This is a genomic window from Pseudomonas sp. Leaf434 (genome assembly GCF_001425545.1).
Lineage (GTDB): Bacteria > Pseudomonadota > Gammaproteobacteria > Pseudomonadales > Pseudomonadaceae > Aquipseudomonas > Aquipseudomonas siliginis.
The window spans coordinates 403701-461371 of sequence record NZ_LMQZ01000001.1 but is presented as its reverse complement, the minus strand read 5'-3'; the positions used below and the strand labels follow the sequence as shown (position 1 = coordinate 461371).

Below are 57671 nucleotides of genomic sequence, written 5' to 3'. Positions count from 1 at the left end.
TCGCACCGGCCTTCTGCATGAAGTTCTCATCGGTGCAGGTCAGGCCTGACAACCAGTACAACACCGGCAGCTTGCCGCCCTGCTCCGCTTGTGGCGGCAGGTACACGGCAAAGACCATGTCGCAATCAAGCACTTCGGAGCGATGGCGATAACGCTTGTGCCAGCCACCAAAACTCTTCTGACAGGAAATGTTTTCCAGATTCATAGCACTTCAGCCGCAAGATGCGAGCTTCAAGCTGCAAGAGGGAATTGCGCCTGCTTGCAGCTTGTGGCTTGTAGCTTGCCGCTGCTCCTTAGAAATGAATGACTGTGCGGATGCTCTTGCCTTCGTGCATCAGGTCGAACGCCTTGTTGATATCTTCCAGGCCCATGGTGTGGGTGATGAAGGTATCCAGCGGGATTTCGCCGCTCTGGGCCATGTCGACGTAGCTTGGCAATTCAGTACGGCCACGCACGCCGCCGAACGCCGAACCGCGCCAGACGCGACCGGTGACCAACTGGAACGGACGGGTAGCGATTTCCTGGCCGGCACCGGCGACACCGATGATGACCGACTCGCCCCAGCCTTTGTGGCAGCACTCAAGCGCGGCGCGCATCAGTTGCACATTGCCGATGCACTCGAAGGAGAAGTCGACGCCGCCATCAGTCATGTCGACGATTACTTCCTGGATCGGACGATCAAAGTCTTTCGGATTCACGCAATCGGTGGCACCGAGTTGTTTGGCGATTTCGAACTTGGCTGGATTGATGTCGATGGCGATGATCCGCGCAGCCTTGGCTTTCACCGCGCCGATCACGGCCGACAAGCCGATACCGCCGAGACCGAAGATGGCCACGGTGTCACCCGGCTTGACCTTGGCGGTGTTGAGCACGGCGCCGATACCGGTGGTGACGCCGCAACCGAGCAGGCAGACCTTTTCCAGCGGCGCGTCTTTGGAGATCTTCGCTACGGAAATTTCCGGCAGTACGGTGTACTCCGAAAACGTCGAAGTGCCCATGTAGTGGAAAATCGTTTCGCCCTTGTAGGAAAAGCGCGAAGTGCCATCCGGCATCAGGCCCTTGCCTTGGGTGGCGCGAATCGCCTGGCAGAGGTTGGTCTTGCCCGACTTGCAGAATTTGCACTGGCCGCATTCCGGGGTGTACAGCGGAATGACGTGATCGCCGACGGCGACCGAAGTCACGCCTTCGCCGATCGCTTCAACGATGGCGCCACCTTCATGGCCGAGGATCGACGGGAAGATGCCTTCCGGGTCTGCGCCGGACAAGGTGTAGGCATCGGTGTGGCAAACCCCGGAAGCGACGACGCGCAGCAATACTTCACCGGCCTTGGGCATGGCGACATCGACTTCTACGATTTCCAGCGGCTTCTTGGCCTCGAAGGCAACGGCGGCGCGCGACTTGATCATGCTGACTCTCCAATGAATCCAGTAAATAAAAAAGCAGACAGACAGTGTAGTTCAGCGCGTCCTGAGGAATAATCCGGACCAAAGCAAAACATTATTGCCATACAGGGATAATCCAAGTGTCGGAAAACCGCTGGGAAGGCATCGATGAGTTCGTTGCCGTCGCCGAATGCAATCAATTCACCGCCGCTGCCGAGCGTCTTGGGGTTTCTTCCTCACACATCAGTCGACAAATCGTACGGCTCGAAGAGCGTTTGCAGACGCGGCTGCTCTACCGCAGCACCCGGCGGGTGACGCTGACAGAGGCCGGGCAGACTTTCCTGCAACATTGCCAGCGCCTGCAGGACGGCCGCGAAGAAGCGTTGCGCGCGGTGGGCGATCTGACCAGTGAACCGAAAGGCATGCTGCGCATGACCTGCGCGGTGGCCTATGGCGAACGCTTTATCGTGCCGCTGGTGACTCGTTTCATGGGGCTTTACCCGCAGCTGCGTATCGATATCGAGCTGAGCAATCGCCAACTGGATCTGGTGCATGAAGGGCTGGATCTGGCGATCCGTCTGGGTCGGTTACAGGATTCGCGCTTGGTCGCGACACGTCTGGCACCACGGAGAATGTACCTGTGCGCGTCGCCTTCCTACCTGGAACGGTATGGGCGCCCACACAGCTTGTCGGAATTGAGTCGGCACAATTGCCTGATTGGCAGTTCGGATATCTGGCAACTGGAACAGAACGGGCGGGAATTTTCCCAACGGGTGCAGGGCAACTGGCGTTGCAACAGTGGGCAGGCGGTGCTGGATGCGGCGCTTCAGGGCGTCGGGTTGTGTCAGTTGCCGGACTATTACGTGCTCGAGCATCTGCACAGTGGCGCGCTGATTTCCTTGCTGGAGGCGCATCAGCCGCCGAATACGGCGGTGTGGGCGTTGTATCCGCAGCAGCGGCATCTGTCGCCGAAGGTGCGCAAGTTGGTGGATTATTTGAAGGTGGGACTGGCTGAAAGGCCGGAGTACAAACTTTGAGTTATTGGTTGCCTGTGCGACCGTTTTCGCGAGCAGGCTCGCTCCCACAATTGACCGAGTTCGACAGCTGAATGCATTCCCTCTGTGGGAGCGAGCCTGCTCGCGAAGGCAATGCCACAGCGACCCCAAATCTCAGCGGCGATTCGCCCAACGCTGGCGCAACCACTCCAGATCTTCCGGCCGGGTCACCTTGAGGTTATCCGCCCGCCCTTCGATCAGACGCGGTGCCAGACCGGCCCATTCCATCGCAGAAGCTTCATCGGTAATCACGGCATCCGCAACCAGGCTGTCGGCCAACGCCCGATGCAACGCGCCGAGGCGAAACATCTGCGGCGTATACGCCTGCCAGATCACGCTGCGGTCCACCGTTTCAACCACACGACCGTTTTTATCAATGCGTTTGAGCGTGTCGCGAGCGGGCACCGCCAACAGACCACCGACCGGGTCATCCGCCAGTTCGGCAAGCAACTTGTCGAGATCATCGCGACTCAGATTCGGCCGGGCCGCATCGTGCACCAGCACCCAATCGTCATCGTCGGCACCTTGCGCATGCAGATGCAGCAAGGCGTTTAGCACCGAAGCAGAACGCTCCGCCCCGCCGTCGACCCGCTGAATGCGTGGATCGTTGACGCATGCCAGATTCGGCCAATAGGGATCGTCAACAGCAAGACTGACCACAAGGCCCTTGAGGCTCGGGTGATCGAGGAAACAGCCGAGGCTGTGTTCGAGAATTGTGCGCCCGCCCAGTTGCAGATATTGCTTGGGACGGTCCGCGGCCATTCGGGCACCGACGCCCGCGGCAGGAATCACGGCCCAGAAGGCCGGCAGGGAATCGATCATTGGGCCAACTGGTAAAGGGTTTCGCCGTCCTTGACCATGCCCAGTTCGTGACGAGCCCGCTCTTCAACGGTCTCCATTCCTTTCTTCAGCTCGCTGACTTCAGCGTCCATCACCCGGTTGCGCTCCAGCAGGCCTTCGTTCTCGGCATGTTGCTCGGCGATCTGCTGTTTCAGTTCGGCGACCTGCGCCAGACTGCCATTGCCCACCCACAGGCGGTACTGCAGACCGGCCAGCAGCAAGAGCAAAACAAGAAACAACCAGTAAGGACTGCGCATCGAATATCAGGTATCCAGTGAAAAAAGACAGCCACGCATAATGTTGCAGCATCTGATAGCACGAAGCCTGGAAAGATCCAGGCTTGTGCTTAAGGCATCAGATTAGTGGCAAATCCATCGCTGTCACGACTTTTCCGACACAATCCGGTGTCCTTTGATCAGGTTGCGCTTAACCGCGGAACTCGGCACGGCCGTTGTACTGGGCCTTGCCGTTCAACTGCTCTTCGATACGCAGCAGTTGGTTGTACTTGGAAACGCGGTCGGAGCGGCACAGCGAACCGGTCTTGATCTGGCCAGCCGAGGTGCCCACAGCCAGGTCGGCAATGGTCGAATCTTCGGTTTCGCCGGAGCGGTGCGAGATCACTGCGGTGTAGCCGGCAGCCTTGGCCATCTGGATGGCTTCCAGGGTTTCGGTCAGGGTGCCGATCTGGTTGAACTTGATCAGGATCGAGTTGGCGATCTTTTTATCGATGCCTTCTTTCAGGATCTTGGTGTTGGTCACGAACAGGTCGTCGCCTACCAGTTGGGTCTTCTCGCCGATCTTGTCGGTGAGGATTTTCCAGCCGGCCCAGTCGGACTCGTCCAGACCGTCTTCGATGGAGATGATCGGGTAACGCTCGGTCAGACCTTTGAGGTAGTCGGCGAAACCTTCAGCAGTGAACACCTGGCCTTCGCCGGACAGGTTGTACTTGCCGTCTTCGTAGAACTCGCTCGCGGCGCAGTCCAGCGCCAGGGTCACGTCGGTGCCCAGCTTGTAACCGGCGTTGGCCACGGCTTCGGAGATCACTTTCAGCGCGTCTTCGTTGGAAGCCAGGTTCGGTGCGAAACCGCCTTCGTCACCAACGGCGGTGCTCAGGCCACGGGCCTTCAGCACAGCTTTCAAGTGATGGAAAATCTCGGTGCCCATGCGCAGACCTTCCGAGAACGACTTGGCGCCGACCGGCTGCACCATGAATTCCTGGATGTCGACGTTGTTATCGGCGTGCTCGCCACCGTTGATGATGTTCATCATCGGGACCGGCATCGAGTACACACCCGGGGTGCCGTTGAGGTTGGCGATGTGTGCGTACAGCGGCAGATCCTGATCCTGCGCAGCCGCCTTGGCCGCAGCCAGGGACACGGCGAGGATGGCGTTGGCGCCCAGGGTCGCCTTGTTTTCGGTACCGTCGAGCTTGATCATCGCTTGGTCGAGGGCTTTCTGGTCGCTCGGGTCGGTGCCCAGCAGCAGATCGCGGATCGGACCGTTGATGTTGGCTACCGCCTTGAGCACGCCCTTGCCCAGGTAACGGCTCTTGTCGCCATCACGCAGCTCGAGCGCTTCACGCGAGCCAGTGGATGCACCGGACGGCGCGCAGGCGCTGCCGATGATGCCGTTGTCGAGAAGCACGTCCGCTTCCACGGTGGGATTGCCACGGGAGTCGAGAACTTCACGACCTTTGATGTCGACGATTTTTGCCATTGTTGTAAACACTCCAAAGTTGACGAAAACGACGCAGCTAGAGGAAATCTTTATCGTCGGCAAGCGAAGTACAGCGGGCAGACTTGCAGACGACAACGCTCACGCCCGAGGGCATGAGCGACAAATCGTGCGGTACTTTACCGGAGAATCGAGCGTTACGCGGTTTCTACCGTCGGAAAACTCTTCACCAGTTCGTCCAGAGCCTTGAGCTGGGCCAGGAATGGCTCCAGTTTGTCCAGACGCAAGGCGCAAGGGCCGTCGCATTTGGCGTTGTCCGGATCCGGATGCGCTTCGAGGAACAGACCCGCCAGCGACTGGCTCATGCCGGCCTTGGCCAGATCGGTGACCTGCGCACGGCGACCGCCGGCGGAGTCGGAACGACCGCCAGGCATTTGCAGCGAGTGGGTCACGTCGAAGAACACCGGGTATTCGAACTGCTTCATGATGCCGAAGCCGAGCATGTCGACCACGAGGTTGTTGTAGCCGAAGCTCGAACCACGCTCGCAGAGGATCAACTGATCGTTACCGGCTTCCACGCACTTGTTCAGGATGTGTTTCATTTCCTGAGGCGCGAGGAACTGGGCTTTCTTGATGTTGATCACGGCATTGGTCTTGGCCATCGCGACAACCAGATCGGTCTGGCGCGACAGGAAGGCCGGCAGCTGAATGATGTCGCAGACTTCAGCGACGACCGCGGCCTGATGCGGCTCGTGGACATCGGTGATGATCGGCACGCCGAAGGCTTGCTTGATGTCCTGGAAGATGCGCATGCCCTCTTCCAGGCCAGGACCGCGATACGAGGTCACAGAAGAACGGTTGGCCTTGTCGAAGCTGGCCTTGAACACGTAAGGGATACCGAGTTTTTCGGTGACCTTCACGTACTCTTCGCAAACCTGCATGGCCATGTCACGGCTTTCCAGCACGTTCATGCCGCCGAACAGCACCATGGGTTTGTCGTTGGCAATCTCGATGTCGCCGACGCGGATGATCTTCTGTGCCATCGGGTTACGCCTTCTTCTGGTGTTGAGCCAACGCGGCTTTGACAAAACCGCTGAACAGCGGATGGCCGTCGCGTGGGGTCGAGGTGAACTCAGGATGGAACTGGCAGGCGACGAACCATGGATGATCCGGCGCTTCAACCACTTCGACCAGCGCAGCATCGGCGGAGCGACCGGAAATCTTCAGGCCGGCTTCGATGATCTGCGGCAGCAGGTTGTTGTTCACTTCGTAACGGTGACGATGACGCTCGACAATCACGTCCTTGCCGTAGCAATCATGGACTTTGGAGCCCGGCTCAAGCAGGCAATCCTGCGCGCCGAGGCGCATGGTGCCGCCCAGATCGGACGCTTCGGTACGCACTTCGACAGCACCGGTGGCGTCTTCCCACTCGGTGATCAGACCGACAACCGGATGGCCGCTGGCACGATCGAACTCGGTGGAGTTGGCGTCTTTCCAGCCCAGTACGTTACGGGCGAATTCGATGACCGCCACTTGCATGCCCAGGCAGATGCCGAGGTACGGAACCTTGTTTTCGCGAGCGTACTGAACAGCGGTGATCTTGCCTTCAACGCCACGCAGACCGAAGCCGCCTGGCACCAGAATCGCATCAACACCTTCGAGCAGCGCAGTGCCCTGGTTCTCGATGTCTTCGGAATCGATGTAGCGCAGGTTGACCTTGGTGCGGTTGCTGATGCCGGCATGGCTCATGGCTTCGATCAGCGACTTGTACGCGTCGAGCAGCTCCATGTACTTGCCGACCATGGCGATGGTCACTTCGTGTTCCGGGTTCAGCTTGGCATCGACCACTGCGTCCCACTCGGACAGATCGGCGCTGCCGCATTGCAGACCGAAACGCTCGACGACGAAATCGTCCAGGCCCTGCGAGTGCAGGATGCCCGGGATCTTGTAGATGGTATCGGCGTCTTCCAGCGCGATTACCGCACGCTCTTCAACGTTGGTGAATTGCGCGATCTTGCGACGCGAGGACACATCGATCGGGTGATCGGAGCGGCACACCAGCACGTCTGGCTGCAGACCGATCGAGCGCAGTTCCTTGACGGAGTGCTGGGTCGGTTTGGTCTTGGTTTCGCCAGCGGTGGCGATGTACGGCACCAGCGTCAGGTGCATCAGCATCGCGCGCTTGGCGCCGACTTCAAAACGCAACTGGCGGATGGCTTCGAGGAATGGTTGCGACTCGATGTCACCGACGGTGCCACCGATTTCGACCATCGCGACGTCAGCGTCACCGGCACCTTTGATGATGCGACGCTTGATTTCGTCGGTGATGTGCGGGATCACCTGGATGGTTGCACCCAGGTAGTCGCCACGGCGCTCTTTGCGCAGCACGTGCTCGTAGACACGGCCGGTGGTGAAGTTGTTGTTCTGGGTCATGGTCGTGCGGATGAACCGCTCGTAGTGCCCCAGATCCAGGTCGGTCTCGGCGCCGTCGTGGGTGACGAATACTTCACCGTGCTGGAACGGACTCATGGTGCCTGGATCGACGTTGATGTACGGATCCAGCTTCAGCATGGTGACCTTAAGCCCCCGCGCCTCCAGGATAGCCGCCAATGAAGCCGAGGCAATGCCTTTCCCCAATGAAGAAACAACACCGCCCGTGACGAATATGTAGCGCGTCATGAAAAACCCTAGAAGTCTGCGTTAAAGCGGAACGAGCCGCCGGGGAAAGCGAAGGAAGGCCGAAGCCCCCGATCACCTGCATTAATCACAGTGCACCTTTCGAAAAAACCGCCGCGTTGTGACAGACCGGCAGATGAAACACCGGTACGTTGCTCGCTACACATTTTTTGGAATCGCCCAGCAAAGACTGCTTGGTAATCGGCAACTCCTGCAATTCAGGCGAATCCACAGAAGTTGTATCAAGAAGGGAGCGTAGTCTACCGGAATGCTCCTTTCAGCTCAAACCTTGATCTTCGTCTGTTGGCTGCCAGTGCAATGTCCAGCCTTCGTCCATCTGACCAGCAAGACCCGGCAGGTTCGCCACGGCGAGCAATTCTTCGCCACGAAACAGCAGCGGCAATCTGCCACGCACGAAGGCCGGGACCGCGCGCTCGTTGAGCAGACGCTTGAGATCACGACTGCCGCGCTCGGCCAGTTGCATGACCTCACCGCCCTGCCGATAGGCAATACGCAAAGGCCCGGATGGAGCTTGCCCGTGGAGCATGACGCGTCCGTTATCCGGCAAGCGTAGCGCTGAAGTCGGGGTCTGCCAGTCGGCGCCGATCACTGGCGTGCGCAACCAACTGTCGCTCAGCCACCAGACGCGACCGCCGCTGCGGTGCAGCTCTCCGTCGGCCAAACGCCAGATCGGTGAAGCGTCGGCGCCGGCATTACACAGCGTTGTCCAACCCGACCAATGGTCAGCATCCGGCAGCCGGGTCAACGGTTCGAGCCAGTGGCTGAGGGCATTTCGCTGGCGCGCGTCAGACAACGCCGTCAATGGTGTCAGCTCCAGCGATGGCACACCCAGCCAAGCGAATTCATTGGGCGTTTCGGCTTGTGCGAGATCAATCTGCGCCAGCTCATCGAGCAAGCCCTGCGCCTCACGCAGATTCGCAGCGGTGCGCGCCATGCTGGCCTGCGCTTGCGGCCAGCGTTCGGTGAGGACCGGCATGACTTGATGGCGCAAATAGTTGCGCGAAAACTGCCGGTCCTGGTTCGACGGGTCTTCGATCCAGCGCAACTGATGCGCCTGTGCATAACCTTCCAGCTCAGCACGGCTGACATCCAGCAACGGTCGAACCAGCATGCCCTGCCCCACTGGGCGCTGCTGCGGCATCGCCCCGAGCCCGCGTACACCGGCACCGCGCAACAGCCGAAACAGCAGCGTTTCCGCTTGGTCATCGCGGTGCTGGCCAGTCAGCAACACGTCATTGGTCTGCGTCAGCGAACTGAACGCGGCATAACGCGCATCCCGCGCCGCCCGCTCCAGGCTCGCCCCGCCCTTTACGGTCACCTGCTCCACTTGCAAAGGAATGTCCAGCGCATCGCAAACGTCTTGGCAATGTTGCGGCCACGCATCGGCCGCAGCCTGAAGGCCGTGGTGGATATGAATGGCGCTGAGCGCAGGGAGGGATTCGGTGTTCGCCAGAGTGGCGAGCAGATGCAGGAGGACGGTGGAATCGAGGCCACCGGAGAAGGCGATGCGCCAGTGAGCGGCGTGGCGCCAGGGCTCAAGGTTCAGCAATAGCCGGGATGGCAAATCAGTTGGGGACTGGCCCATTTCTGCACCTTTGCCTAAAAACCCCTGTGGGAGCGAGCCTGCTCGCGAATGCGGCTTAACATTCAACAGATCCGTCGACTGTCATACCGCTTTCGCGAGCAGGCTCGCTCCCACAGGGATAGTACGCGTCTGATTAGAGACCGTAGCTCATCAGGCGATCGTAACGGCGCTTGAGCAGCGCTTCGTTATCGAACTGCTTGAGCATCGCCAGTTGCGAGCTCAGCTCGGCGCGGATCGAAGCGGCGGCAGCAGCCGGGTCACGATGGGCGCCGCCCAGTGGCTCGCTGATCACTTTGTCGACGATACCCAGGCCTTTCAAACGCTCAGCGGTGATGCCCATTGCCTCAGCGGCATCCGGTGCTTTCTCGGCGGTCTTCCACAGGATCGATGCGCAACCTTCCGGCGAGATCACCGCGTAAGTCGAATATTGCAGCATGTTCAATTGATCGCAGACGCCGATGGCCAGTGCGCCGCCGGAACCACCTTCACCAATTACAGTGGCGATGATCGGAGTCTTCAGACGCGCCATCACACGCAGGTTCCAGGCAATCGCTTCGCTCTGGTTGCGCTCTTCAGCGTCGATGCCAGGATAAGCACCCGGGGTATCGATGAAGGTCAGGATAGGCATCTTGAAGCGCTCGGCCATCTCCATCAGACGGCAGGCCTTGCGATAGCCTTCCGGACGCGGCATACCGAAGTTGCGGCGAACTTTCTCACGCACTTCACGGCCCTTCTGGTGGCCGATGATCATCACTGGCTGGTCTTCCAGACGGGCGATACCGCCAACGATGGCGGCGTCGTCGGAGAAGTGACGGTCGCCGTGCAGTTCGTCGAACTCGGTGAAGATGTGCTCGATGTAATCGAGGGTGTAAGGGCGTTTCGGGTGACGCGCCAGGCGTGCGATCTGCCAGCTGGTCAGCTTGCCGAAGATGTCTTCGGTCAGCGTCTTGCTCTTGTCCTGCAGGCGGGAGATCTCATCGCCGATATTCAGCGAATTGTCATTACCGACCAAGCGCAACTCTTCGATCTTGGCTTGCAGGTCGGCGATCGGCTGTTCGAAATCTAGAAAATTCGGGTTCATAGGCGTCCGTCTTGGGTCGTGTCCCAAGTGAGCTTGGGCCGGCCGGTTGTCTATTCGCGCCCTACCTTAAGGGAGAGGCGCGCTGAGGTCGAGATTAAAAATTCAGGTTGCGGGCAAGCGCCATGATGGCACTTGCCGGTCAACGGTATTGGAGGAAGACGTTGTCTCGCCCGAACTGGTCACGCAGGGCTTGAATCAAGGCATCCGCCGGGTCGATCCGCCAGGTCTCGCCGAACTGCAGCAAGGTCTTCGCATCCGGGCTGGTGTACTCCATGGTCACCGGGCACGCGCCGCGATGACGCTTGAGCAGTTCGCCCAACCAGCGTAGCTGATCGCCTTTGAGATCCTGGGTGTGCAGCTTCAGGCGCAGGCTCTCGGCCAAATTGGTCCGCGCATCTTCCATGCTCATCACGCGCTTGACCCGCAGGCGCAGGCCGCCGGAGAAGTCGTCATTGCTGACTTCGCCTTCGACCACCACCATCGCGTCGGTCTGCAGCAGCGACTGCGCCGAATGGAACGCATCGGCAAACAGCGACGCTTCGATCCGTCCGGAGCGGTCGTCAAGGGTGATGAAGCCCATCTTGTCGCCCTTCTTGTTCTTCATCACCCGCAGGGCAATGATCATCCCCGCCACCGTCTGCGTGTCGCGCGCCGGTTTCAGGTCGATGATGCGCTGACGGGCGAAGCGGCGGATTTCGCCTTCGTATTCGTCGATCGGGTGACCGGTCAGGTACAGGCCCAGGGTGTCTTTTTCACCCTTGAGGCGTTCCTTGAGGGTCAGTTCCTTGGCCTTGCGATGGGACGCGTAGACGTCGGCATCTTCTTCGACGAACAGGCCGCCAAACAGGTCGGCGTGGCCAGAGTCGTGAGTCCGCGCAGTCTGCTCGGCAGCCTTGATCGCTTCTTCCATCGCCGCCAGCAGTACCGCGCGGTTACGGTCGATGTTGGCTTGATAGGCCTTTTGTTCGTCGTGGAAATACGGGCCGAGGCGATCCAGCGCGCCGCTGCGAATCAAGCCATCGAGAGTTCGTTTGTTGATGCGCTTGAGGTCGACCCGCGCGCAGAAATCGAACAGATCCTTGAACGGACCGGCCTGACGCGCTTCGGTGATCGCTTCCACCGGACCTTCACCGACGCCTTTGATCGCGCCGAGGCCGTAAACGATGCGGCCGTCGTCGTTCACCGTGAACTTGAACTCCGAAGTGTTCACGTCCGGCGCGTCGAGGCGCAGCTTCATCGTCCGCACTTCCTCGATCAAGGTCACGACCTTGTCGGTGTTGTGCATATCCGCCGAAAGTACCGCGGCCATGAACGGCGCCGGGTAGTGAGCTTTCAGCCAAGCGGTCTGGTACGACACCAGGCCGTAAGCGGCGGAGTGGGACTTGTTGAAGCCGTAACCGGCGAATTTCTCCACCAGGTCGAAAATGTTACCGGCAAGATCCGCGTCGATGCCGTTGGTCGCGCAACCCTCGATGAAGCCGCCGCGCTGCTTGGCCATTTCTTCGGGCTTTTTCTTACCCATCGCCCGACGCAGCATGTCCGCACCGCCGAGGGTGTAACCGGCCATGACCTGGGCAATCTGCATCACCTGTTCCTGATACAGGATGATGCCGTAAGTCGGCGCCAGTACCGGCTTGAGACCGTCGTACTGGTAGTCCGAGTGCGGATAGGCCAGTTCGGCGCGACCGTGCTTACGGTTGATGAAGTCGTCCACCATGCCCGATTGCAGCGGACCGGGACGGAACAGTGCAACGAGTGCGATCAAGTCTTCCAGGCAGTCGGGCTTGAGCTTTTTGATCAGCTCTTTCATGCCCCGGGATTCAAGCTGGAACACCGCCGTGGTTTCGGCTTTTTGCAGCAACTGATAGGTCGGCTTGTCGTCGAGCGGGATAAAGGCGATATCCAGCGGCGGCTCGTTGACCTTGGCGCGGTCGCGGTTGATGGTTTTCAGCGCCCAGTCGATGATCGTCAGGGTACGCAGGCCGAGGAAGTCGAACTTCACCAGACCGGCGGCCTCAACGTCGTCCTTGTCGAACTGGGTCACCAGACCGTCACCGGCCTCGTCGCAATAGATTGGCGAGAAGTCGGTGAGTTTGGTCGGCGCGATCACCACACCACCGGCGTGCTTGCCGACGTTACGCACCACGCCCTCAAGCTTGCGCGCCATCTCCCAGATTTCCGCTGCTTCTTCATCGACCTTGATGAAGTCGCGCAGGATTTCTTCCTGTTCGTAGGCTTTTTCCAGGGTCATGCCGACTTCGAACGGAATCATCTTCGACAGACGATCCGCCAGGCCATAGGACTTGCCCTGCACCCGCGCCACGTCACGGACCACAGCCTTGGCGGCCATGGAACCGAAGGTGATGATCTGGCTCACCGCGTTGCGGCCGTACTTTTCGGCCACGTAATCGATCACCCGGTCACGACCGTCCATGCAGAAGTCGACGTCGAAGTCGGGCATGGAAACCCGTTCCGGGTTGAGGAAACGTTCGAACAGCAGGTCATATTCCAGCGGGTCGAGGTCGGTGATCTTCTGTACGTAAGCCACCAGCGAACCGGCACCCGACCCACGGCCCGGACCTACCGGCACGCCGTTGTTCTTGGCCCACTGGATAAAGTCCATCACGATCAGGAAGTAACCGGGGAAGCCCATCTGGATGATGATATCCAGCTCGAAATTCAAGCGGTCGACGTAGACTTGACGCTTGGCTTCGTAGTCTTCGGTAGTGTCTTTGGGCAGCAGCACAGCCAAGCGTTCTTCGAGACCTTCGAAGGAGACCTTGCGGAAATATTCGTCGATGGTCATGCCATCGGGGATCGGGAAGTTGGGCAGGAAGTGTGTGCCCAGCTTCACTTCGATGTTGCAGCGCTTGGCGATCTCGACGGTGTTTTCGATGGCGTCGGGAATATCGCTGAACAGCTCGAGCATTTCCTCGGCGCTTTTCAAGTATTGCTGATCGCTGTAATTCTTCGAACGACGCGGGTCATCGAGGGCGCGGCCCTCACCGATGCACACGCGGGTTTCGTGGGCGGCAAAGTCTTCCTGCTTGATGAAACGCACATCGTTGGTCGCCACCAGCGGCGCACCGAGCTTGTCGGCCAGGGCCACGGCGCCATGCAGCTGTTCTTCATCGTTGGGGCGGTTGGTGCGCTGGATTTCCAGATAGAAGCGATCCGGGAACACCGCCATCCACTCGCGCGCCAGCGCTTCGGCTTCCGCCGGATTGCCGCCGATCATGGCCATGCCGATCTCGCCTTCTTTGGCGGCGGACAGCATGATCAAACCTTCGTTGGCCTCGGCCACCCACTCGCGCTCGACGATGACCATGCCGTTGCGCTGGCCTTCGATGAAGCCACGCGAGATCAGTTCGGTGAGATTGCGATAACCCTGAGCGTTCATCACCAGCAGGCTGAGGCGGCTCAGCGGTGCATCCGGGTCCTTGTTCGCCAGCCACAGGTCGGCGCCGCAGATCGGCTTGATGCCGGCGCCCATGGCGTTTTTATAGAACTTGACCAGGGAACACATGTTGTTCTGGTCGGTGACCGCGACCGCCGGCATGTTCATGGCGGTCAGCGCCTTGACCAGCGGCTTGATCCGCACCAGCCCGTCGACCAGGGAGTATTCAGTGTGCAGGCGTAGATGAACGAATGAAGCCGGCATAGTGATCCTGTCCAGTTACATAGAGACAACGAGGCCCGGATTGTACCGGGCCTCGAATAAAACATCAGCCTTGCGCCTAAACCTGCGTCAGGCTTTCCCGCGCCTCGTAAGCCAGGCGTACCGGGGCGAACGAGCGGCGGTGAATCGGCGTCGGGCCGAGCCGCGCCAGTGCTTCCAGATGAACGGGCGTCGGGTAGCCTTTATGGCCGCCGATGCCGTAGCCCGGGTAGATCAATTCGAATGCCGCCATTTCGCGGTCACGACTGACCTTGGCCAGAATGGACGCCGCCGCGATCGCCGGCACCTTGCCGTCGCCCTGAATCACCGCCTCGGCACGCATCGGCAGATGCGGGCAGCGGTTACCGTCGATCATCGCCAGTTTCGGCTGAATGTGCAGACCGGCAACCGCGCGCTGCATGGCCAGCATGGTCGCGTGGAGGATATTCAGATCGTCGATTTCTTCAACTTCGGCACGGGCGATGCACCAGCTCAGGGCCTTTTCACAGATCTCGTCGTAGAGCTTTTCGCGCTTGGCTTCGGTGAGTTTTTTCGAATCGTCGAGGCCGAGGATCGGCCGGTTCGGATCGAGAATCACTGCCGCCGTCACCACCGCACCGCACAACGGACCACGACCGACTTCATCAACACCGGCGACCAGTTCTTCGACTTCGGCGACCAGGGTGAAATCCAGGCCCATTTGCATGCTTGTCTTGCTCATTGTGGTTTGCCGATCAGGTCAAGGACGGCTTGCGCCGCCTGATTGGAAGCATCGCGCCGCAGCGTGCGGTGGATCTCGTCGAAGCCGCGGGTCTGTTCATCACCGCCATCGATCAATGGCGACAGCGTCTGCGCCAAGGCTTCGACAGTCGCATCATCCTGCAACAACTCCGGCACCAGCAAGCGCTGAGCGAGCAAGTTGGGCAGCGACACGTACGGGCTCTTGACCATGCGTTTGAGAATCCAGAACGTCAGCGGCGCCAACCGATATGCCACCACCATCGGTCGCTTGTACAGCAGCGCTTCAAGGGTAGCAGTGCCGGAGGCGATCAACACGGCGTTGCACGCGGCGAGGGCCAGATGGGATTTACCGTCGAGCAATGTCACCGGCAAATCCCGGCCAGCAAGCAAGGCCTCAAGTTGCACCCGGCGTTCCGGGTTTGCACAAGGCATGACAAAGCGCACGCCCGGACGCATGGCGCGCAGACGTTCGGCGGTGTCGAGGAACAGCGCGCCGAGGCGACTGACTTCACCGCCACGGCTGCCCGGCATCAGCGCTACCAGCGGACCGTCGGGCAAACCCAGCTCGGCGCGGGCAGCGGCACGATCAGCTTGCAGCGGAATGGTATCGGCCAAGGTGTGACCGACGAAACGCACCGGCACGCCTTTCTCTTCGTAGAATTTCGCTTCGAACGGCAACAGGGTCAGCATCAGATCGCAGCCTTCGCGGATCTTCAGCACCCGTTTCTGCCGCCATGCCCACACTGACGGGCTGACGTAATGCACGGTCTTGATCCCGGCCTGACGCAGCTTGAGTTCAATATTGAGGTTGAAATCCGGCGCATCGATGCCGATGAACACGTCTGGCTTTGCGGCAATCAGTGTGGCAATCAGCTCTTTGCGGCGCTTGAGCAATTCACGCAGCCGACCGAGGACCTCCACCAGCCCCATGACCGACAAGCGCTCCATGGGAAAGTACGAGGTCAGGCCTTCGGCCTGCATCAGCGGACCGCCGACGCCGATGAACTCGACTGCCGGGTGCTGAGCCTTGAGCGCACGCATGAGGCCGGCGCCGAGAATGTCACCGGAAGCCTCACCCGCCACCAGCGCAATACGCAGATTGGCCATGATCAGCGGGTGATGCCGCGAGTCGATGCCTGGATCGAATCGCGGAACACGGCGACTTCAGGGAACTGCGCAGACGACTCGGCCAGTTCGGCCAACGCCTGCTCGACCGTCAGGCCCTGCCGATAGACCGTCTTGTAAGCACGACGCAAGGCGTGGATCGCGTCTTCGCTGAAACCGCGACGGCGCATGCCTTCGAAGTTCATGCTGCGCGCTTCGGCCGGGTTGCCGAATACGGTGACGAACGCCGGAACGTCCTTGCCGATCGCCGTGCCCATGCCGGAAAAGCTGTGGGCGCCGATGTGGCAGTACTGATGCACCAGGGTAAAACCGGAGAGGATCGCCCAGTCGTCAACGTGTACATGCCCGGCCAACGCAGTGTTGTTGACCAGAATGCAGTGATTGCCGATGACGCTGTCATGGCCGATGTGGGCATAGGCCATGATCAGGTTGTGATCACCCAGTGTGGTTTCCGAACGGTCCTGCACGGTGCCACGGTGAATGGTCACGCCTTCGCGGATGACGTTGTGGTCGCCGATCACCAGGCGGGTTTCCTCGCCTTTGTACTTCAGATCCGGGGTGTCTTCGCCTACCGAAGAAAACTGGTAGATGCGATTGTTTTTACCAATGCGGGTCGGCCCCTTGAGGATCACGTGCGGCCCGATCACGGTACCCTCGCCGATTTCCACACCTGCGCCGATGATCGACCACGGGCCGACCTCGACGCCGTCAGCCAGAACGGCGGACGGATCGATGATTGCGCGAGGGTCAATCAAACTCATACTTTCTGTTCCGCGCAGATGATTTCTGCCGAGCAGACCGGCTTGCCGTCCACCGAAGCCTGGCATTCGAACTTCCAGATCTTGCGCTTGCAGCTGATGAAAGTCGCTTCAAGGATCAACTGATCGCCCGGCTTGACTGGCTGGCGGAAGCGCAGCTTGTCGGAACCGACGAAGTAATACAGGGTGCCGTCGGCCGGTTTGACGTCGAGCATCTTGAAACCGAGGATCCCGGCAGCCTGAGCCATCGCCTCGATGATCAGCACGCCCGGCATGATTGGATGCGCAGGGAAGTGACCATTGAAGAACGGTTCATTGATGCTGACATTCTTGTAGGCGCGAATTCGCTTGCCTTCAGTGTCCAGTTCCACCACCCGGTCCACCAGCAGGAACGGGTAACGGTGAGGCAGGTATTCGCGAATCTCGTTGATGTCCATCATTTCAGGGGAAAGCCTATGTAAAGATTGGGAGCGCGACTGACGCGCACTCCTCTAGCAAATCAAGGAGGCAGTCCAGAGGCTGTGCACACTTGATATGGAAATGGTATCAGCCATCAGATGAAGCATTGCCGTCAGGGGTCACTTCCCCAACGCGCTTTTCCAGCTGTTTCAACCGTCGCGCGATGTCATCGAGCTGACGGATTCGGGCCGCGCTTTTGCGCCATTCGGCCGCCGGTTGCATGGCTGTGCCGGAAGAATAGGCGCCCGGCTCGGTAATCGAGTGAGTCACCATAGTCATCCCGGTCAGGAAAACGTTGTCGCAAATATCAATGTGGCCGACCAGACCTACACCGCCAGCGAGCATGCAGTGCTTGCCGATCTTGGTGCTGCCGGAAATGCCGACGCACGCAGCCATGGCGGTGTGATCACCGACCTGGACGTTGTGCGCGATCTGAATCTGGTTGTCGAGCTTCACACCGTTGCCAATCACCGTATCGGCCAGAGCGCCGCGGTCGATGGCGGTGTTCACGCCGATCTCGACATCGTCGCCGATGGTCACGCCACCGATCTGGGCGATTTTCTGCCAGACACCTTTCTCGTTGGCGAAGCCGAAGCCCTCACCGCCGATCACTGCACCGGACTGAATAACCACACGCTTGCCGATGCGCACATCGTGATAGAGCGTGACGCGCGGAGCCAGCCAGCCGCCTTCACCGATTTCGCTGCGCGCGCCGACTACGCAATGCGCGCCCAGCGTGACCTGTGCAGCGATGCGTGCACCGGCTTCGATCACCACGAACGGACCGATGCTGGCACTTGGATCAACCACTGCGTCCGCCGCGATCACCGCTGTCGGATGAATCCCGCCAGCCGCTTTTGGCTTTGGATCGAACAGATGCGAGATGCGTGCGTAGGCCAGGTAAGGATCCGGCACCACCAAGGCATTACCGGCGAAACCTTCGGCGTCGGCTTCCTTGAGCAGCAGTGCAGCTGCCTGAGAACCGGCCAGGTATTTGCGGTATTGGGGATTTGCCAGAAAGCTCAACTGAGCTGGGCCAGCCTCTTGCAAAGTGGCTAGCCCAGTAATTTGCGTCTCGGGGTCGCCACGCAGGGTGGCGCCGAGGTGCTCGGCCAACTGGCCGAGCCTGATAGTCACGGTCATGGGTTACTTCAGCTGATTCATGCGCTCGATAACCTGGCGCGTGATGTCGTACTGAGGTTTGACATCGATGACTGCGCCACGCTCGAACACCAGGTCAAAACCACCTTTCTTGATGACTTCTTCCACGGCACTGTCCAGTTTCGGCTTCAGTTGCTTGAGCATTTCACGGTCGGCAACAGCTTTGGCTTCATTCAGTTCCTTGGACTGGAACTGGAAGTCACGAGCCTTTTGCTTGAATTCCAGCTCCAGACGCTCACGCTCGCCCTGCTGCATTTTGTCGCCACCGGCCATCAGACGGTCCTGAATGCCTTTGGCGCTGCTTTCCAGGGTTTTCAGCTTGGTCAGTTGCGGACCGAACTTCTTCTCTGCATCCACCGCGTACTTCTTCGCCGCGTCGGATTCCAGCAGAGCCATCTGATAGTTCAGCACGGCAATTTTCATGTCGGCGAACGCCGGGCCTGCCACCAGTACGGAGGCCAGGAGAACCAATTGAGTCAACTTACGCACGATGCACTCCTACAAAATCCATTGTCGTTATCTTGGGTCAGACGCTTAGAACGTCTGGCCGAGGGAGAATTGGAACACTTGAGTTTCAGCGTCATCCGGTTTCTTGATCGGCATCGCCAGGGCGAAGCTCAACGGACCCAGTGCGGTGACCCAGGTCACGCCGACACCTACGGAACTGGCCATGTTGCTCAGGCTGATGTCGTTGCACTTGGTGTTGGACGAGGAACCATTGGCGTTCGTAGTGTCCTTGCACTGCGAGTCAAACACGTTACCGACATCCCAGAAGACCGAAGTACGCAGGGAACGCTGATCCTTGACGAATGGCAGCGGGAACAGAACTTCTACACCGCCCTGGATCAGGACGTTACCACCGAACGGCAGTGGATCCTGGTCCGGGTCAGCGATAGTGCCAGGGTTGTTACCACGGCTCGGCGTACTGCGCGGGCCGAGGGTGCTGTCCTTGAAGCCACGAACCGAGTTGAAACCACCGGCATAGTAGTTTTCATAGAACGGCAGACCATCGGTCGAACCGTAACCATCGCCATAACCGAGTTCGGAGTGCAGGCGCAGTGTGTAGTTTTCGGTGATCGGCTGGAACAGCTGACCACGGTAGTCAAGTTTGAAGAACGACAGGTCGCTGCCAGGAATGGTGGTTTCCAGGGTCAGGCTCTGGGAACGACCACGGGTCGGCAACACGCCTTTGTTCAGGGTCGACTCGGACCAACCGGCCGAGGCCTTGAAGTTCAGGTAGTTGTCGCCTTCCTTCTCGACGAAGTCGAAAATCTCGTCAACGGTATAGCGACCGGTGTTGATCTTGTCCTGCTGGGCAGACAGACCGAAGGTCAGACGCGATGTTTCGCTGATCGGGTAGCCGACGTTCACGCCCGCACCGAGGCTGTCTACCGCATAGCTGGAAATATCGGCATCGAGTTCATCGTAGTCGGTGGTGCGATAGAACGCGTTGTAACCCAGGCTCACGCCGTCGGCGGTCCAGTAGGGGTCAACGTAGCCGAAGTTGTAGCGGCTCTGGTATTCGCTGCGGGTCAGGCCGATGCTGACGCGGTTACCGGTACCCAAGAAGTTGTTCTGGGTGATCGAACCACCGAGGATCAGACCGGCGCTCTGGGCGAAACCAACGCTGGCGGTGATCGAACCGGAAGCCTGTTCTTCAACGGCGTAGTTCACATCAACCTGGTCGTCGACGCCAGGCACCGCCGGGGTTTCAACGTTGACTTCCTTGAAGAAGCCCAGGCGCTCCAGACGGGTCTTGGACTGGTCGATCAGGTAGGTCGAAGCCCAGCCACCTTCCATTTGACGCATTTCACGACGCAGCACTTCGTCCTCGGACTTGGTGTTGCCACGGAAATTGATGCGGTTTACGTAGGCACGCTTGCCCGGATCGACAGCGAAGAGGATGTCCACAGTGTGGTCATCATCGTGCGGCTGAGGCACGCCGTTGACGTTGGCGAATGTGTAGCCTTCGTTACCCAGACGACGGGTGATCAGCTCGGAGGTGGTGGTCATCAGCTTGCGCGAGAACACCTGGCCCTTCTGCACGAGCAACAGCGACTTGATCTGGTCTTCAGGGACTTTCAGGTCACCGCTGAGCTTGACGTCTCGAACGGTGTACTTCTCGCCTTCGGTGACGTTGACAGTAATGTAGACGTGCTTCTTGTCCGGGGTAATCGATACCTGGGTCGAAGCGATGTCCATGTTGATATAGCCGCGGTCCAGATAGTAGGAACGCAGACGCTCCAGGTCACCGGAAAGTTTTTCACGGGCATATTTGTCATCGTTCTTGAAGAACGACAGCCAGTTGGTGGTTTTCAGTTCGAACAGGTCGGTCAGGTCTTCCTCAGGGAAAACCGTGTTGCCTACCACGTTGATGTGCTGAATGGCGGCAACGGTACCTTCGTTGATCTTCACCTTCAGACCCACGCGGTTACGCGGCTGCGAAACCACTTCGGTGTCAACGGTTGCCGAGTAGCGACCCTGGGCGACGTACTGACGTTGCAGTTCGTTACGCACACCCTCGAGGGTGGCGCGCTGGAAGATTTCGCCTTCGGCCAGACCGGATTGCTTGAGGCCTTTCATCAGGTCTTCAGTGGAAATCGCCTTGTTGCCTTCGATTTCGATACTGGCGACCGATGGACGCTCGACCACGGTGATGACCAGAACGTTGCCTTCGCGGCCCAGCTGGATATCTTGAAAGAAACCGGTTTTGAACAACGCACGAGTGGATTCCACCAGGCGACGATCATCCGCCTGCTCGCCGACGTTCAACGGCAAGGCACCAAAGACGCTACCCGCGGAGACCCGCTGGAGGCCATTGACGCGAATATCAGAGATAGTGAAGGACTCGGCGTGAACTTCGGCGATCATCAATACGGTGAGAACCGCAGTTAGCAGCAGACGTTTCATGAAGTCCTTTCTTATTCCAACTGGCAATAAACAAACTGCCGCAAAATGCGGCAGATTCGCAATTCAGCGAAGCGTTACAGTCGACCCAGATCGTTGACCAGAGCAAGCAACATCACCCCGACCACCAAACTGATACCGATCTGTATCCCCCAACCTTGCACCCGATCCGACAAGGGGCGACCACGCACCCACTCGATCAGATAAAACAACAAATGCCCCCCATCCAGTACAGGAATGGGCAGCAAATTCAGAACGCCCAGGCTAATACTCAGATAAGCAAGGAAATTCAGGAAATCAGCGACGCCCGACTGGGCAGAAGCGCCCGCCACTTTAGCAATGGTTATCGGTCCACTCAAGTTTTTTACCGAGAGCTCGCCGAACAGCATTTTCTTCAGTGAATCCAGAGTCAGAATGCTCATGGTCCAAGTGCGACGGGCACCCTCGCCAATCGCGGCCAGCGGGCCATAGCTGACTTCGCGGATCATTTCCGGTGGCCAGTCGATGGCTTTGACGCCAGCGCCCAGATAACCGCTTGGCGATTTGCTTTCACCGCGCGCCGCCAGGGTCACAGGGACGTCGATTTGAGCATTGTCGCGCTCGATGCGCAGCATGATTTTGGTATCAGGACGCGTACGAACGGTATCAACCACCTGCTGCCAGTCACTCAGCGGCTGACCATCAAGAGCCAGCAAGCGATCGCCGGTTTTCAGCCCGGCGGCCTGGGCCGGACCTTTCGGGTCCAGCTCGGCAAGCACCGGCGGCAAGGCCGGACGCCAAGGACGAATACCCAGCGAGCGGATCGGATCCGGCTCGTCGGCACCTTTTAGCCAGTTATCCAGTGCCAGCGTGCGGGGCGACTCAGCGGTCGAGCCCTGCTCGCGCACCAGCAATTGAATCGCACCGCTTTCACCGAGACGACGCACCAGTTGCAGATTGACCGCAGCCCAACCGGACGTTGGCTCGCCATCGATCGAGACGATCTCCTGACCCGCGTTCAGACCAGCCTTGGCGGCAATGCTGCCAGACTCGACCGCGCCGATGACCGGCCGCACCTGCTCGCTGCCGAGCATCGCCAGCACCCAGAAAAACACCAGCGCCAGCAGGAAGTTGGCAATCGGGCCGGCGGCAACAATAGCAATGCGCTGACGTACCGATTTGCGATTGAACGACTGATCAAGCTGATCGACCGGCACTTCGCCTTCGCGCTCGTCGAGCATCTTGACGTAGCCGCCCAGCGGAATCGCGGCGACCACGAACTCAGTGCCTTGCTTGTCATGCCAGCGCAGCAGCGGCATGCCGAAGCCCACGGAAAAACGCAGAACCTTGACGCCACAGCGACGCGCGACCCAGAAGTGGCCGAATTCGTGGAAGGTGACCAGCACACCCAGGGCGATCAGGGTGCCGGCAATCATATAGAGCGCGCTCATCTACTTTCTCCGCAATCCTGTTCAGTGTCGCGTGTCGCCGTTGTGTTGCAAAAACTATCGGCCGTGCCGACTCAACCATTGCTCGGCCAGCAATCGCGCTTTCGCGTCCGCCGTAAATACGGCATCCAGATCGTTCAGCGCCACCACCGGCTCCAGATTCAAGACTTCCTCGATGATACTCGCGATTTCCAGGTAGCGAACCCGTCCGTCGAGAAACGCTGCAACCGCCACTTCATTGGCCGCGTTAAGCATCGCCGGCGCGCTGTCGCCAGCTTCGGCCGCCTGACGGGCCAAACGCAGGCAGGGGAAACGGCTTTCATCGGGCGCTTCGAAATCCAGTCGTGCAATGGCGAACAGATCAAGTGGCGCTACGCCGGAATCGATACGCTCCGGCCAGGCCAGGGCATTGGCGATCGGGGTGCGCATGTCGGGGTTGCCCAATTGCGCCAGCACCGAGCCATCGACGTAATCCACCAGAGAATGGATCACGCTTTGCGGATGAATTACCACTTCGACCTGAGCCGGCTTGGCGTCGAACAACCAGCAGGCTTCGATCAGTTCCAGGCCCTTATTCATCATGCTCGCTGAATCCACGGAGATCTTGCGCCCCATGGACCAGTTCGGATGTGCACACGCCTGCTCAGGCGAAACATGCGCCAGCTCGGACATCGGTGTCTGCCGGAAAGGCCCGCCAGAGGCTGTCAGCAAAATCCGCCGCACACCCATCGAGCTCAAGCCGCGGGCGAAATCCGCTGGCATGCATTGAAAAATCGCATTGTGTTCGCTGTCGATCGGCAGCAGTACCGAACCGCTTTTGCGCACGGCCTGCATGAACAGAGCGCCGGACATCACCAGCGCTTCTTTATTGGCCAGCAGAATCTTCTTGCCCGCCTCGACCGCCGCCAGTGTCGGACGCAGCCCGGCCGCACCGACGATGGCCGCCATTACTGCATCGACTTCGGGCGCGGAGGCAACCTGACACAGGCCCTCCTCGCCTACCAGGACGCGAGTCGGCAAACCGGCTGCACGCAAGTCATCCTGCAAACCGCGCGCTGCGGCCACTTCAGGCACCACGGCAAACTGCGGCACATGACGCACGCACAACGCGAACAACTCAGTGAGGCGCGTGAAACCACTCAATGCGAAAACCTGATAACGCTCAGGATGACGCGCAATCACATCAAGGGTGCTCAGACCGATCGAACCGGTCGCACCCAACACCGTAATCTGCTGGGGACGACTCACGGTGCGGCCATCCAGAGCAATACGGCGAACACCGGAATGGCCGCGGTCAGGCTGTCGATGCGATCCAGCACGCCACCATGCCCGGGCAGCAGATTACTGCTGTCCTTGATGCCGGATTGGCGCTTGAACATGCTTTCGGTAAGGTCACCGACCACGGAAATAAAGACGATCACTGCAGCGCCGATCAGGCCTTTGAGCAGCTCGGCCACGGTCCAGTCGCGCACCAGCCCGACAATCGCGGTAATCACCAGACTCAGCGCCAGACCACCGTATACGCCTTCCCAGCTCTTGCCCGGGCTGACCTGCGGCGCGAGCTTGCGCTTGCCGAACTTGCGCCCGGAAAAGTAAGCGCCGATGTCCGCGCCCCAGACCAACACCATCACCGCCATGATCAACCAGTTACCCAGCGGGTACTGCTTGATCTGCACCAGACCCTGCCACGCAGGTAGCAGGATCAGCAGACCAATCAGCAGTTTGGTCGCCGCTGTGGACCAGTGCGCGCTCGAGCGTGGATACGTCAGCACCAGATAAGTCGCAATCGCCCACCAGATTACCGATGCACCGAGCACCCAAGGCGCAAGCCCGGGCAGCACGTACATGACAAACAGCATCAAGGCGACCACGGCGGCAAAGCCGACGCGGAACGATTGTGCGGTGAAGCCGGCCAGACGCGCCCATTCCCACGCACCGAGACTGACTACCAGACCGATGAACAGCGCGAAGCCGGCACCTTTGAGCAGGAAAAACCCGCACAAGGCGATCGGCAGCAGGATCAGTGCAGTGATGATTCGTTGTTTAAGCATTAAACCCGGGCTCCAGCTTCGACCTGTTCGCTCGTTTTACCGAAACGACGCTGGCGCGAAGCGAAATCGGCCAGCGCAGTGCGCATGGCGTCGTGTTTGAAGTCCGGCCAGAACAGGTCGGAGAAGTACAGCTCGGCGTAGGCCAGCTGCCACAGCAGGAAGTTGCTGATGCGATGCTCGCCACCGGTGCGGATGCATAGGTCAGGCAACGGCAGATCGCCGGTGGCCAGACAAGTCTGCAGCAGATCCGGGGTAATGTCCTCCGGGCGCAAATGCCCGGCCTGGACTTCACGCGCCAGACGCTGCGCGGCCTGAGCGATATCCCACTGGCCGCCATAGTTGGCGGCGATCTGCAGGACAAAGCGGTTGGCACCGACCGTCATGGCCTCGGCCTCGCGCATCGCCGCCTGAAGCTCAGGGTGGAAGCGCGAGCGATCGCCAATGATGCGCAGGCTGATGTTGTTGTCGTTGAGACGCTTGGCCTCACGACGCAGAGCCTTGAAGAATAGATCCATCAAGGCACTGACTTCATCGGCCGGGCGCTGCCAGTTTTCACTGGAGAAGGCGAACAGGGTCAGGACTTCGACCTTGGCCTCAGCGCACACCTCGATCACCGCCCGCACAGCATCCACGCCCGCTTTATGCCCGGCGACACCCGGCATAAAGCGTTTTTTCGCCCAGCGATTATTGCCATCCATGATGATCGCGACATGGCGCGGCACCGCGGACGGCGCAGTCTGCTTGGTCTTGTCCATTTAAAGCTCGACCCTTATACGGCCATCAGGTCTTTTTCTTTCTCGTCCGTGGCCTTGGTGATCTGGGCCTCGGATTCTTTGGTCAGCTTGTCGATATCGGCGATGGCACGACGCTCTTCGTCTTCGCTGATTTCCTTGTCCTTGACCAGTTTTTTCAACTCGCCCAAGGCATCGCGACGGATGTTGCGCACGGCTACGCGCGCGTCTTCGGCTGCACTGCGGGCCTGCTTGGTGAAGCCTTTGCGCGTTTCTTCGGTAAGGGCAGGCATCGGGATCAACAGCAACTCGCCCAGGTTGGTCGGGTTGAGGTTCAGACCGGCGCTCTGGATTGCCTTGTCGACGGCAGCGAGCATGTTGCGCTCGAAGGCCACGACCTGCAGGGTGCGCGAGTCCTTTACGGTGACGTTGGCAACGCCGCTCAGCGGAGTGTCAGTGCCGTAGTAAGGCACCATGACGCTACCCAGAATGCTCGGGTGAGCCTTGCCGGTACGAATCTGGCCGAACGCGTGGTTCAGAGATTCCAGGGATTTCTGCATACGCGCTTGGGCGTCTTTCTTGATTTCGTTGATCATTGTTGGCCTTCCTCGATCAAAGTCCCTTCAGCGCCGCCGTGCACGATGTTCAGCAGGGCGCCGGGCTTGTTCATGTTGAATACGCGCAGCGGCATCTTGTGATCGCGGCACAGGCAGATGGCAGTCAGATCCATTACGCCCAGCTTGCGATCCAGTACTTCATCATAAGTCAGATGATCGAACTTCTCGGCATGCGGGTCTTTGAACGGGTCTGCGGTGTACACACCATCAACCTTGGTGGCCTTGAGCACTACGTCGGCGTCGATTTCGATTGCACGCAGGCAGGCTGCCGAATCCGTAGTGAAGAACGGATTGCCGGTACCGGCCGCGAAGATCACGACGTCTTTGGAGTTCAGGTGACGCATGGCTTTGCGGCGATCGTAGTGATCGGTCACACCGACCATGGAGATGGCGGACATGACGATGGCCGAGATATTGGCACGTTCCAGCGCATCGCGCATGGCCAGGGCGTTCATCACAGTGGCCAGCATGCCCATGTGGTCGCCCGTGACCCGATCCATCCCGGCCTTGCTCAGGGCTTCGCCACGGAACAGGTTGCCACCGCCGATGACCAGACCGACCTGGACGCCGATGCCGACCAGCTGGCCGACTTCCAGCGCCATGCGATCCAGTACCTTCGGATCGATCCCGAACTCTTCCGAGCCCATCAGGGCCTCGCCGCTAAGCTTGAGTAGAATGCGTTTATAGCGAGCCTGATAACCACTGCCCTGCTGAGCCATTGCGAATCTCTCCTGCGGCGTATTTAAAATTCTTTGCGAGCTGTTTACAGCTGGCGTTCACTCTAGCTTGGCGCTGCTGCAGCGCCATCGGAACATGGCTTTGTAAGTCAGTTCCGGGTGGAAACCAAATAAAAAATTGGTACCCCATCTGAAAAGAGGCTGCGCGCGTTAGCGGGCAGCCTCTTTCGGGCGACAGTTGAAAAACCGTCTTATTGCTTGGCGGCAGCCAGCTGGGCAGCAACTTCTTCAGCGAAGTTGTCGACCGGCTTCTCGATGCCTTCGCCTACTTTGAAGTAAGTGAAGGAAACGATTTCAGCGCCGGCTTTCTTGGCCAGCTCGCCAACCTTGACTTCAGGGTTCTTGACGAACGCCTGCTCGACCAGGCTCGCTTCTGCCAGGAACTTGCTGATACGGCCTTTGACCATGTTCTCAACAATGTTTTCTGGCTTGCCTTTGATCTTTTCTTCGTTCAGCTGCAGGAACACAGCTTTCTCACGCTCGATCGCTTCGTCGGAGACTTGCGAAGGCAGCAGGAACTCAGGGTTGCTTGCAGCAACGTGCATAGCGATGTCTTTGGCCAGCTCGACGTCACCGCCTTTCAGGACAACAGCAACACCGATCTTGTTACCGTGCAGGTAGGTGCCGACAACGTCACCTTCTACGCGTACCAGACGACGGATGTTGACGTTCTCGCCGACTTTGGCAACCAGCGCTTCACGAGCCGCTTCCTGAGCGGCGATCAGCGGAGCTGCGTCGGTCAGTTTTTCGTCGAAAGCTTTTTCTACGCTGGCAGCAACGAAGTTCTTGAAATCGTCTTGCAGGGCCAGGAAGTCGGTCTGCGAGTTGACTTCCAGCAGCACGGCTGCCTTGTCATTCGATTTGATGGCGATTGCGCCTTCAGCGGCAACGTTGCCAGCTTTTTTCGCAGCCTTGATGGCGCCCGAAGCACGCATGTCATCAATGGCTTTTTCGATGTCGCCGTCAGCCTTTTCCAGGGCTTTCTTGCAATCCATCATGCCTTCGCCGGTACGCTCGCGCAGTTCTTTGACCAACGCTGCAGTAATTGCTGCCATTTTCAAATTCCTCTTGGATAGGTTTTCAACCATTCCACCCGATCGAACGGGCGTTCAATTCTTCCCGAACCACCCATGTTGGCTGCCGCACATGACAAATACAGACGTGGGCGCCGACAAATGGTTTTCGAGGTGGCAAAAAGGGGGCCAAGCCCCCTTTTTGCTTACTGAGTCAACGCCAGGGGCGTCGATTACTCAGCTGCAGCCTGAGTTTCTTCAGCTGCGAATTCAACAGTACCGCCAGCAACGTTGTTGCGACCGCGGATAACTGCGTCAGCCATCGAACCCATGTACAGCTGGATAGCGCGGATGGCGTCATCGTTGCCTGGGATGATGTAGTCAACGCCTTCCGGGCTGCTGTTGGTATCGACAACGCCGATGACCGGGATGCCCAGCTTGTTGGCTTCGGTGATCGCGATGCGCTCGTGGTCAACGTCGATCACGAACAGTGCGTCTGGCAGACCGCCCATGTCCTTGATGCCGCCCAGCGAACGATCCAGCTTCTCAAGATCACGGGAGCGCATCAGCGCTTCTTTCTTGGTCAGCTTGGCGAAAGTACCGTCTTCGGCTTGAACTTCAAGGTCACGCAGACGCTTGATGGAAGCACGAATGGTCTTGAAGTTGGTCAGCATGCCGCCCAACCAGCGGTGATCGACGTACGGCGAACCGCAACGTGCTGCTTCTTCAGCAACGATCTTGCCAGCGGAACGCTTGGTGCCGACGAACAGAATCTTGTTTTTGCCCTGGGCCAGACGCTCTACGAAAGTCAGAGCTTCGTTGAACATTGGCAGGGTTTTTTCAAGGTTGATGATGTGAATCTTGTTACGCGCGCCGAAAATGTACTTACCCATTTTCGGATTCCAGTAACGGGTTTGGTGACCGAAGTGCACACCGGCCTTCAGCATATCGCGCATGTTGACTTGGGACATGATAGTTCCTTGATAAGTCGGGTTTGGCCTCCACGTATCCCAATGACCAACCAGAGGCATAAAGCCCAAGGCACCCAGGTCATCGTGTCGACACGTGTGTGGATTTAAGCTTTTCGGGGCATCCCCGGAAAGCGGCGCATTTTATACCACAGGGTGCGCAGAAACGGAACCCGGAATCTGTATTCGCACCGGCGACATGGGCGCAGCCCCCTTGGAATCGGCTCGATGGGCACCATTGTATAGACACAAGCCAGACATGCAGGCGCGGATTTGCGCCTCTCGTCTGTTAGAATCGCGTTTTTCAGGGTCGCAAAAATACACCTGCCACCCAATTCGTATCCGTAAGCGCCGCCGAGCGCAGAGAGAGCCTGTATGACCGTCAACCTCAAAACCCCCGAGGACATCGCTGGCATGCGTGTCGCCGGCAAACTGGCCGCCGATGTGCTGGAAATGATTGCCGAACATGTCAAACCGGGCGTGACCACTGATCAGCTCAACCAGATTTGCCACGACTACATCGTCAATGTGCAGCAGGCCATCCCCGCCCCGCTCAACTACAAGGGCTACCCGAAGTCGATCTGCACTTCGATCAACCATGTGGTCTGCCACGGCATCCCGAACGACAAACCGCTGAAAAACGGCGACACCCTGAACATCGACGTCACGGTGATCAAAGACGGCTACCACGGCGATACCAGCCGCATGTTCCACGTCGGCGAAGTGCCGGTCTGGGCCGAGCGCCTGTCGCAGGTCACTCAGGAATGCATGTACAAGGCCATCGAGATCGTCAAACCCGGCTGCCGCCTCGGCGACATCGGTGAAGTGATCCAGAAGCACGCGGAAAAGAACGGTTTCTCGGTGGTGCGCGAGTTCTGCGGCCACGGCATCGGCAAGGTCTTCCACGAAGAGCCGCAGATCCTGCACTACGGTCGCGCCGGCACTGGCATGGAACTGAAGGCAGGCATGACCTTCACCATCGAGCCGATGATCAACCAGGGCAAGGCCGACACCAAGGTTCTCGGCGACGGCTGGACCGCGATTACCAAGGACCGCAAGCTCTCGGCACAGTGGGAACACACCCTGCTGGTCACCGACACCGGCTACGAGATCTTCACCTTGCGCAGCGATGACACCATCGCGCGCATCTCGGCCTGACACCCAGAACGCTCCCAGCCTATAGAAGGAAAGCCAATCGATGCCGCAGGTGGATCCCGAACTCTTCGACCGCGGCCAGTTCCAGGCTGAACTGGCCCTTAAAGCGAGTCCGATCGCGGCGTTCAAGAAGGCGATCCGCCAGGCTCGCGAGGTCCTTGACACGCGTTTTCGCAATGGCCGCGACATCCGCCGGCTGATCGAAGACCGCGCCTGGTTTGTCGACAATATCCTGCAAAAGGCCTGGGAGCAGTTCAACTGGAGCGAAGACGCCGACATCGCCCTTGTGGCAGTGGGCGGCTACGGTCGCGGCGAGCTGCATCCCTATTCCGACATTGATCTGCTGATCCTGCTCGACAGTGCCGACCACGAAGTTTTCCGCGATTCCATCGAGCGTTTTCTGACGCTGTTGTGGGACATCGGTCTGGAAGTCGGCCAGAGCGTGCGCTCGGTCGACGAATGCGCAGAAGAGGCCCGCGCCGATCTGACCGTCGTCACCAACCTGATGGAAAGCCGCACCATCTGCGGCCCCGAGCGTTTGCGCCAGCGCATGCTCGACGTCACCAGCACCGCGCACATGTGGCCGGCCAAGGAGTTCTTCCTGGCCAAGCGTGCCGAGCAAAAGGCCCGTCACCACAAATACAACGACACCGAATACAACCTCGAACCCAACGTCAAAGGATCGCCCGGCGGTCTGCGTGACATCCAGACGATCCTCTGGGTCGCCCGCAGACAGTACGGCACCCTGAACCTGCGCGCCCTCGCCGGCGAAGGTTTTCTGGTCGAAAGCGAAAATGCCCTGCTCGCCTCCTCCCAGGAATTTCTGTGGAAAGTGCGCTATGCCTTGCACATGCTCGCCGGCCGCTCCGAAGACCGCTTGCTGTTCGATCATCAGCGCACCATTGCCGGCCTGCTCGGCTTTGAAGGAGACGACGCCAAACAGGCGGTCGAAAACTTCATGCAGCAGTATTTCCGCACCGTGATGAGCATCGCCCAACTGAGCGATCTGATCATCCAGCACTTCGAGGAAGTCATCCTCGCTCCGGAAGACGAGGCACCGCCGCAACCGATCAACTCGCGCTTCCAGTTGCATGACGGTTACATCGAAGCGCGCAATGACAACGTGTTCCGCCGCACGCCGTTCGCCATGCTGGAGATTTTCGTGCTGATGGCGCAGCAGCCGGAAATCAAAGGCGTGCGCGCCGACACCATTCGTCTGCTGCGCGAACATCGTCATCTGATCGATGACAGCTTCCGTAACGATATCCGCAACACCAGCCTGTTCATCGAACTGTTCAAGTGCAAGATCGGCATCCATCGCAATCTGCGGCGGATGAACCGTTACGGCATTCTCGGCCGTTATCTGCCGGAGTTCGGTTTTATCGTCGGGCAGATGCAGCACGACCTGTTCCACATCTATACGGTCGATGCGCACACGCTGAATCTGATCAAGCACCTGCGCAAACTGCAGTACACCCAGGTCTCGGAGAAATTTCCGCTGGCCGCCAAGCTCATGGCCAAGCTGCCCAAACCTGAGCTGATCTACATGGCCGGTCTGTATCACGACATCGGCAAGGGCCGGCATGGCGATCACTCGGAGATTGGCGCGGTCGATGCCGAGGCGTTCTGCCAGCGCCATCAGTTGCCGGTGTGGGACAGCCGCCTGATCGTCTGGCTGGTGCAGAACCACCTGGTGATGTCCACCACTGCGCAGCGCAAGGATCTGTCCGACCCGCAGGTGATCCACGATTTCGCCCAGGCGGTCGGCGACGAAACGCGCCTCGACTACCTCTACGTGCTGACCGTGGCCGACATCAACGCGACCAATCCGACGCTGTGGAATTCATGGCGCGCCAGCCTGTTGCGCCAGCTCTACACCGAGACCAAACGAGCCCTGCGCCGGGGTCTGGAAAATCCGGTGGATCGCGAAGAGCAGATCCGCCAGACGCAGAGCGCCGCGCTGGACATTCTGGTGCGCGGCGGCACCGACCCGGACGACGTCGAGCAGCTGTGGGCGCAATTGGGCGATGACTATTTCCTGCGGCACACCGCCGGCGACGTCGCCTGGCACAGCGATGCGATCCTGCAGCAACCGGTGGATGGCGGGCCGCTGGTGCTGATCAAGGAAACCACCCAGCGCGAGTTCGAGGGCGGCACGCAGATCTTCATTTATGCACCGGACCAGCACGACTTCTTCGCCGTGACCGTGGCGGCGATGGACCAGCTCAACCTGAACATTCACGATGCCCGGGTCATCACCTCGAGCAGCCAGTTCACCCTCGACACCTACATCGTGCTCGACAACGAAGGCGAATCGATCGGCGACAACCCGGCGCGGATCAAGCAGATCCGTGAAGGCCTCACCGAAGCCCTGCGCAACCCGGACGACTACCCGACAATCATCCAGCGCCGGGTGCCGCGTCAGCTCAAACACTTCGCCTTTGCGCCGCAAGTGACCATTCACAACGACGCCCAGCGTCCGGTGACCGTGCTGGAACTGACGGCGCCTGACCGGCCGGGCCTGCTGGCGCGGGTCGGGGGGATCTTCCTCGAGTTCGACCTGTCGCTGCAGAACGCCAAGATTGCGACCCTGGGCGAGCGCGTGGAAGACGTGTTCTTCATCACCGACGCGCATAACCAGCCGCTGTCCGATCCGCTGCTGTGCAGCCGTCTGCAAGATGCGATCGTCGAACAACTGAGCGTCAATCAGGAACCGGATATCAAACTTTCGCGGATCAGTATCTGAATCACCCATTTATCCCTGTGAATGCAGCCCATGCTTTCCTCCGGTACATACAATCCCCTGTGGCGAGGGGATTTATCCCCGTTCGGCTGCGAAGCAGTCGTAAAACCTGTGTATGCGGACATTCAGTTGAACCGCAGTGATGGTTTTGGGGCCGCTGCGCAGCCCAACGGGGATAAAGCCCCTCGCCACAGAAAGCTCTTGAGCATTTAAAAGAGGCCCCAATGAACAACGCTCTGAACCAGCTCCAGCCGTACCCGTTCGAAAAGCTCCGCGCCCTGCTTGGCACCGTGACCCCGAACCCGGACAAACGCCCGATCGCCCTGTCGATCGGCGAGCCGAAACACCGTTCGCCGAGCTTTGTCGCCGAAGCGCTGGCGAACAATCTGGATCAGATGGCGGTGTACCCGACCACCCTCGGTATCCCGGCCCTGCGCGAAGCCATCGCTGGCTGGTGCGAGCGTCGTTTTGGTGTGCCGAACGGCTGGATCGATCCGGCGCGCAACGTGCTGCCGGTCAACGGCACCCGTGAAGCGCTGTTCGCCTTTACCCAGACCGTGGTCAATCGTGGTGACGATGCGCTGGTGGTCAGCCCCAACCCGTTCTATCAGATCTACGAAGGCGCGGCGTTCCTCGCCGGGGCCAAGCCGCATTACCTGCCATGCCTGGATGAAAACGGCTTCAACCCGGACTTCGACGCCGTTTCGCCAGACATCTGGCAGCGCTGCCAGATCCTGTTCCTGTGCTCGCCGGGCAATCCGACCGGCGCGCTGATTCCGGTCGATACCTTGAAGAAGTTGATCGCCCTCGCCGATCAGTACGACTTCGTGATTGCCGCCGACGAGTGCTACAGCGAACTGTACTTCGACGAGCAAACCCCGCCGCCGGGCCTGCTGAGTGCTTGCGTCGAACTCGGCCGCAATGACTTCAAGCGCTGCGTGGTCTTTCATAGCCTGTCCAAGCGCTCCAACCTGCCGGGCCTGCGTTCAGGCTTCGTTGCCGGCGATGCCGACATCCTCAAAGGCTTCCTGCTCTATCGCACTTACCACGGCTGCGCGATGCCGGTGCAGACTCAACTGGCCAGCGTTGCCGCGTGGAATGACGAAGTGCATGTGCGCGCCAACCGTGCGCTGTATCGCGAGAAGTTCGATGCGGTGCTGAACATCCTCAGCCCGGTGCTGGACGTACAGCGCCCGGACGGCAGCTTCTATCTGTGGCCGAATGTGCAGGGCGATGATGCGGCGTTCTGCCGCGATCTGTTCGAACAGGAACACGTGACCGTGGTGCCGGGCTCGTATCTGTCTCGCGATGTCGATGGCGTCAATCCTGGCGCCGGCCGTGTGCGTATGGCACTGGTTGCGCCACTGGCAGAATGCGTCGAAGCCGCCGAACGGATTCGTGACTTCATCACCCGCCAGAAGTGATCACGGAGCGCTTGCGGCAGTCCCCTGCTGCAAGCGCTCAACCGGCTATTTGACCTGGCCCAGATTGGCCTCGCTCAAATCCAGTTCGCCGAGCACTTCTCGCAACACGTCATCACCGATCTGGTGCTGACGGCTCAGACTGTAAAGCTCAAGACGCTGCGCGCGCAGCGCTTTCAAACGCAGGCGACGCTCAAGCAGATCCATCTGAAACGCCAGCGCCTGGGCTTCGGCGGAATCGTTGAACACATCAAGTTGATGGCGATATTCGGACATGATCCGCGCCTTGAGCTCCGCTGCCAGCGCTGCTTGAGCGGCATCCTGTGGGACCACTTCTTCGCTTTCCAGCGAGTGAATCGCCGCTTCGGCCGTCTTGCGCCAGGCGTCGCGCACTTCCTGACGACGCTTGTCGTCGGGACTTTTGTCGATGCCGCGCAGCAGCAAGGGCAGCGCGATACAGGCCGAGACCAGCGACAGCAGAATCACCCCGGCTGCAATGAAGATCAGTAAGTCGCGTTCAGGAAAAGCCTCGGCGCCGATCAGCATCGGCACCGACATCACGCCTGCCAGCGTCACCGCCCCGCGCACACCGCCCACCGTCAGCAACCAGCATGAACGCGCCGTCGGCACTTGCGTCAGCTCGCCCTTGCCGCGCAGTCGGCGCAGCAACACCGACAAGCGCCAGATGCTCTGCACCCAGATGAAGCGCAGCAGCACCAGCGCGACGAAAATCGCCAGCACATCGAGGCAGCGATAGAACAACGTCGGCCACAGCGTCGGCTCATGGCTGACCACGGCCTTGATGATGTCTGGCAATTGCAGGCCAAGCAGCAGGAAGATCAAGCCATTGAACGCAAATTCGAGCAGCGCCCAAACGCTGCGGTTGAGCAGCCGCGTGCTGGTCTGGCGCGGCAGCAGGTCGAGCCAGCTTTGCATCATCCCCGCCGCCACCGCCGAAAGAATGCCCGAAGCGCCCAGACGTTCAGCCAGTACGTAAGCGGCGAACGGCAGCAGCAACATGAACACCACGTGAGTGGCCGGATCGTCCCAGCCCCGGGCGATCATCCACGCGCGCAGGCGCCCGACCAGCCAGCTCAACGCTACACCCACAGCCAGGCCACCGAGCGCCACCGCGACGAAGGTCAGACTGGCATTGGTCAGCGAAAACACGCCCGTGATCGCTGCAGCGAGGGCGAATTTGAAGGTCACCAGGCCTGAGGCGTCATTCATCAGCGCCTCGCCCTGGAGGATGTGCATCAGCGGCGTGGGGAGACGGTTCTGCGAAATCGCTGAAACCGCTACGGCGTCCGTCGGTGACAAAACCGCTGCAAGGGCGAAGGCCACCGGCAGCGGAATCGTCGGCAACAGCCAATGAATGAAATAGCCGGCACCGACCACGGTGAACAGAACAAGGCCGACGGCCAGGGTCAGGATCGGTCCACGCAATTGCCAGAAGGCGCGTTTGGGCATGCGCCAGCCATCGGAAAACAACAACGGCGGCAGGAACAGAAACAGGAACAATTCCGGGTCGAGGGCGACGTGCAGCCCCAGGGTCGGCCAGGCGAGCAAGGCACCGGCGGCGATTTGCACCAGCGGCAATGGCAGCGGGATGACCCGCCCGACCAGGCGCGAGACGCTGACCAGCATCAGCAGGATCAGGACGGTGTAAGCAGTTTGCATAAAACCAAAATCTCAGGCGATCGACAGCGTTGAACTGCCATATTAGCGCCTTAGGCTGTGGCTGACCGTTGCACCTATGTCGCACGACCGCAAGCGACACCCTTGTGGGAGCGAGCCTGCTCGCGAAAGCGGTCGTTCAGCACACAGAGATATTGATTGATGTGGCCTCTTCGCGAGCAGGCTCGCTCCCACAGGTTTTACAGCGTTACGACAACCGTGGCCGACGAAACCGTCCGGTCATGGCATAATCCGTCACCATTTTTTTCCAGCACCTGTAAAGGGGGCGATTCCTTGGCCGTTTCAAGTAAAACGTTGCACCTTTTCGGCATCAAAGCCTGCGACACCATGAAAAAGGCGCGCACCTGGCTCGATGAACACGCTGTCAGTTATGACTTTCACGATTACAAGACCGCCGGCATTGACCGTGAGCACCTGACCCAGTGGTGCGACGAGCACGGCTGGCAAACCGTGCTGAACCGCGCCGGCACGACCTTTCGCAAACTCGACGACGAACGCAAAGCCGATCTCGACCAAGCGAAAGCCATCGAACTGATGCTCGCGCAACCCTCGATGATCAAGCGCCCGGTGCTCGATCTCGGTGACCGAACCCTGATTGGCTTCAAGCCAGATATCTACGCGGCCGCTCTGAAGTAAGCAGCCCGTCACTCTTTGTAGAGGTATTCACATGTCCAATTCCCTGTTCAGCATCGCCTTTGGTGTCGGCACCCAGAACCGTCAAGGCGCATGGTTGGAAGTGTTCTACGCCCAGCCACTGCTCAATCCTTCGGCCGAACTGGTCGCAGCGGTCGCGCCGATCCTCGGTTACACCGAAGGCAACCAGGCCATCACCTTCACCACCGCCCAGGCCGCGCAACTGGCTGAAGCCGTCAAAGGCATCGACGCCGTGCAAGGCAAGCTGCTGACTCGCCTGGCTGAAAGCCACAAGCCGTTGGTTGCCACGCTGCTGGCCGAAGACGCGCAACTGACCTCCACGCCTGAGGCCTACCTCAAGCTGCATCTGCTCTCGCACCGTCTGGTCAAGCCGCACGGCGTCAGCCTCGCCGGTATCTTCCCGCTGCTGCCGAACGTGGCGTGGACCAGCCAGGGCGCGATCGACCTGAGCGAACTGGCGGAAATGCAACTCGAAGCGCGTCTGCGCGGCGAACTGCTGGAAGTGTTCTCCGTGGACAAGTTCCCGAAGATGACCGACTACGTGGTACCGGCCGGCGTGCGTATCGCTGATGCCGCACGTCTGCGTCTGGGCGCCTACGTCGGCGAAGGCACCACCGTGATGCACGAAGGTTTCATCAACTTCAACGCCGGCACCGAAGGCCCGGGCATGATCGAAGGCCGCGTTTCCGCTGGCGTATTCGTCGGCAAGGGTTCGGACCTGGGCGGCGGTTGCTCGACCATGGGTACCCTGTCGGGCGGCGGCAACATCGTGATCAAGGTCGGTGAAGGCTGCCTGATCGGCGCCAATGCCGGTATCGGCATTCCGCTGGGCGACCGCAACACTGTGGAATCGGGCCTGTACGTGACCGCCGGCACCAAGGTTGCGCTGCTGGACGAGCACAACAATCTGGTCAAGGTTGTGAAGGCGCGTGAGCTGGCCGGTCAGACTGATCTGCTGTTCCGGCGCAATTCGGAAACCGGTGCTGTGGAATGCAAGACCCACAAATCGGCGATCGAACTGAACGAAGCGCTGCACGCTCACAACTAAGCAGCACATCGACCTCCTGTGGGAGCGAGCCTGCTCGCGAAGCTTTTGGCGTATCCAAGAAACGCTGTCGCGAGCAGGCTCGCTCCCACAAGGTTTGGCGTACACCCCGCCCAATTTCACAGGGCTGAACCCATGATGATCCCCTCCCCGTGGCGCGCCGATTTCCCGGCCATCGCCGCGCTGCAACGGCAAGACCAGACCTATCTGGACAACGCCGCCACCACGCAAAAACCCCAGGCCCTGCTCGACGCACTGACGCATTACTACGCCAACGGCGCGGCCAATGTGCATCGTGCGCAACACCTGCCCGGTGCCCACGCGACACAAGCGTTCGAAGACAGCCGGCGCAAGGTTGGCCAGTGGCTGAATGCCGGTGACAGCGGGCAGATAATTTTCACGCACGGCGCCACCAGTGCCTTGAATCTGCTGGCTTACGGTCTTGAACATTTGTTCGAGCCGGGCGATGAGATTGTCATCAGCGCTCTGGAGCATCACGCCAACCTGTTGCCGTGGCAGCAACTGGCGCAACGCCGCAACCTGAAACTGGTGATCCTGCCGCTGGATGCCGACGGCCTGATCGACCTCGCCGCTGCCGTGCATCTGATCGGCCCGCGCACGCGCTTGCTGGCAGTCAGTCAGCTGTCCAACGTCCTTGGTGCCTGGCAACCGCTGACCGCTTTGCTCGGCATGGCCAAGGCGCAGAACGCGCTGACGGTAGTCGATGGCGCGCAAGGCGTGGTGCACGGCCGGCATGATGTGCAGGCGCTGGGTTGCGACTTCTATGTGTTTTCCAGCCACAAACTCTACGGCCCTGAGGGACTGGGCGTGCTGTTCGGACGCAACGCTGCGCTGGAGCAATTGCAGCCATGGCAGTTCGGCGGCGAGATGGTGCTGGACGCCAACTATCAGGATTCGCGCTTCCGCCCGGCGCCGTTGGGGTTCGAGGCTGGCACACCGCCAATCGCCAGTGTCATCGGCCTCGGAGCGACCCTCGACTACTTGGCCGGTTTGGATCAGGACGCCGTATCTGCCCATGAAGCGGCACTGCACGACTATCTGTTGCGCGGCCTCGCCGCCCGCAATGGCATTCGCCTGCTGGGCAAGCCGCAACTGGCGCTGGCCAGTTTTGTCGTCGAAGGCGTGCACAACGCTGATCTGGCGCATCTGCTCACCGAACAAGGCATCGCCGTGCGCGCCGGGCATCACTGCGCCATGCCGCTGATGAAAAGCTTCGAACTGGCCGGCGCGATTCGCGTGTCGCTGGCGCTGTATAACGACTCGGAAGATCTGGAGCGCTTTTTCGAGGCGCTGGATCAGGCGCTGGAGTTGTTGCGATGAGCCTGCCGGTGGAAGCGGCCGAAGCGCTGCAGACGTTTCAGAATGCGGCGGGCTGGGAACAGCGCGCGCGGCTGCTGATGCAGTTTGGCGATCGCTTGCCGGCGCTGGATGACGCGCAAAAGTGCGAGGCCAACCGAGTGCATGGCTGTGAGAGTCAGGTGTGGCTGGTCGGGGATTTGCGCGACGGGCACTGGCAGTTCAAGGCAAGCAGCGATGCGCGGATGATTCGCGGGTTGGTGGCGTTGCTGCTGTTGCGGGTCAATGGCTTGTCGGCGGCGGAGTTGCAGCAGGTGGATTTGCCGGAGTGGTTCAATCAGCTGGGACTGTCGCGGCAGTTGTCGCCTTCGCGCAGTAATGGCTTGAATGCGGTGCTCCAGCGGATGAATGAGTTGGCGCGCTAATCGCCTTCGCGAGCAGGCTCGCTCCCACAGTGGAAATGCATTTCCTGTGGGAGCGAGCCTGCTCGCGAAGAGGCCCTCATTAATACCTTCAGGCTTGAGGCTTGACCCGGTCCGCCGGGCGCCGAACACCAGCCACAATCTTGTCCACAGCCTTGGTCGCCGCGACCATGCCAAATGTCGCGGTAACCATCATCACCGCGCCAAACCCGCCGGCGCAGTCGAGCTTCACGCCGTCGCCGACAAAACTTTTCTGCAGACAAATGCTGCCGTCCGGTTTCGGGTAGCGCAGCTGTTCGGTGGAAAACACACACGGCACGCTGTAGTGACGGGTCACGGTGCGGGAGAAGCCGTAGTCCCGGCGCAACGTCGAACGGACTTTCGAGGCCAGCGGATCGTTGAAGGTGCGGTTCAAGTCGCAAACCTGAATCAGCGTCGGGTCGATCTGCCCGCCCGCGCCGCCGGTGGTAATGATCTGGATCTTGCGGCGTTTGCACCAGGCGATCAGCGCCGCTTTGGCGTTCACCGCATCGATGCAGTCGATCACGCAGTCGATGTTCGGCGTGATGTATTCGGCCATGGTGTCGCGGGTGACGAAATCGGCCACGGCGTGCACCGTGCAATCGGGGTTGATCCCGCGCAGGCGCTCGGCCATCACCTCGACCTTGGGTTTGCCGACAGTGCTGTCCAAGGCGTGCAACTGACGGTTGGCATTACTGACGCAGACGTCATCAAGGTCGAACAGCGAGATCTCGCCCACCCCGCAACGGGCCATCGCTTCCGCCGCCCAGGAACCGACGCCACCAACGCCGACGATCGCCACATGGGCGGCGCGCAAGCGTTCCAGGCCCTCGATGCCATACAACCGGGCGATGCCTGCAAACCGCGGATCTTCTGTACTCATGACCATTACCCCAAAAACCGGCGCGCATTATAGGGCTACGCAGCGACAAGTTTTAAGCTGCAAGCGACAAGTGTAAGAACTTAAGTCAGAGACGGCTGCCCAATGTCAGGCATTTTCCCGTCAGTTGTACGACTGGTTAACCGCCGGTGTAGGATGCGCGCCCCTCGGGCGTCTATCCGACCGATCCTTCGTTCCACAGCCTTTGGAACCCGAAACAGCTATGTCATCGCGTAAATTTGGACTCAACCTGGTGGTGGTGCTGGCCATCGCTGCCTTGTTCACCGGTTTCTGGGCGCTGGTCAATCGCCCGGTCACGGCGCCGAACTGGCCGCAGCAAATCTCCGGCTTCTCGTATTCGCCATTCCAGCAAGGCCAATTCCCACAGAAGGATCAGTATCCGTCTGACGATGAAATGCGCCGTGACCTGGAAATCATGAGCAAGCTGACCGACAACATTCGTATCTATTCGGTCGACGGTTCGCTGGGAGACATCCCGAAACTGGCGGAGGAATTCGGCCTGCGTGTCACCCTCGGCATCTGGATCAGCCCGGACCAGGAACGCAACGAACGGGAAATCACCAAAGCCATCGAACTGGCCAACACCTCGCGCAGCGTCGTGCGCGTGGTGGTCGGCAACGAAGCGCTGTTTCGTGAAGAAATCACACCTGAGGCCTTGATCGTTCTGCTGGATCGGGTGCGCGCTGCCGTCAAAGTACCGGTGACTACTTCCGAGCAATGGCACATCTGGGAGAAATACCCGCAACTGGCCAAGCACGTGGATTTGATCGCCGCCCACGTCTTGCCCTACTGGGAATTCATTCCGGTGGACAAGGCCGGCCAGTTCGTCTTCGACCGCGCCCGCGATCTGAAAAAACTCTTTCCGAAAAAACCGCTGCTGCTGTCCGAAGTCGGCTGGCCGAGCAACGGTCGCATGCGCGGTGGCGCCGATGCCTCGCCGGCCGATCAGGCAATTTATCTGCGCACGCTGGTCAACAAGCTCAATCGCCAGGGCTTCAACTACTTCGTGATCGAAGCGTTCGATCAGCCGTGGAAGGCCAGCGATGAAGGTTCGGTCGGCGCCTACTGGGGCGTGTTCAACGCCGCGCGCCAGCAGAAATTCAATTTCGAAGGCCCGGTGGTGGCGATTCCACAATGGCGCGTATTGGCGATCGGCTCAGTGGTGCTGGCGCTGCTGTCGCTGACCCTGCTGATGATCGACGGCTCGGCCCTGCGCCAGCGCGGTCGCACCTTTCTGACGTTTATCGCGTTCCTCTGCGGTTCGGTGCTGGTGTACATCGGTTACGACTACAGCCAGCAATACAGCACGTGGTTCAGCCTCACGGTCGGATTCCTCCTCGCGCTCGGTGCGCTCGGGGTATTCATCGTCCTGCTCACCGAGGCCCATGAACTGGCCGAAGCGGTGTGGATTCACAAACGCCGTCGGGAATTCCTGCCGGTGCTGGGCGATTCCGACTACCGGCCGAAAGTGTCGATCCACGTGCCCTGCTACAACGAGCCGCCAGAGATGGTCAAACAGACCCTCGATGCCTTGGCCGCGCTCGATTATCCGGATTTCGAAGTCCTGATCATCGACAACAACACCAAGGATCCGGCGGTGTGGGAACCGGTGCGTGACTACTGCGCAACCCTTGGCCCGCGCTTCAAGTTCTTCCACGTTTCGCCGCTGGCCGGTTTCAAGGGCGGCGCGCTGAATTACCTGATTCCGCACACCGCCAAGGATGCCGAAGTCATCGCGGTGATCGACTCCGATTACTGCGTGCACCCGAACTGGCTCAAGCACATGGTGCCGCACTTCGCCGACCCGAAAATCGCCGTGGTGCAGTCGCCGCAGGATTATCGCGACCAGAACGAAAGCACCTTCAAAAAGCTCTGCTACGCCGAATACAAAGGCTTCTTCCATATCGGTATGGTCACCCGCAACGACCGTGACGCGATCATTCAGCACGGCACCATGACCATGACCCGCCGCTCGGTGCTGGAAGAATTGGGCTGGGCTGACTGGTGCATCTGTGAAGACGCCGAACTCGGCCTGCGCGTATTCGAGAAAGGCCTGTCGGCGGCGTATTACCACGACAGCTACGGCAAGGGCCTGATGCCGGATACCTTCATCGACTTCAAGAAACAGCGTTTCCGCTGGGCCTATGGCGCGATCCAGATCATCAAGCGCCACACCCGCAGCCTGCTGCGCGGCAAGGACACCGAACTGACCCGTGGTCAGCGTTATCACTTCCTCGCCGGTTGGCTGCCGTGGGTTGCCGATGGCATGAACATCTTCTTCACCGTTGGCGCGCTGTTGTGGTCGGCGGCGATGATCATCGTGCCGCAACGGGTCGATCCACCGTTGCTGATTTTCGCAATCCCGCCGCTGGCGCTGTTCGTGTTCAAGGTCGGCAAGATCATCTTCCTCTACCGTCGCGCCGTCGGCGTGAATCTGAAAGATGCGTTCTGCGCGGCACTGGCCGGGCTGGCGTTGTCGCACACCATCGCCAAGGCGGTGCTGTACGGTTTCTTCACCAGCAGCATTCCTTTTTTCCGCACGCCGAAAAACGCTGACAACCACGGTTTCTGGGTGGCGATCAGCGAGGCTCGCGAGGAGCTGTTCATCATGCTGTTGCTGTGGGGTGCGGCGCTGGGGATTTTCCTGGTGCAGGGCATTCCGAGCAATGACATGCGCTTCTGGGTAACCATGTTGCTGGTGCAGTCGCTGCCGTATCTGGCGGCGCTGATCATGGCGTTCCTGTCGTCGCTGCCCAAACCTGTGGCCAAGGCTGAGCCGGCACCGGTCGTCTAAATCCGCAACGCAGCACTAAACGGCGGCCAATGGTCGCCGTTTTGCTTTAAGATAACCGCCATTTTGCGGGGCTTGGCGTGATAACCGGTCTGACTGACCACCCCTGTCCCTTGTGGGAGCGAGCCTGCTCGCGAAGGCGTTGTAACATTCAACCTTTAAGGTGCCTGGTAGACCGCTTTCGCGAGCAGGCTCGCTCCCACATTAGAAGCCCAAGCTCACACCCCATGATCCCGGAGTTTTCCATGACGGCCCACGCCGACCTATCGCCGACCCTTCAACTGGCCATCGACCTGATCCGCCGTCCTTCCGTGACCCCGGTCGATGCCGACTGCCAGAAGCAGATGATGCAGCGCCTGGGCAATGCCGGTTTCGCCCTGGAGCCGATGCGCATCGAAGATGTGGATAACTTCTGGGCCACTCACGGCAACAACGACGGCCCGGTGCTGTGCTTCGCCGGTCACACCGACGTGGTGCCGACCGGTCCGGTTACCGCATGGCAGATCGATCCGTTCAATGCCGTGATCGACGAACATGGCATGCTTTGCGGTCGTGGCGCGGCAGACATGAAAGGCAGCCTGGCATCGATGACCGTCGCAGCTGAACGCTTTGTCGCCGATTACCCGAACCATAAAGGCAAGGTCGCGTTCCTGATCACCAGCGATGAAGAAGGCCCGGCGCATCACGGCACCAAGGCTGTGGTCGAACGTCTGGTCGCGCGCAACGAGCGTCTGGACTGGTGCATCGTTGGCGAGCCGTCGAGCACCACCCTGGTCGGCGATGTGGTGAAAAACGGCCGTCGCGGCTCCCTCGGCGCCAAACTGACGGTCAAAGGCGTGCAGGGCCACGTGGCCTACCCGCATCTGGCGAAGAACCCGATCCATCTCGCCGCTCCGGCGCTGGCAGAGCTGGCCGCCGAGCACTGGGACCACGGTAACGACTTCTTCCCGCCGACCAGTTTCCAGATTTCCAACCTCAATTCCGGCACCGGCGCGACCAACGTGATCCCGGGTGATCTGGTGGCGGTGTTCAACTTCCGTTTCTCCACCGAATCGACCGTAGAAGGCCTGCAGAAGCGTGTGGCCGATATTCTCGACAAGCATGGTCTGGACTGGCACATCGACTGGGCACTGTCCGGCCTGCCGTTCCTCACCGAACCGGGCGCGCTGCTCGATGCGGTGTCGTCGAGCATCAAGGACATCACTGGTCGCGAGACCAAGGCGTCGACCAGCGGCGGCACCTCCGATGGCCGTTTCATCGCGACCATGGGCACGCAAGTGGTTGAACTGGGCCCGGTCAACGCGACTATCCATCAGGTCAACGAGCGCGTGCTGGCGGCGGATCTCGATGTGCTGACGGAAATCTATTACCAGACCCTGATCAAGTTGCTCGCCTGATGCTCGCGTGCCCGATCTGCAGTGAGCCGCTCAATGCGGTGGACAACGGCGTGGTCTGCCCCGCCGGGCATCGGTTCGACCGTGCGCGTCAGGGTTATCTGAACCTGTTGCCGGTGCAGCACAAGAACAGCCGCGACCCGGGCGACAATCAAGCGATGGTCGAGGCGCGGCGTGATTTCCTCAACGCCGGGCATTACGCGCCAGTGGCCAAACGTCTGGCTGAATTGGCGGCGAGTTACGCGCCGGAGCGCTGGGTCGACATCGGTTGTGGCGAGGGTTACTACACCGCGCAAATCGCCGAAGCTTTGCCCAATGCGGATGGCTATGCACTGGACATTTCCCGTGAAGCCGTCAAACGCGCCTGCAAGCGCAACCCGGCAATTACCTGGTTGATTGCCAGCATGGCCCGCGTGCCATTGGCTTCAGGCAGTTGCCAGTTTCTCGCCAGCGTCTTCAGTCCGTTGGATTGGGAGGAAGCCAAGCGTCTGCTCAGCGTCGGCGGTGGGCTGATGAAAGTCGGCCCGACACGTGGCCATCTGATGGAGTTGCGCGAACGCCTGTACGACGAAGTGCGCGAGTACACCGACGACAAGCACCTGGCCCTGGTGCCGGAAGGCATGGCGCTGGCGCACAGCGAAACCCTGGAATTCAAGCTGACCCTGGACAAGCCCGAGGACCGCGCCAACCTGTTGGCGATGACGCCTCACGGCTGGCGTGCCAGTGCCGAGCGTCGTGCGGCAGTGATCGAACAGGCCGAGCCGTTCGAGACCACCGTGTCGATGCGCTACGATTATTTCGTTCTTCAATAACTTTTGGTCTCGGGCACAGACCCGGGGCCGGCTAAATCCGCGAATGGATTTTTCAGACCCGCAGTGAGGACATCCATGCGCCAACCGGACATCGAGATTTACCTGAAAGACGCCGACGTCGACCACAAGGCCATCGCCGCTTGGCTCGGCCAAGCGCTTGGCCCGTGCAGCGACTGGGTGCAGAAAGGCCAGACGTACAAGTGCAAGGCCGGCAACGTGCCGGTGACCTGGCTGCCGAAAGCCGTGGGCAAGTGGAACAGCCTGTTCCTGGAAAGCGACCAGACCCCCTGGGACGACGACATCGCCTGCGCCCGCGCAGCCTTTGCCGCACTGAACGTCGAAGTGCGTTGTGCACCGGGGACGTGGGTTGAAGAAGAAGGTGAAGAGACGGCGGATCGCTGGATTCGCATCAGCGAAGACGGAGAAGAAGAGATCACCTGGAAGACCGTGTAATCAGGTCAACGTAGAGCCCATGTGGGAGCGAGCCTGCTCGCGAATGCGCAGTGTCAGTCGATATGAATGGTGACTGATACACCGCATTCGCGAGCAGGCTCGCTCCCACAGTGGTTTTGGCGTTCTGGAGGTTTGTGTTACAGGCCTACAACATCCTCAGCCTGCAACCCCTTCTCGCCGGTGATCACCGCATACTCGACCTGTTGACCTTCGGTCAGCGAGCGGTGCCCTTCGCCGCGTATCGCGCGGTAGTGCACGAACACGTCCACGCCGTCGTCGCGCTGGATAAAGCCGTAGCCTTTGGCGTCGTTGAACCACTTCACGTTGCCGGTTTCGCGTGTTGCCATCTGTTCATACTCCTTTTTTATTATTGAACGGGCTTTTCGCAGGAAAGCCTTAGAGGAACGTCAGCCTGCGTCCGACGTCCATGACAGGGCACCGGCAACAGAGCGCCGAGTATATGACAGGTGAAGAAACTCTCAACAGGAGATTACTTCGGCGCTTTTTTGCCGATTTTCGCCTAATACGGCAAACTGTCCGCCCCGAGCGCCTGCTCGGTTTTATTCACTCACGCAGAAGCCGTATGACCCGTTCCCCGTTCCGCCGTCTTGTGTTTGGCACCCTGCGCCGCCTGTTGTATCTCTGGGTTCGCTCCGAGACCATCAATCAGTCGTCGTTCACTCTTAACCTCGACCGCAGTCGTCCGGTGTTCTACGTCCTGCAAAACCCTTCGCTGACCGATCTGGCGGTGGTTGACACCGAGTGCACCAAGGCCGGTCTGCCACGCCCGGTGCTGGCGGTGTCGGTGGGTTCACTCATCGAACCAGCGGCGTTTTTCTATTTGACGCCGGACCCGGACTGGCTCGGGCGCCAGGACAAGCGCGGCGCGCCGCCGACTCTCACCCGCCTGGTCAGCGCGCTGACGCAGAACGCTGCCGAAGACGCGCAGATCATTCCGGTCAGCGTGTTCTGGGGCCAGTCGCCAGACAGCGAAAACAGCCCGTGGAAACTGTTGTTCGCCGACAGCTGGGCAGTCACCGGGCGCCTGCGCCGGCTGCTGAGCATCATCGTCCTCGGGCGTAAAACCCGCGTGCAATTTTCCGCGCCGATCCACCTGCGCGAACTGATCGATCACAACAAGGGTCATGAGCGCACCGTGCGCATGGCCCAGCGCATCCTGCGCGTGCACTTCCGCAACCTCAAAGCTGCGGTGATCGGCCCGGACATTTCCCACCGGCGCAATCTGGTCAAAGGCCTGCTCAATCAGCCGCTGGTCAAACAGGCGATCCTCGACGAAGCCGAGCGCGAAAAAATCTCGCCGGAAAAGGCCAAGGCCCAGGCCCTGCGCTATGGCAACGAGATTGCTTCGGACTACACCTACACCGCGATCCGTTTTCTCGAAGTGGTGCTGAGCTGGTTCTGGAACAAGATCTACGACGGCATCAAGGTCAATCACATCGAGGGCGTGCAGAACGTTGCGCAGGGTCACGAAGTGATTTACGTGCCGTGCCATCGCAGCCACATCGATTACCTGCTGCTTTCCTATCTGCTGTTCCGCAACGGCCTGACCCCACCGCACATCGCCGCCGGGATCAACCTGAACATGCCGGTGATCGGCAGCCTGCTGCGTCGCGGCGGTGCGTTCTTCATGCGCCGCACGTTCAAGGGTAATCCGCTGTACACCTCGGTGTTCAATGAATACCTGCACACGCTGTTCACCAAAGGTTTCCCGGTGGAGTATTTCGTCGAGGGCGGGCGCTCGCGCACCGGGCGCATGCTGCAACCGAAAACCGGCATGCTCGCGATCACCCTGCGCAGTTTCCTGCGTTCGTCGCGGATGCCGATCGTGTTCGTGCCGGTGTACATCGGATACGAGCGCGTGCTCGAAGGCCGTACCTACCTCGGTGAGCTGCGCGGCGCGAGCAAAAAGAAAGAGTCGATCTTCGATATCTTCAAAGTGATCGGCGCGCTCAAGCAGCGTTTCGGTCAGGTCGCGGTCAACTTCGGTGAGCCGATCAAACTGGCCGAATTCCTTGACTCCGAGCAACCGGACTGGCGCCGGCAGGAACTCGGCCCGCAATTCAAACCGGCGTGGCTCAACGAAACCACCAACCGCCTCGGCGAGAAAGTCGCCCGACATCTCAATGAAGCGGCGGCGATCAACCCGGTCAATCTGGTAGCGCTGGCACTGCTGTCGACCACGCGCCTGGCCCTGGATGATCGGGCCATGGCGCGGGTGCTGGACCTGTATCTGGCGCTGCTGCGCAAGGTGCCGTATTCGCCACACACCACCTTGCCTGAAGGCGATGGCCGCGCGCTGATCGAGCATGTGAAAGACATGGATCTGCTCGCCGAGCAGAACGATGCGCTGGGCAAGATTCTGTATCTGGACGAGCAGAACGCGGTCCTGATGACTTACTACCGCAACAACGTCCTGCACATTTTCGCTCTGCCGTCGTTGCTGGCGAGTTTCTTCCAGAGCACCTCGCGCATGAGCCGTGAGCAGATCCTGCGCTACACCCGCGCGCTGTATCCGTACCTGCAATCGGAGCTGTTCATCCGCTGGAGCCTGGACGAACTCGACGCGGTGATCGATCAGTGGCTGGAAGCGTTCGTCGAGCAGGGCCTGCTACGTTTCGAGAAGGACGTGTACCTGCGCCCGGCGCCGAGTTCGCGGCATTTCGTCCTGCTGACGCTGCTGTCGAAAAGCATCGCGCAGACCCTGCAGCGGTTCTACATGACCGTATCTTTGCTGCTCAACAGCGGCCAGAACAGCATCAGCGCCGAAGAGCTGGAAGACCTCTGCACAGTGATGGCCCAGCGTCTGTCGATCCTCCATGGCCTGAATGCGCCGGAGTTCTTCGACAAGAGTCTGTTCCGCCACTTCATCCAGACCCTGCTCGACCTCGACGTCCTGCGCCGCGACGAAGCCGGCAAGCTCAGCTACCACGAACTGCTCGGCGAGCTGGCCGAAGGCGCGGCCAAGCGCGTGTTGCCGGCGGAGATTCGCCTGTCGATCCGCCAGGTCGCGCTGCACCGCAGTGAAGATGCGGCGGATCAGATCACGCCACAGCCTGAGGCTTGAAGCCTTAGACCTGTGGGAGCGAGCCTTCTCGCGAAGACGGAGTGTCAGTCGCCATTTATTTTGACTGATCCAGCGCTTTCGCGAGCAGGCTCGCTCCCACATTGAAAGGAGATTCACCCATGAAAAAACTGTTGACCCTCGCCGCTGCCACCCTGCTCAGCGCCTGCCAATCAACCACACCCGCCGGCAAGGCCAGCCTCGACGGCGAAGTCTTCTACCTGCAACGCATCGCCCTGCCCCCGAGCGCGACCCTGAGCGTGAGCCTGCAAGACGTGTCGCTGGCCGATGCACCAGCCGTCGTCCTCGACCAACAGAAAGGCCCGATCAAAGGCCAGGTGCCGCTGCCGTTTCATTTGAGCTACGATCCGGCGCAGGTCAAACCCGGCCATCGTTATTCGATCAGCGCACGCATTGAAGTCAACGGCGAGCTGATGTTCATCACCACCGAAAACCACGCCGTGCAACTCGACGGCAACGACCCGCAGCCGCTGAAAATCCGCGTCGACGCCGTTCGTTAATCCACTCGCCAAAGGAAGACGCCATGCGCCGCCCTACCCTTCGCTTCGCCGCCGCCTGCGCCGGCTTGCTGATCTCCGCCAACGCTCTTGCCCTGTCGCTCAGCGACCTGTCCCAGCAAGACGCCACCGGCGGCCTCAAGGACGCCCTGACCCAAGGCGCCCAGATCGCCGTGAAACAACTCGGCACCCCGGGCGGCTTCAGCAACAACCCCGAAGTGAAAATCGAACTGCCGGGCAAACTCGGCAAAGCCGCGAGCAAGATGAAAGCCTTCGGCATGGGTGCCCAGGTCGAAGAACTGGAAACCGCGATGAACAAAGCCGCCGAATCCGCCGTGACCCAGGCCCAGCCAATCCTCGTCGATGCAGTGAAGAAAATGAGCGTGGCCGACGCCAAAGGCATCCTCAGCGGCGGCAATGATTCGGCCACCCAATACCTGAACAAATCCAGCCGCGAACAGATCCGCGCGAAATTCCTGCCCATCGTCAAGCAAGCCACCGACAAGGTCGGCGTCGCGCAGAAGTACAACTCGTTCGCCGGTCAGGCTGCTGCGTTTGGCGTTGTCGATGCGAAGAGCGCCAACGTTGAAAACTACGTCACCGAGCAAGCGCTGAATGGCCTGTTCGAGATGATCGGCAAACAGGAAGAAACCATCCGCCAGAACCCGGCCGCTGCGGCGACGAGTCTGGCGAAGAAAGTGTTTGGTACGCTTTAAGTCGTTACAACATGGGGGCGATTCAATTCGCTCCCATGCTTGCCTCCACGTAAAGAACTACGTAAAAAAAACACCCACTCCCGCCCCATCTTCCTTCTCTCAAAAAGCTGCAATTGGTCCAGCTCTTCCAGAATCGACGCCGCCTCGCTACCCGAGCAGGAAAAATTTTCCGCGACATTGCTCGCCGTAAACTCCTTCGCCTCCCCGCTTTTAGCCACCTGATAAACCGCGCGCTGCCGTTCCGTCAGTTGAGCAATTACGCCAGAGCTCGTCAGCCAGCGCTGAAAGTCCTGAGTGTCTGCCAGACTCTTGCGGTACACAGATGTAAAACCGACCACGGCTCGCAAAACAACCGCGCATTGAAACTCGATGAAATAAGTCAGATCCAGCTCATCTGCCTCGGTGTGCAGGTAGGAGCGTCCGTATTTCACCGGTGCATTGCGCAGCAGCAGACTGATCGCAATGTAGCGAAACGCCGCGAACTCATGTTTGAACATGAACCAGTAAAACAAGGCTCTCGACCCGTCCGTTACCGTCGCGAAATGGATGTTCATAACCCATGGCGAAATGCAGCGTCACGGCCTTGGTCAGTGGATGCAGATAATTTTTGTCCAGAATCGAGGCAGCGGGCCGGTTGATCCAGGCCGACAGCCTCGCCAACCGCGCAACCAATCCTGCAGCAGGAGGTGGTCGGTGCACGGTGTTGCCTGAACCATCCTGAACAACCACCTCATCATTGGTCCGGAACAATCCGGGGGAATACTGCCCGTCATCGATCCCCTCCACACCCACTCGATGGATCTCTGCAATCAGCTCAATGCTCAGAGGTTCATAACGCTTTTCCCAAGCGAAATTCATCATTCGATAATTCCCCATGACCATGCGCTCATCTGGCGTCCGCGGCTGGCGCTGATGCTTGAGCATGTCCCTGGCTACGCGCGTGGTAGTCGCCGCGCCCTCCAACTGGCTACTGGCGATGGCTTCGTCTTCGATCAGGTCATTGAGCAGACAGGAGAAATGCGCCCGCTCGCCGATCTGACTGGTCATGTAATCCAGCGCGGCCGTACTGGCGTAACGATCCACCACAGCCAAGGTTTTCTGCGCCAACGGCGTTGGCACGTATTTGCCCCACTGCACCGGCTCGCCCAACGGCAACAAATGAATGTACTGGGCCGCCCGCGCCTTCCTCACCAACGACCAACAAAGATTCGCGTCCAACCCTGCCGCCCAGCGATAGCGCAACGCCTCGAATGGCAGATAGCGCCCCTGATCATCGAGCGGCTTGAGCAGCGCCAGATAATCCGCAAGTCGTTGCTTGTGTGGCGAGCGGGCCAACAGGTCGAAAACAGGATCCGTTCTGCCAGCTAATGTCGGTGGTTTCTTCATCAGACAGACTCAAGGACTCGGAAAAGCAGAACCCGGAGTACAGCATTGGACGGCCAGCGCCTCAAGATCGGAGGACTCTGAAAAAGCTGTAGGAAGGCAGCGTGAATTGGCGATTCGAAATGAATTGGCTGTCAGACCGCCTTCGCGAGCAAGCTCGCTCCCACAAAAGCAAAGCAGCGAAGCCGCCCCACTCAACAATGAGCGCAAGCTCGAGTGCTTTTGATCTTGATCCACCGGCGACGTCGGAAGGCTGAGCGGAGGGATTGATCCGGGCGTGGGAGCGCAGACAGCGAGTGTAGGTGCAGCGAAGCAAACCGGAGCCGCTGCGCCCGGATCGATCCCGCAGCGAAGGAACCCGAGCCTGCGAGGGCCGAACGCAGGAGCAAGCCTTTTTGGGTACTTTTTCGGCGTCTGGAAAAAGTGCCTCGCCGTAAGGGCGAAACCGCCAGCCGCAACACCCACAGCAACGGATATACACCCAAAACCCCACGTCATGGTCGGCCCGAAGGCCGCCACGACACAAAAACCTCAAGCCTCCTTACGCACCCGAAACCAGGCCGCATACAACGCCGGCAAAAACAACAGCGTCAGCGCCGTGGCAACAATTAGCCCGCCCATGATCGCCACCGCCATCGGCCCGAAAAACACACTGCGCGACAGCGGAATCATCGCCAGCACCGCCGCCAGCGCCGTCAACACAATCGGCCGGAACCGCCGCACCGTAGCCTCGATAATCGCCTGCCAAGGCTTAAGCCCCGAAGCAATATCCTGCTCGATCTGATCCACCAGAATCACCGAATTGCGCATGATCATCCCGGACAATGCGATGGTCCCGAGCATCGCCACAAACCCGAACGGCTGCCGGAACACCATCAGAAACAACGTCACCCCGATCAAGCCCAACGGCGCCGTCAGAAACACCATCGCCGTGCGCGAGAAACTGCGCAACTGCACCATCAGCAAGGTCAGCACCACGACAATGAACATCGGCACCCCGGCATTCACCGACTTCTGCCCGCGCTCGGAATCCTCCACCGTGCCGCCGACATCCAGCAGATAACCATCGGGCAATTCGGCGCGAATCGGGTCCAGCGTCGGCATGATCTGCTTGACCAGCGTCGCCGGTTGCTCCTTGCCGTAAATGTCGGCGCGCACCGTCACGTTCGGCAGCCGATTGCGGTGCCAGATGATGCCTTCCTCGAAGCCGTATTCCAGCGTGGCAATCTGCGACAACGCCACACTGCGACCGTTATCCGTCGGCACCGCGAGGCTCGGCAACAACGACAATTCAGTGCGCTCGTGCACGGTGCCGCGCAGCAGAATCTCGATCAATTCGTTGTCTTCGCGGTACTGGCTGACCGTCGAGCCGACCAGCGAACTCTGCAGGAATTTCGCCAGATTGGCCGTGCTCACACCGAGGGCGCGGGCGCGATCCTGGTCGATATTCAGGTAGACAACTTTGCTCGGCTCCTCCCAGTCCAGATGCACGTTGACCACGTGCGGATTCTCGCGAACCTTTGCCGCCACTTTGCGCGCCAACGCACGGACTTCTTCGATGTGCTCGCCAGTGACGCGGAACTGCACCGGATAGCCAACCGGCGGTCCGTTTTCCAAACGGGTGACCCGCGAACGCAGGGCCGGGAACTGTTCGTTGAGGGTTTCGATCAACCAGCTGCGCAGCGCTTCACGCTCTTCGATGGTTTTTGCCAACACCACGAACTGGGCAAAACTCGCCGCCGGCAGTTGCTGATCCAGCGGCAGGTAAAAACGCGGCGAGCCGGTACCGACGTAGGCCACGTAATTGTCGATGCCGGCGTGCTCCTTGAGCAGCGCTTCGAGGCGTTTGACTTCGCTGGTGGTATTGGCCAGCGAAACGCCTTCGGCCAGTTTCAGATCGACCATCAACTCCAGCCGGTTCGAAGCCGGGAAGAACTGCTGCGGCACAAAGCGGAACAACATCACCGAGGCAATAAACAGGCCCACGGTGAGCACGATTACCGTCTTTCGGTGCGCCACACACCACTCCACCAGACGCCGGACGCGCTGATAGAACGGCGTCGCATACGGATCCGGTTGACCATCGCCAGTGCCGTGTTTTGCCGCGTGAATTTTCGCCAGATCCGGCAGGAGTTTTTCCCCCAGATACGGTACGAACATCACCGCCGCGACCCACGACGCGAGCAAGGCAATGGTCACCACCTGGAAAATCGAGCGGGTGTATTCACCGGTGCCGGACTGCGCAGTGGCAATCGGCAGGAAGCCGGCGGCGGTGATCAACGTGCCGGTGAGCATCGGGAATGCGGTGCTGGTCCAGGCATAACTCGCCGCGCGAATGCGGTCGAAACCCTGCTCCATTTTGATCGCCATCATTTCCACGGCAATGATCGCATCGTCCACCAGCAGACCCAGCGCCAGCACCAGCGCACCGAGGGAAATCTTGTGCAGGCCGATCCCGAGGTAATACATGCAAGCGAAGGTCATCGCCAGCACCAGCGGAATGGTCAGCGCGACGACCATGCCGGTGCGCACGCCGAGAGAGAAGAAGCTCACCAGCAAGACGATCGCCAGTGCCTCGACCAACACCTGGACGAACTCGCCGACGCCGGTTTTTACCGCTGCCGGCTGATCGGACACCTTGCGCAGTTGCATGCCGGCCGGGAGGTTTTTCTGGATCCGCGAGAACTCGCCTTCCAGCGCCTTGCCCAGCACCAGAATGTCGCCGCCATCCTTCATCGCCACGGCCAGACCGATCGCATCGTCGCCCATGAAACGCATGCGCGGCGCCGGTGGATCGCTGAAACCGCGACGCACATCGGCAATATCGGAGATGCGGAACGTACGATCGGCGACGCGGATCGGAAAGTTCTTTATCTCATCGACTGTCTGAAAATTCCCCGAGACGCGTAGCTGCAAGCGCTCGCTGCCGGTTTCAAAGAACCCCGCCGTGGACACCGCGTTCTGCTCTTCCAGCGCCTGCTGCACTGCCGCCAGCGGCAAGCCGAGGGTGGCGAGTTTGACGTTGGACAGCTCGACCCAGATTTTCTCGTCCTGTAACCCAAGCAGTTCGACCTTGCCAACGTCCTTGACCCGTTGCAGCTGAATCTGGATGCGGTCGGCGTAATCCTTGAGCACGGCGTAGTCGAAACCGTCACCGGTCAACGCATAGATATTGCCGAAGGTGGTGCCGAACTCATCGTTAAAGAACGGCCCCTGAATTCCCGGCGGCAAGGTCTGGCGGATATCGCCGACCTTCTTGCGCAACTGATACCAGAGATCGGGGATTTGCTTGGAGTGCATCGAGTCGCGGGCGATGAAGGTCACCTGGGACTCACCGGGGCGGGAGAACGACATGATGCGTTCGTACTCGCCGGTTTCCATCAGCTTCTTTTCGATGCGTTCGGTGACCTGGCGCGAGACCTCCTGCGCGGTCGCGCCGGGCCAGCGGGTCTGAATGACCATCGCCTTGAAGGTGAACGGCGGGTCTTCGCTCTGGCCGAGCTTGGTGTAGGACAACGCGCCGACAACGGCGAGCAAAAGCATCAGGAACAGCACGATCTGGCGATTACGCAACGCCCATTCGGAGAGGTTGAAGCGCATTGGGGCTTACTCCTTGTTCGCCAGATTGACCACACGGTTGGAGCGATCCACCGGCCGCACCTGCTGGCCGTCGAGCAGCACATGAACGCCGGCAGCCACTACCCAGTCGCTGGCATTGAGCCCCTCGAGCACCGCCACGCTTTTCTCGCCAAACGGACCGACCCGCACCGGGGTTTTCTTCAACGTGTTGTTGCCGTTGACCACCCAGACGTAGGTCGCGCCGTTTTCAGCGGTCAGCGCGGAAAGCGGTATCGACAGCGAGACACTGTCAGCCGCTTGCACGAACACCCGGGCGCTCTGCCCCAGTTCAGCCGGGACTTTGCCGCTGGTGAACGAGATACGCGCAGCAAAAGTGCGTGAGCGCGGATCGGCGGACGGCGACAACTCGCGGATCTGCCCGGCGAAGCGTTGATTCTGCTGTGCCCACAATTCCACGGTAACCGGCTGACCAACCTTGAAGCGGCCAAAGCTTTGCTCCGGGAGGCTGATCAACACTTCGCGCTCACCATCGGTGGCGAGGGTGAACACGGTTTGCCCGGCAGCGACCACCTGACCGACTTCCACCGAACGCTTGGCCACCACGCCATCCTGTGGCGCACGCAGCACCGCGTAACTGGCCTGGTTGGTCGAAACGTTGAATTCAGCTTTGATTTGTTTAAGGCGGGCTTCGCCGGAGCGATATAGATTTTCGGCGTTGTCGTAGGCCGAGCGGCTGACCATCTGCCGATCCATCAGGGTTTTATAGCGATCCCGTTCGGCGCGGACCAGGTTCAGATTGGCCTCGGCGGCGGCAACCTGCGCGCGGGTGGCTTCCAGTTGCAGGCGCACATCCTGCGGATCGAGTTCGGCCAGTGGCTGATCGGCCTTGACGCGCTGGCCTTCGTCGACCAGTCGTCGGCTGACTTTGCCGCCGATGCGGAACGCCAGATCAGGCTCATAGCGGGCTCGCACCTCGCCCGGATAACTTTCCATCGCCTGCGCAGAAGGCTCGGGCTGTACCACCATGGCCGGTCGCACGGTGACCTTGGTCACCTCTTCCTGACCGCACGCCGATAACAGGAACGCCAGACTGACTGGCACGGCAAAGGACAACGCATGGCGGAACATGGTGACGGACCTTTCGCGAATGAGGCTTGGAATATTTATACTGGCGGGTATGGTATTAATAGCAAACTCACCAGTCCAGTATTAAAAGCGAAGAATGTCGAACAATCTTTCAGCTCCAAACGGCCCGGGCCGCCCCAAGGATCTGGCCAAACGCCAGGCGATCCTGGATGCGGCGAAAACCCTGTTTCTTTGCCATGGCTACGCCAACACCAGCATGGACGCGGTGGCCAGCGAGGCGGGCGTGTCGAAGCTGACGGTCTACAGCCATTTCAACGACAAGGAGACGCTGTTCTCCGCTGCCGTCGTCGCGAAATGCGAGGAACAATTGCCGCCGCTGTTCTTCGAATTGCCGGACGGCATCGCGGTGGAAAATGTATTGCTGAACATTGCCCGGGGCTTTCACCAACTGATCAACAGCGATGAATCAGTGAACCTGCACCGCCTGATCATGGCGCTGGGCAGTCAGGACCCGAAGCTGTCGCTGATCTTCTTCGAGGCCGGCCCAGAGCGCGTGGTCAACGGCATGGAAGGTCTGCTGGCGAAAATCCATGCAACCGGCGCGCTGAGCATCGACCAGCCACGCAACGCCGCCGAGCACTTCTTCTGCCTGATCAAAGGGGCGGGAAATTTTCGTTTGTTGTATGGCTGCGGCGAGCCGCTGACCGGAGAGGAAGCGGAGCGGCATGTGCGGGAGGTGGTGGGGTTGTTTATGCGGGCTTACAAACCCTGACAGTTTTGCGGTGCTTGTGCAGACCGCTTCGCGAGCAGGCTCGCTCCCACACTGGAATGCATTTCCTACTGTGGGAGCGAGCCTGCTCGCGAATGGGGCGACGCGGTCTCAGGGCTTCAGCGCTTTCTTCGGATAAATGTCATACCGGCTCGATTTGCCATCCAGCGCATGGCTCGGTTTCGGCCCTTCGATGCACGGCGCCTTGCGCGGGCGTTTGACTACCACCCGATGCGTGGCCAGGGCCAGCGCCGCTTCAAGCAGGGCCGGTGCATCCGGATCATCACCGACCAGCGGGCGGAACAGGCGCATTTCCTTTTTCACCAAGGCGGTTTTCTCGCGATGCGGGAACATCGGGTCGAGATAGATCACCTGCGGCGGCTCCCCTTCCCAACTGCGCATCACTTCGATGGAGTTGCCCTTGAGCAATTTCATCCGCGCCACGATCGGCGACACGTCGAAATCTTCTGCCGCCCGCGCCAAGCCGTCCTCAAGCAGTGCGCCGATCAGCGGCTGACGCTCGATCAGGCTCATTTCACAACCGAGACTGGCCAGCACAAATGCATCCTTGCCCAAGCCCGCCGTGGCATCCAGCACGCGCGGGCGCACGCCTTGGGCGATGCCGACAGCCTTGGCAATCATCTGGCCGCTGCCGCCGCCATACAAACGACGATGCGCCGCGCCGCCTTCGACGAAGTCGACCCGCACCGGTCCCGGCGCATCCGGGCCGAGCTGCTGCAACTGCAAACCCTGCTCGCCGACCTGCAAGGCGAACTCACCCTCACCCTCGGCCTCGCCGAGCGGCAGGCCGAGACGTTCGGCCCAGTGTGCGGCTTGCGCTTGAAACGTCGGGGCGAGGGCCTGGACATGGATGCGGCAGGCCGCGGGTGACTCGATCATGAAAAAACGCTCAAAAAAGTTAAGGATCGACAAAAACCGCCGATAAACCATTCAACGCGCATTTTGCCAGAGCTGAGCGTCAACCGAAAAAAATGTCAGGCATTCTTCCCACATCGATTGGCTACGTTTCGCCCCATGGCGACT

General features: G+C 59.9%; 48 protein-coding genes and 1 pseudogene (2 of these 49 cut by a window edge). 17 read left to right on the top strand and 32 right to left on the bottom strand.

From position 1 onward, the window contains the following. Together fghA and ASG55_RS01975 are read right to left on the bottom strand one after the other, a co-directional pair. Window positions 1-205, bottom strand: the start of a protein-coding gene (gene fghA, locus ASG55_RS01980) for an S-formylglutathione hydrolase (RefSeq protein WP_056783229.1). It extends 641 nt beyond the left edge of the window; only the first 205 of its 846 coding nucleotides appear in the window; it begins with the start codon at window positions 203-205; its stop codon lies off the left edge, out of view. Between the two features lie 88 nt (window positions 206-293). Next, window positions 294-1406: an S-(hydroxymethyl)glutathione dehydrogenase/class III alcohol dehydrogenase gene (locus ASG55_RS01975; protein ID WP_007908835.1), complete on the bottom strand. Its 1113-nt coding sequence runs from the start codon at window positions 1404-1406 to the stop codon at window positions 294-296. A gap of 116 nt (window positions 1407-1522) precedes the next feature. Between ASG55_RS01975 and ASG55_RS01970 the strand changes: the two genes are divergently transcribed. Beyond that, window positions 1523-2419 carry a LysR substrate-binding domain-containing protein gene (locus ASG55_RS01970; protein ID WP_056783227.1) on the top strand — a complete coding sequence of 299 codons (897 nt, stop codon included), beginning with the start codon at window positions 1523-1525 and terminating at the stop codon, window positions 2417-2419. A gap of 132 nt (window positions 2420-2551) precedes the next feature. Here ASG55_RS01970 and ispD read toward each other — a convergent pair whose 3' ends face one another. The 23 genes from ispD to rpsB all read right to left on the bottom strand — a co-directional run bounded on the left by ispD (window position 2552) and on the right by rpsB (window position 28670). Further along, window positions 2552-3259, bottom strand: coding sequence for a 2-C-methyl-D-erythritol 4-phosphate cytidylyltransferase (gene ispD, locus ASG55_RS01965; RefSeq protein WP_056783224.1), 708 nt, complete (start codon window positions 3257-3259; stop codon window positions 2552-2554). Further along, complete coding sequence (gene ftsB, locus ASG55_RS01960) at window positions 3256-3534, bottom strand: cell division protein FtsB (RefSeq protein WP_016771460.1); 279 nt, start codon at window positions 3532-3534, stop codon at window positions 3256-3258. Before ftsB ends, ispD begins: the two co-directional genes overlap by 4 nt. Before the next feature lie 169 nt (window positions 3535-3703). Continuing rightward, complete coding sequence (gene eno / locus ASG55_RS01955; protein ID WP_056783223.1) at window positions 3704-4993, bottom strand: phosphopyruvate hydratase; 1290 nt, start codon at window positions 4991-4993, stop codon at window positions 3704-3706. 155 nt (window positions 4994-5148) lie between these two features. Further along, window positions 5149-5994: a 3-deoxy-8-phosphooctulonate synthase gene (gene kdsA, locus ASG55_RS01950; protein WP_041478122.1), complete on the bottom strand. Its 846-nt coding sequence runs from the start codon at window positions 5992-5994 to the stop codon at window positions 5149-5151. Window positions 5995-5998: 4 nt separating this feature from the next. Continuing rightward, the gene (locus ASG55_RS01945; RefSeq protein WP_016771462.1) at window positions 5999-7630 is read right to left on the bottom strand and encodes a CTP synthase; all 1632 of its coding nucleotides are present in this window, start codon (window positions 7628-7630) and stop codon (window positions 5999-6001) included. Between the two features lie 274 nt (window positions 7631-7904). Next, the gene (tilS, locus tag ASG55_RS01940) at window positions 7905-9233 is read right to left on the bottom strand and encodes a tRNA lysidine(34) synthetase TilS (RefSeq protein WP_056783221.1); all 1329 of its coding nucleotides are present in this window, start codon (window positions 9231-9233) and stop codon (window positions 7905-7907) included. Window positions 9234-9366: 133 nt separating this feature from the next. Next, the gene (locus ASG55_RS01935) at window positions 9367-10314 is read right to left on the bottom strand and encodes an acetyl-CoA carboxylase carboxyltransferase subunit alpha (RefSeq protein WP_016771465.1); all 948 of its coding nucleotides are present in this window, start codon (window positions 10312-10314) and stop codon (window positions 9367-9369) included. Between the two features lie 139 nt (window positions 10315-10453). Beyond that, window positions 10454-13975 (bottom strand): DNA polymerase III subunit alpha, encoded by a 3522-nt coding sequence (gene dnaE, locus ASG55_RS01930; RefSeq protein WP_056783220.1) that lies wholly within the window; start codon window positions 13973-13975, stop codon window positions 10454-10456. A 76-nt stretch (window positions 13976-14051) separates the two neighbouring features. After that, on the bottom strand, window positions 14052-14678 hold the full coding sequence (gene rnhB / locus ASG55_RS01925) for a ribonuclease HII (RefSeq protein WP_016771466.1): 627 nt from the start codon (window positions 14676-14678) through the stop codon (window positions 14052-14054). An 11-nt stretch (window positions 14679-14689) separates the two neighbouring features. Further along, a complete protein-coding gene (gene lpxB / locus ASG55_RS01920) occupies window positions 14690-15820 on the bottom strand; it encodes a lipid-A-disaccharide synthase (protein ID WP_056783217.1) in 1131 nt (376 codons plus the stop codon). Between the two features lie 2 nt (window positions 15821-15822). Further along, window positions 15823-16599, bottom strand: a complete 777-nt coding sequence (lpxA, locus tag ASG55_RS01915; protein WP_056783215.1) for an acyl-ACP--UDP-N-acetylglucosamine O-acyltransferase — start codon at window positions 16597-16599, stop codon at window positions 15823-15825. Then, complete coding sequence (gene fabZ / locus ASG55_RS01910; protein ID WP_016771469.1) at window positions 16596-17036, bottom strand: 3-hydroxyacyl-ACP dehydratase FabZ; 441 nt, start codon at window positions 17034-17036, stop codon at window positions 16596-16598. The genes lpxA and fabZ overlap by 4 nt, the downstream gene beginning before the upstream one ends. Before the next feature lie 106 nt (window positions 17037-17142). Continuing rightward, on the bottom strand, window positions 17143-18198 hold the full coding sequence (gene lpxD / locus ASG55_RS01905) for a UDP-3-O-(3-hydroxymyristoyl)glucosamine N-acyltransferase (protein ID WP_056783213.1): 1056 nt from the start codon (window positions 18196-18198) through the stop codon (window positions 17143-17145). A gap of 3 nt (window positions 18199-18201) precedes the next feature. Further along, complete coding sequence (locus ASG55_RS01900; RefSeq protein WP_003222140.1) at window positions 18202-18705, bottom strand: OmpH family outer membrane protein; 504 nt, start codon at window positions 18703-18705, stop codon at window positions 18202-18204. 45 nt (window positions 18706-18750) lie between these two features. Beyond that, a complete protein-coding gene (gene bamA / locus ASG55_RS01895) occupies window positions 18751-21126 on the bottom strand; it encodes an outer membrane protein assembly factor BamA (protein WP_041478127.1) in 2376 nt (791 codons plus the stop codon). Window positions 21127-21200: 74 nt separating this feature from the next. Beyond that, window positions 21201-22553, bottom strand: coding sequence for a sigma E protease regulator RseP (gene rseP, locus ASG55_RS01890; protein WP_056783211.1), 1353 nt, complete (start codon window positions 22551-22553; stop codon window positions 21201-21203). A 54-nt stretch (window positions 22554-22607) separates the two neighbouring features. Next, the gene (ispC, locus tag ASG55_RS01885) at window positions 22608-23798 is read right to left on the bottom strand and encodes a 1-deoxy-D-xylulose-5-phosphate reductoisomerase (RefSeq protein WP_056783209.1); all 1191 of its coding nucleotides are present in this window, start codon (window positions 23796-23798) and stop codon (window positions 22608-22610) included. Beyond that, window positions 23795-24601, bottom strand: a complete 807-nt coding sequence (locus ASG55_RS01880; RefSeq protein WP_016771474.1) for a phosphatidate cytidylyltransferase — start codon at window positions 24599-24601, stop codon at window positions 23795-23797. Before ASG55_RS01880 ends, ispC begins: the two co-directional genes overlap by 4 nt. Then, window positions 24601-25356, bottom strand: a complete 756-nt coding sequence (gene uppS / locus ASG55_RS01875; RefSeq protein ID WP_016771475.1) for a polyprenyl diphosphate synthase — start codon at window positions 25354-25356, stop codon at window positions 24601-24603. Before uppS ends, ASG55_RS01880 begins: the two co-directional genes overlap by 1 nt. Before the next feature lie 14 nt (window positions 25357-25370). Next, window positions 25371-25928, bottom strand: coding sequence for a ribosome recycling factor (gene frr / locus ASG55_RS01870; protein ID WP_007954771.1), 558 nt, complete (start codon window positions 25926-25928; stop codon window positions 25371-25373). After that, a complete protein-coding gene (gene pyrH, locus ASG55_RS01865; protein ID WP_003222124.1) occupies window positions 25925-26668 on the bottom strand; it encodes a UMP kinase in 744 nt (247 codons plus the stop codon). The genes frr and pyrH overlap by 4 nt, the downstream gene beginning before the upstream one ends. 209 nt (window positions 26669-26877) lie before the next feature. Beyond that, window positions 26878-27741 (bottom strand): translation elongation factor Ts, encoded by an 864-nt coding sequence (tsf, locus tag ASG55_RS01860; protein WP_041478130.1) that lies wholly within the window; start codon window positions 27739-27741, stop codon window positions 26878-26880. Window positions 27742-27932: 191 nt separating this feature from the next. Next, the gene (rpsB, locus tag ASG55_RS01855) at window positions 27933-28670 is read right to left on the bottom strand and encodes a 30S ribosomal protein S2 (RefSeq protein WP_003222119.1); all 738 of its coding nucleotides are present in this window, start codon (window positions 28668-28670) and stop codon (window positions 27933-27935) included. 372 nt (window positions 28671-29042) lie between these two features. On the opposite strand from rpsB, the gene map reads away from it, so the two are divergent. From map to dapC, 3 genes are all read left to right on the top strand, one after another. After that, complete coding sequence (map, locus tag ASG55_RS01850; RefSeq protein WP_056783207.1) at window positions 29043-29825, top strand: type I methionyl aminopeptidase; 783 nt, start codon at window positions 29043-29045, stop codon at window positions 29823-29825. A 40-nt stretch (window positions 29826-29865) separates the two neighbouring features. Further along, the gene (locus ASG55_RS01845; protein WP_056783205.1) at window positions 29866-32568 is read left to right on the top strand and encodes a [protein-PII] uridylyltransferase; all 2703 of its coding nucleotides are present in this window, start codon (window positions 29866-29868) and stop codon (window positions 32566-32568) included. 221 nt (window positions 32569-32789) lie between these two features. Then, the gene (gene dapC / locus ASG55_RS01840; RefSeq protein WP_056783203.1) at window positions 32790-33989 is read left to right on the top strand and encodes a succinyldiaminopimelate transaminase; all 1200 of its coding nucleotides are present in this window, start codon (window positions 32790-32792) and stop codon (window positions 33987-33989) included. 45 nt (window positions 33990-34034) lie between these two features. On the opposite strand, the gene ASG55_RS01835 is transcribed toward dapC, so the two are convergent. Further along, window positions 34035-35666, bottom strand: coding sequence for a Na+/H+ antiporter (locus ASG55_RS01835; RefSeq protein WP_056783200.1), 1632 nt, complete (start codon window positions 35664-35666; stop codon window positions 34035-34037). Window positions 35667-35957: 291 nt separating this feature from the next. Here ASG55_RS01835 and ASG55_RS01830 point away from each other — a divergent pair, with 291 nt between their 5' ends. From ASG55_RS01830 to ASG55_RS01815, 4 genes are all read left to right on the top strand, one after another. Next, on the top strand, window positions 35958-36320 hold the full coding sequence (locus ASG55_RS01830) for an ArsC family reductase (RefSeq protein ID WP_038860603.1): 363 nt from the start codon (window positions 35958-35960) through the stop codon (window positions 36318-36320). A 31-nt stretch (window positions 36321-36351) separates the two neighbouring features. Beyond that, a complete protein-coding gene (dapD, locus tag ASG55_RS01825) occupies window positions 36352-37386 on the top strand; it encodes a 2,3,4,5-tetrahydropyridine-2,6-dicarboxylate N-succinyltransferase (RefSeq protein ID WP_003222105.1) in 1035 nt (344 codons plus the stop codon). A 132-nt stretch (window positions 37387-37518) separates the two neighbouring features. Further along, on the top strand, window positions 37519-38724 hold the full coding sequence (locus ASG55_RS01820) for an aminotransferase class V-fold PLP-dependent enzyme (protein WP_056783198.1): 1206 nt from the start codon (window positions 37519-37521) through the stop codon (window positions 38722-38724). After that, window positions 38721-39125 carry a SufE family protein gene (locus tag ASG55_RS01815; protein WP_056783197.1) on the top strand — a complete coding sequence of 135 codons (405 nt, stop codon included), beginning with the start codon at window positions 38721-38723 and terminating at the stop codon, window positions 39123-39125. The genes ASG55_RS01820 and ASG55_RS01815 overlap by 4 nt, the downstream gene beginning before the upstream one ends. A gap of 88 nt (window positions 39126-39213) precedes the next feature. Here the strand turns inward: ASG55_RS01815 and tcdA are convergent, their stop codons facing one another. Then, window positions 39214-40032, bottom strand: a complete 819-nt coding sequence (gene tcdA, locus ASG55_RS01810; RefSeq protein ID WP_039762445.1) for a tRNA cyclic N6-threonylcarbamoyladenosine(37) synthase TcdA — start codon at window positions 40030-40032, stop codon at window positions 39214-39216. 214 nt (window positions 40033-40246) lie between these two features. Between tcdA and ASG55_RS01805 the strand changes: the two genes are divergently transcribed. The 4 genes from ASG55_RS01805 to ASG55_RS01790 all read left to right on the top strand — a co-directional run bounded on the left by ASG55_RS01805 (window position 40247) and on the right by ASG55_RS01790 (window position 45494). Then, entirely contained in the window at window positions 40247-42838 is a 2592-nt protein-coding gene (locus ASG55_RS01805) for a glycosyltransferase (protein ID WP_056783195.1), read from the top strand. A gap of 242 nt (window positions 42839-43080) precedes the next feature. Beyond that, window positions 43081-44232, top strand: a complete 1152-nt coding sequence (gene dapE, locus ASG55_RS01800; protein WP_056783193.1) for a succinyl-diaminopimelate desuccinylase — start codon at window positions 43081-43083, stop codon at window positions 44230-44232. Then, window positions 44232-45041, top strand: a complete 810-nt coding sequence (locus ASG55_RS01795) for a putative RNA methyltransferase (RefSeq protein WP_056783191.1) — start codon at window positions 44232-44234, stop codon at window positions 45039-45041. Before dapE ends, ASG55_RS01795 begins: the two co-directional genes overlap by 1 nt. A gap of 75 nt (window positions 45042-45116) precedes the next feature. After that, window positions 45117-45494, top strand: coding sequence for a hypothetical protein (locus tag ASG55_RS01790; RefSeq protein WP_056783189.1), 378 nt, complete (start codon window positions 45117-45119; stop codon window positions 45492-45494). Window positions 45495-45631: 137 nt separating this feature from the next. Here the strand turns inward: ASG55_RS01790 and ASG55_RS01785 are convergent, their stop codons facing one another. After that, window positions 45632-45841: a cold-shock protein gene (locus ASG55_RS01785; RefSeq protein WP_016771489.1), complete on the bottom strand. Its 210-nt coding sequence runs from the start codon at window positions 45839-45841 to the stop codon at window positions 45632-45634. A gap of 236 nt (window positions 45842-46077) precedes the next feature. Here ASG55_RS01785 and plsB point away from each other — a divergent pair, with 236 nt between their 5' ends. The 3 genes from plsB to ASG55_RS01770 all read left to right on the top strand — a co-directional run bounded on the left by plsB (window position 46078) and on the right by ASG55_RS01770 (window position 49810). Then, window positions 46078-48579, top strand: a complete 2502-nt coding sequence (gene plsB, locus ASG55_RS01780) for a glycerol-3-phosphate 1-O-acyltransferase PlsB (RefSeq protein ID WP_056783187.1) — start codon at window positions 46078-46080, stop codon at window positions 48577-48579. A gap of 119 nt (window positions 48580-48698) precedes the next feature. Beyond that, on the top strand, window positions 48699-49097 hold the full coding sequence (locus tag ASG55_RS01775; protein WP_056783186.1) for a YbaY family lipoprotein: 399 nt from the start codon (window positions 48699-48701) through the stop codon (window positions 49095-49097). A gap of 23 nt (window positions 49098-49120) precedes the next feature. Beyond that, complete coding sequence (locus tag ASG55_RS01770) at window positions 49121-49810, top strand: DUF4197 domain-containing protein (protein ID WP_056783184.1); 690 nt, start codon at window positions 49121-49123, stop codon at window positions 49808-49810. On the opposite strand, the pseudogene ASG55_RS01765 reads toward ASG55_RS01770, so the two are convergent. From ASG55_RS01765 to ASG55_RS01755, 3 genes and pseudogenes are all read right to left on the bottom strand, one after another. Beyond that, window positions 49807-51196: pseudogene (locus ASG55_RS01765) on the bottom strand (Fic family protein). The gene ASG55_RS01770 and the pseudogene ASG55_RS01765 sit on opposite strands and share 4 nt — an antisense overlap. A gap of 528 nt (window positions 51197-51724) precedes the next feature. Then, entirely contained in the window at window positions 51725-54793 is a 3069-nt protein-coding gene (locus ASG55_RS01760; protein WP_041478146.1) for an efflux RND transporter permease subunit, read from the bottom strand. 6 nt (window positions 54794-54799) lie between these two features. Further along, a complete protein-coding gene (locus tag ASG55_RS01755; RefSeq protein ID WP_024011758.1) occupies window positions 54800-55900 on the bottom strand; it encodes an efflux RND transporter periplasmic adaptor subunit in 1101 nt (366 codons plus the stop codon). A gap of 94 nt (window positions 55901-55994) precedes the next feature. Between ASG55_RS01755 and ASG55_RS01750 the strand changes: the two genes are divergently transcribed. Then, window positions 55995-56630, top strand: a complete 636-nt coding sequence (locus tag ASG55_RS01750) for a TetR/AcrR family transcriptional regulator (protein ID WP_056783182.1) — start codon at window positions 55995-55997, stop codon at window positions 56628-56630. Between the two features lie 108 nt (window positions 56631-56738). Here the strand turns inward: ASG55_RS01750 and ASG55_RS01745 are convergent, their stop codons facing one another. After that, window positions 56739-57527 carry a class I SAM-dependent methyltransferase gene (locus ASG55_RS01745; protein WP_056786742.1) on the bottom strand — a complete coding sequence of 263 codons (789 nt, stop codon included), beginning with the start codon at window positions 57525-57527 and terminating at the stop codon, window positions 56739-56741. A 92-nt stretch (window positions 57528-57619) separates the two neighbouring features. On the opposite strand from ASG55_RS01745, the gene ASG55_RS01740 reads away from it, so the two are divergent. Continuing rightward, a protein-coding gene (locus tag ASG55_RS01740; protein WP_056783179.1) for a hypothetical protein crosses the window boundary here: on the top strand, window positions 57620-57671 show its beginning. Its footprint extends 569 nt past the window's final position; 52 of the gene's 621 nt are visible here — the first part of the coding sequence; its start codon is at window positions 57620-57622; its stop codon lies off the right edge, out of view.

Bases quoted from the DNA above. Each gene is read 5' to 3' on its own strand.
- ASG55_RS01975 (WP_007908835.1), bottom strand. From the start codon at position 1,406: ATGATCAAGTCGCGCGCCGCCGTTGCCTTCGAGGCCAAGAAGCCGCTG.
- ispD (WP_056783224.1), bottom strand. From the start codon at position 3,259: ATGATCGATTCCCTGCCGGCCTTCTGGGCCGTGATTCCTGCCGCGGGC.
- ftsB (WP_016771460.1), bottom strand. From the start codon at position 3,534: ATGCGCAGTCCTTACTGGTTGTTTCTTGTTTTGCTCTTGCTGCTGGCC.
- eno (WP_056783223.1), bottom strand. From the start codon at position 4,993: ATGGCAAAAATCGTCGACATCAAAGGTCGTGAAGTTCTCGACTCCCGT.
- kdsA (WP_041478122.1), bottom strand. From the start codon at position 5,994: ATGGCACAGAAGATCATCCGCGTCGGCGACATCGAGATTGCCAACGAC.
- ASG55_RS01945 (WP_016771462.1), bottom strand. From the start codon at position 7,630: ATGACGCGCTACATATTCGTCACGGGCGGTGTTGTTTCTTCATTGGGG.
- tilS (WP_056783221.1), bottom strand. From the start codon at position 9,233: ATGGGCCAGTCCCCAACTGATTTGCCATCCCGGCTATTGCTGAACCTT.
- ASG55_RS01935 (WP_016771465.1), bottom strand. From the start codon at position 10,314: ATGAACCCGAATTTTCTAGATTTCGAACAGCCGATCGCCGACCTGCAA.
- dnaE (WP_056783220.1), bottom strand. From the start codon at position 13,975: ATGCCGGCTTCATTCGTTCATCTACGCCTGCACACTGAATACTCCCTG.
- rnhB (WP_016771466.1), bottom strand. From the start codon at position 14,678: ATGCAAATGGGCCTGGATTTCACCCTGGTCGCCGAAGTCGAAGAACTG.
- lpxB (WP_056783217.1), bottom strand. From the start codon at position 15,820: ATGGCCAATCTGCGTATTGCGCTGGTGGCGGGTGAGGCTTCCGGTGAC.
- lpxA (WP_056783215.1), bottom strand. From the start codon at position 16,599: ATGAGTTTGATTGACCCTCGCGCAATCATCGATCCGTCCGCCGTTCTG.
- fabZ (WP_016771469.1), bottom strand. From the start codon at position 17,036: ATGATGGACATCAACGAGATTCGCGAATACCTGCCTCACCGTTACCCG.
- lpxD (WP_056783213.1), bottom strand. From the start codon at position 18,198: ATGACCGTGACTATCAGGCTCGGCCAGTTGGCCGAGCACCTCGGCGCC.
- bamA (WP_041478127.1), bottom strand. From the start codon at position 21,126: ATGAAACGTCTGCTGCTAACTGCGGTTCTCACCGTATTGATGATCGCC.
- rseP (WP_056783211.1), bottom strand. From the start codon at position 22,553: ATGAGCGCGCTCTATATGATTGCCGGCACCCTGATCGCCCTGGGTGTG.
- ASG55_RS01880 (WP_016771474.1), bottom strand. From the start codon at position 24,601: ATGCTTAAACAACGAATCATCACTGCACTGATCCTGCTGCCGATCGCC.
- uppS (WP_016771475.1), bottom strand. From the start codon at position 25,356: ATGGACAAGACCAAGCAGACTGCGCCGTCCGCGGTGCCGCGCCATGTC.
- frr (WP_007954771.1), bottom strand. From the start codon at position 25,928: ATGATCAACGAAATCAAGAAAGACGCCCAAGCGCGTATGCAGAAATCC.
- pyrH (WP_003222124.1), bottom strand. From the start codon at position 26,668: ATGGCTCAGCAGGGCAGTGGTTATCAGGCTCGCTATAAACGCATTCTA.
- tsf (WP_041478130.1), bottom strand. From the start codon at position 27,741: ATGGCAGCAATTACTGCAGCGTTGGTCAAAGAACTGCGCGAGCGTACC.
- rpsB (WP_003222119.1), bottom strand. From the start codon at position 28,670: ATGTCCCAAGTCAACATGCGCGATATGCTGAAGGCCGGTGTGCACTTC.
- map (WP_056783207.1), top strand. From the start codon at position 29,043: ATGACCGTCAACCTCAAAACCCCCGAGGACATCGCTGGCATGCGTGTC.
- ASG55_RS01845 (WP_056783205.1), top strand. From the start codon at position 29,866: ATGCCGCAGGTGGATCCCGAACTCTTCGACCGCGGCCAGTTCCAGGCT.
- dapC (WP_056783203.1), top strand. From the start codon at position 32,790: ATGAACAACGCTCTGAACCAGCTCCAGCCGTACCCGTTCGAAAAGCTC.
- ASG55_RS01835 (WP_056783200.1), bottom strand. From the start codon at position 35,666: ATGCAAACTGCTTACACCGTCCTGATCCTGCTGATGCTGGTCAGCGTC.
- dapD (WP_003222105.1), top strand. From the start codon at position 36,352: ATGTCCAATTCCCTGTTCAGCATCGCCTTTGGTGTCGGCACCCAGAAC.
- ASG55_RS01820 (WP_056783198.1), top strand. From the start codon at position 37,519: ATGATGATCCCCTCCCCGTGGCGCGCCGATTTCCCGGCCATCGCCGCG.
- ASG55_RS01815 (WP_056783197.1), top strand. From the start codon at position 38,721: ATGAGCCTGCCGGTGGAAGCGGCCGAAGCGCTGCAGACGTTTCAGAAT.
- tcdA (WP_039762445.1), bottom strand. From the start codon at position 40,032: ATGGTCATGAGTACAGAAGATCCGCGGTTTGCAGGCATCGCCCGGTTG.
- ASG55_RS01805 (WP_056783195.1), top strand. From the start codon at position 40,247: ATGTCATCGCGTAAATTTGGACTCAACCTGGTGGTGGTGCTGGCCATC.
- dapE (WP_056783193.1), top strand. From the start codon at position 43,081: ATGACGGCCCACGCCGACCTATCGCCGACCCTTCAACTGGCCATCGAC.
- ASG55_RS01795 (WP_056783191.1), top strand. From the start codon at position 44,232: ATGCTCGCGTGCCCGATCTGCAGTGAGCCGCTCAATGCGGTGGACAAC.
- ASG55_RS01790 (WP_056783189.1), top strand. From the start codon at position 45,117: ATGCGCCAACCGGACATCGAGATTTACCTGAAAGACGCCGACGTCGAC.
- ASG55_RS01785 (WP_016771489.1), bottom strand. From the start codon at position 45,841: ATGGCAACACGCGAAACCGGCAACGTGAAGTGGTTCAACGACGCCAAA.
- plsB (WP_056783187.1), top strand. From the start codon at position 46,078: ATGACCCGTTCCCCGTTCCGCCGTCTTGTGTTTGGCACCCTGCGCCGC.
- ASG55_RS01775 (WP_056783186.1), top strand. From the start codon at position 48,699: ATGAAAAAACTGTTGACCCTCGCCGCTGCCACCCTGCTCAGCGCCTGC.
- ASG55_RS01770 (WP_056783184.1), top strand. From the start codon at position 49,121: ATGCGCCGCCCTACCCTTCGCTTCGCCGCCGCCTGCGCCGGCTTGCTG.
- ASG55_RS01760 (WP_041478146.1), bottom strand. From the start codon at position 54,793: ATGCGCTTCAACCTCTCCGAATGGGCGTTGCGTAATCGCCAGATCGTG.
- ASG55_RS01755 (WP_024011758.1), bottom strand. From the start codon at position 55,900: ATGTTCCGCCATGCGTTGTCCTTTGCCGTGCCAGTCAGTCTGGCGTTC.
- ASG55_RS01750 (WP_056783182.1), top strand. From the start codon at position 55,995: ATGTCGAACAATCTTTCAGCTCCAAACGGCCCGGGCCGCCCCAAGGAT.
- ASG55_RS01745 (WP_056786742.1), bottom strand. From the start codon at position 57,527: ATGATCGAGTCACCCGCGGCCTGCCGCATCCATGTCCAGGCCCTCGCC.